General features: G+C 42.3%; 56 protein-coding genes and 1 riboswitch (1 of these 57 cut by a window edge). Of the genes, 26 read left to right on the forward strand and 30 right to left on the reverse strand.

Annotated features, from left to right (window positions below):
* Both DBR32_RS07690 and DBR32_RS07695 read left to right on the forward strand, forming a co-directional pair.
* Positions 1 to 1,511 (forward strand): gliding motility-associated C-terminal domain-containing protein (locus tag DBR32_RS07690; RefSeq protein ID WP_148089211.1); only part of this gene is annotated, 1,511 nt, incomplete at its 5' end.
* Positions 1,512 to 1,742: 231 nt separating this feature from the next.
* Entirely contained in the window at positions 1,743 to 5,219 is a 3,477-nt protein-coding gene (locus DBR32_RS07695; protein ID WP_124635736.1) for a gliding motility-associated C-terminal domain-containing protein, read from the forward strand.
* Positions 5,220 to 5,336: 117 nt separating this feature from the next.
* Here the strand turns inward: DBR32_RS07695 and DBR32_RS07700 are convergent, their stop codons facing one another.
* The 8 genes from DBR32_RS07700 to DBR32_RS07735 form a co-directional block, all read right to left on the reverse strand.
* Complete coding sequence (locus DBR32_RS07700; RefSeq protein WP_124635737.1) at positions 5,337 to 5,825, reverse strand: hypothetical protein; 489 nt, start codon at positions 5,823 to 5,825, stop codon at positions 5,337 to 5,339.
* Positions 5,826 to 5,918: 93 nt separating this feature from the next.
* Positions 5,919 to 6,542 (reverse strand): hypothetical protein, encoded by a 624-nt coding sequence (locus tag DBR32_RS07705; protein WP_124635738.1) that lies wholly within the window; start codon positions 6,540 to 6,542, stop codon positions 5,919 to 5,921.
* 13 nt (positions 6,543 to 6,555) lie between these two features.
* Positions 6,556 to 7,512, reverse strand: a complete 957-nt coding sequence (locus DBR32_RS07710) for a DUF1266 domain-containing protein (RefSeq protein WP_124635739.1) — start codon at positions 7,510 to 7,512, stop codon at positions 6,556 to 6,558.
* A gap of 232 nt (positions 7,513 to 7,744) precedes the next feature.
* Positions 7,745 to 8,776 (reverse strand): TerC family protein, encoded by a 1,032-nt coding sequence (locus DBR32_RS07715; RefSeq protein WP_124635740.1) that lies wholly within the window; start codon positions 8,774 to 8,776, stop codon positions 7,745 to 7,747.
* Positions 8,777 to 8,818: 42 nt separating this feature from the next.
* Entirely contained in the window at positions 8,819 to 10,540 is a 1,722-nt protein-coding gene (locus DBR32_RS07720) for a hypothetical protein (RefSeq protein ID WP_124635741.1), read from the reverse strand.
* 56 nt (positions 10,541 to 10,596) lie between these two features.
* Positions 10,597 to 11,841 carry a DUF445 domain-containing protein gene (locus DBR32_RS07725; RefSeq protein WP_124635742.1) on the reverse strand — a complete coding sequence of 415 codons (1,245 nt, stop codon included), beginning with the start codon at positions 11,839 to 11,841 and terminating at the stop codon, positions 10,597 to 10,599.
* A 106-nt stretch (positions 11,842 to 11,947) separates the two neighbouring features.
* A complete protein-coding gene (locus tag DBR32_RS07730; protein WP_124635743.1) occupies positions 11,948 to 12,313 on the reverse strand; it encodes a TerB family tellurite resistance protein in 366 nt (121 codons plus the stop codon).
* Positions 12,314 to 12,330: 17 nt separating this feature from the next.
* Positions 12,331 to 13,542: an alanine dehydrogenase gene (locus DBR32_RS07735; RefSeq protein ID WP_124635744.1), complete on the reverse strand. Its 1,212-nt coding sequence runs from the start codon at positions 13,540 to 13,542 to the stop codon at positions 12,331 to 12,333.
* A gap of 140 nt (positions 13,543 to 13,682) precedes the next feature.
* Here DBR32_RS07735 and rpoN point away from each other — a divergent pair, with 140 nt between their 5' ends.
* On the forward strand, positions 13,683 to 15,161 hold the full coding sequence (gene rpoN / locus DBR32_RS07740) for an RNA polymerase factor sigma-54 (RefSeq protein ID WP_124635745.1): 1,479 nt from the start codon (positions 13,683 to 13,685) through the stop codon (positions 15,159 to 15,161).
* 232 nt (positions 15,162 to 15,393) lie between these two features.
* Here rpoN and DBR32_RS07745 read toward each other — a convergent pair whose 3' ends face one another.
* The 3 genes from DBR32_RS07745 to DBR32_RS07755 all read right to left on the reverse strand — a co-directional run bounded on the left by DBR32_RS07745 (position 15,394) and on the right by DBR32_RS07755 (position 17,065).
* The gene (locus DBR32_RS07745) at positions 15,394 to 16,098 is read right to left on the reverse strand and encodes a hypothetical protein (protein ID WP_124635746.1); all 705 of its coding nucleotides are present in this window, start codon (positions 16,096 to 16,098) and stop codon (positions 15,394 to 15,396) included.
* A gap of 140 nt (positions 16,099 to 16,238) precedes the next feature.
* Entirely contained in the window at positions 16,239 to 16,808 is a 570-nt protein-coding gene (gene nadD / locus DBR32_RS07750; protein ID WP_124635747.1) for a nicotinate (nicotinamide) nucleotide adenylyltransferase, read from the reverse strand.
* Positions 16,809 to 16,831: 23 nt separating this feature from the next.
* Positions 16,832 to 17,065: a ferrous iron transport protein A gene (locus DBR32_RS07755; RefSeq protein WP_199724415.1), complete on the reverse strand. Its 234-nt coding sequence runs from the start codon at positions 17,063 to 17,065 to the stop codon at positions 16,832 to 16,834.
* Positions 17,066 to 17,187: 122 nt separating this feature from the next.
* Here DBR32_RS07755 and DBR32_RS07760 point away from each other — a divergent pair, with 122 nt between their 5' ends.
* The 4 genes from DBR32_RS07760 to DBR32_RS07775 all read left to right on the forward strand — a co-directional run bounded on the left by DBR32_RS07760 (position 17,188) and on the right by DBR32_RS07775 (position 20,378).
* The gene (locus DBR32_RS07760; protein WP_124635748.1) at positions 17,188 to 18,273 is read left to right on the forward strand and encodes a mannose-1-phosphate guanylyltransferase; all 1,086 of its coding nucleotides are present in this window, start codon (positions 17,188 to 17,190) and stop codon (positions 18,271 to 18,273) included.
* 74 nt (positions 18,274 to 18,347) lie between these two features.
* A complete protein-coding gene (gene pyrH, locus DBR32_RS07765) occupies positions 18,348 to 19,064 on the forward strand; it encodes a UMP kinase (RefSeq protein ID WP_124635749.1) in 717 nt (238 codons plus the stop codon).
* Positions 19,065 to 19,087: 23 nt separating this feature from the next.
* On the forward strand, positions 19,088 to 19,726 hold the full coding sequence (gene nth, locus DBR32_RS07770) for an endonuclease III (protein ID WP_124635750.1): 639 nt from the start codon (positions 19,088 to 19,090) through the stop codon (positions 19,724 to 19,726).
* A 31-nt stretch (positions 19,727 to 19,757) separates the two neighbouring features.
* Complete coding sequence (locus DBR32_RS07775) at positions 19,758 to 20,378, forward strand: GyrI-like domain-containing protein (protein WP_124635751.1); 621 nt, start codon at positions 19,758 to 19,760, stop codon at positions 20,376 to 20,378.
* A gap of 640 nt (positions 20,379 to 21,018) precedes the next feature.
* On the opposite strand, the gene metF is transcribed toward DBR32_RS07775, so the two are convergent.
* From metF to DBR32_RS07790, 3 genes are read right to left on the reverse strand one after another with little or no spacing between them, the layout of a single operon-like run.
* On the reverse strand, positions 21,019 to 21,975 hold the full coding sequence (metF, locus tag DBR32_RS07780) for a methylenetetrahydrofolate reductase [NAD(P)H] (protein WP_124635752.1): 957 nt from the start codon (positions 21,973 to 21,975) through the stop codon (positions 21,019 to 21,021).
* A 36-nt stretch (positions 21,976 to 22,011) separates the two neighbouring features.
* A complete protein-coding gene (metH, locus tag DBR32_RS07785) occupies positions 22,012 to 24,669 on the reverse strand; it encodes a methionine synthase (protein WP_124635753.1) in 2,658 nt (885 codons plus the stop codon).
* Between the two features lie 17 nt (positions 24,670 to 24,686).
* Positions 24,687 to 25,697, reverse strand: a complete 1,011-nt coding sequence (locus tag DBR32_RS07790; RefSeq protein WP_124635754.1) for a homocysteine S-methyltransferase family protein — start codon at positions 25,695 to 25,697, stop codon at positions 24,687 to 24,689.
* Between the two features lie 131 nt (positions 25,698 to 25,828).
* Positions 25,829 to 25,939, reverse strand: a riboswitch (SAM riboswitch).
* Between the two features lie 178 nt (positions 25,940 to 26,117).
* Between DBR32_RS07790 and DBR32_RS07795 the strand changes: the two genes are divergently transcribed.
* Positions 26,118 to 26,348, forward strand: a complete 231-nt coding sequence (locus DBR32_RS07795) for a (4Fe-4S)-binding protein (RefSeq protein ID WP_124635755.1) — start codon at positions 26,118 to 26,120, stop codon at positions 26,346 to 26,348.
* Complete coding sequence (locus tag DBR32_RS07800; protein WP_124635756.1) at positions 26,338 to 26,730, forward strand: OsmC family protein; 393 nt, start codon at positions 26,338 to 26,340, stop codon at positions 26,728 to 26,730. The genes DBR32_RS07795 and DBR32_RS07800 overlap by 11 nt, the downstream gene beginning before the upstream one ends.
* 52 nt (positions 26,731 to 26,782) lie before the next feature.
* Here DBR32_RS07800 and DBR32_RS07805 read toward each other — a convergent pair whose 3' ends face one another.
* The 4 genes from DBR32_RS07805 to rimO are packed head-to-tail and all read right to left on the reverse strand — an operon-like array spanning position 26,783 to position 31,247.
* On the reverse strand, positions 26,783 to 28,975 hold the full coding sequence (locus DBR32_RS07805) for a S9 family peptidase (protein ID WP_124635757.1): 2,193 nt from the start codon (positions 28,973 to 28,975) through the stop codon (positions 26,783 to 26,785).
* An 11-nt stretch (positions 28,976 to 28,986) separates the two neighbouring features.
* Positions 28,987 to 29,601 (reverse strand): DUF502 domain-containing protein, encoded by a 615-nt coding sequence (locus DBR32_RS07810; RefSeq protein ID WP_124635758.1) that lies wholly within the window; start codon positions 29,599 to 29,601, stop codon positions 28,987 to 28,989.
* Between the two features lie 9 nt (positions 29,602 to 29,610).
* On the reverse strand, positions 29,611 to 29,934 hold the full coding sequence (ytxJ, locus tag DBR32_RS07815; protein WP_124635759.1) for a bacillithiol system redox-active protein YtxJ: 324 nt from the start codon (positions 29,932 to 29,934) through the stop codon (positions 29,611 to 29,613).
* Between the two features lie 5 nt (positions 29,935 to 29,939).
* The gene (gene rimO / locus DBR32_RS07820; RefSeq protein ID WP_124635760.1) at positions 29,940 to 31,247 is read right to left on the reverse strand and encodes a 30S ribosomal protein S12 methylthiotransferase RimO; all 1,308 of its coding nucleotides are present in this window, start codon (positions 31,245 to 31,247) and stop codon (positions 29,940 to 29,942) included.
* A gap of 120 nt (positions 31,248 to 31,367) precedes the next feature.
* On the opposite strand from rimO, the gene ahcY reads away from it, so the two are divergent.
* The 7 genes from ahcY (at position 31,368) to DBR32_RS07855 (ending at position 36,269) form a co-directional block, all read left to right on the forward strand.
* Complete coding sequence (gene ahcY, locus DBR32_RS07825; RefSeq protein WP_124635761.1) at positions 31,368 to 32,696, forward strand: adenosylhomocysteinase; 1,329 nt, start codon at positions 31,368 to 31,370, stop codon at positions 32,694 to 32,696.
* Positions 32,697 to 32,834: 138 nt separating this feature from the next.
* Positions 32,835 to 33,353 carry a DUF4251 domain-containing protein gene (locus DBR32_RS07830; RefSeq protein ID WP_124635762.1) on the forward strand — a complete coding sequence of 173 codons (519 nt, stop codon included), beginning with the start codon at positions 32,835 to 32,837 and terminating at the stop codon, positions 33,351 to 33,353.
* A 60-nt stretch (positions 33,354 to 33,413) separates the two neighbouring features.
* A complete protein-coding gene (gene trmB, locus DBR32_RS07835) occupies positions 33,414 to 34,118 on the forward strand; it encodes a tRNA (guanosine(46)-N7)-methyltransferase TrmB (protein WP_124635763.1) in 705 nt (234 codons plus the stop codon).
* A gap of 40 nt (positions 34,119 to 34,158) precedes the next feature.
* On the forward strand, positions 34,159 to 34,344 hold the full coding sequence (locus tag DBR32_RS07840; protein ID WP_124635764.1) for a DUF5522 domain-containing protein: 186 nt from the start codon (positions 34,159 to 34,161) through the stop codon (positions 34,342 to 34,344).
* A gap of 8 nt (positions 34,345 to 34,352) precedes the next feature.
* Positions 34,353 to 34,958 (forward strand): SGNH/GDSL hydrolase family protein, encoded by a 606-nt coding sequence (locus DBR32_RS07845; protein ID WP_124635765.1) that lies wholly within the window; start codon positions 34,353 to 34,355, stop codon positions 34,956 to 34,958.
* A gap of 61 nt (positions 34,959 to 35,019) precedes the next feature.
* Entirely contained in the window at positions 35,020 to 35,721 is a 702-nt protein-coding gene (locus DBR32_RS07850; protein ID WP_124635766.1) for a hypothetical protein, read from the forward strand.
* Positions 35,697 to 36,269, forward strand: coding sequence for a T9SS type A sorting domain-containing protein (locus DBR32_RS07855; protein WP_124635767.1), 573 nt, complete (start codon positions 35,697 to 35,699; stop codon positions 36,267 to 36,269). Before DBR32_RS07850 ends, DBR32_RS07855 begins: the two co-directional genes overlap by 25 nt.
* Positions 36,270 to 36,401: 132 nt before the next feature.
* Here the strand turns inward: DBR32_RS07855 and DBR32_RS07860 are convergent, their stop codons facing one another.
* Together DBR32_RS07860 and DBR32_RS07865 are read right to left on the reverse strand one after the other, a co-directional pair.
* The gene (locus DBR32_RS07860; protein ID WP_124635768.1) at positions 36,402 to 36,722 is read right to left on the reverse strand and encodes a c-type cytochrome; all 321 of its coding nucleotides are present in this window, start codon (positions 36,720 to 36,722) and stop codon (positions 36,402 to 36,404) included.
* A gap of 249 nt (positions 36,723 to 36,971) precedes the next feature.
* The gene (locus tag DBR32_RS07865) at positions 36,972 to 37,568 is read right to left on the reverse strand and encodes a hypothetical protein (protein ID WP_124635769.1); all 597 of its coding nucleotides are present in this window, start codon (positions 37,566 to 37,568) and stop codon (positions 36,972 to 36,974) included.
* Between the two features lie 113 nt (positions 37,569 to 37,681).
* On the opposite strand from DBR32_RS07865, the gene DBR32_RS07870 reads away from it, so the two are divergent.
* Positions 37,682 to 38,893 carry an exonuclease subunit SbcD gene (locus tag DBR32_RS07870; protein ID WP_124635770.1) on the forward strand — a complete coding sequence of 404 codons (1,212 nt, stop codon included), beginning with the start codon at positions 37,682 to 37,684 and terminating at the stop codon, positions 38,891 to 38,893.
* A gap of 9 nt (positions 38,894 to 38,902) precedes the next feature.
* The gene (locus DBR32_RS07875) at positions 38,903 to 41,944 is read left to right on the forward strand and encodes an AAA family ATPase (protein ID WP_124635771.1); all 3,042 of its coding nucleotides are present in this window, start codon (positions 38,903 to 38,905) and stop codon (positions 41,942 to 41,944) included.
* Between the two features lie 765 nt (positions 41,945 to 42,709).
* On the opposite strand, the gene purE is transcribed toward DBR32_RS07875, so the two are convergent.
* The 9 genes from purE to dapF form a co-directional block, all read right to left on the reverse strand.
* Entirely contained in the window at positions 42,710 to 43,222 is a 513-nt protein-coding gene (gene purE, locus DBR32_RS07880; protein WP_124635772.1) for a 5-(carboxyamino)imidazole ribonucleotide mutase, read from the reverse strand.
* A 4-nt stretch (positions 43,223 to 43,226) separates the two neighbouring features.
* On the reverse strand, positions 43,227 to 44,366 hold the full coding sequence (locus tag DBR32_RS07885) for a 5-(carboxyamino)imidazole ribonucleotide synthase (protein ID WP_124635773.1): 1,140 nt from the start codon (positions 44,364 to 44,366) through the stop codon (positions 43,227 to 43,229).
* Positions 44,367 to 44,449: 83 nt separating this feature from the next.
* Positions 44,450 to 45,841 carry a signal recognition particle protein gene (ffh, locus tag DBR32_RS07890; RefSeq protein WP_124635774.1) on the reverse strand — a complete coding sequence of 464 codons (1,392 nt, stop codon included), beginning with the start codon at positions 45,839 to 45,841 and terminating at the stop codon, positions 44,450 to 44,452.
* Between the two features lie 158 nt (positions 45,842 to 45,999).
* A complete protein-coding gene (locus DBR32_RS07895) occupies positions 46,000 to 46,620 on the reverse strand; it encodes a DUF4377 domain-containing protein (RefSeq protein WP_124635775.1) in 621 nt (206 codons plus the stop codon).
* A 156-nt stretch (positions 46,621 to 46,776) separates the two neighbouring features.
* Complete coding sequence (locus DBR32_RS07900; protein ID WP_124635776.1) at positions 46,777 to 47,652, reverse strand: pirin family protein; 876 nt, start codon at positions 47,650 to 47,652, stop codon at positions 46,777 to 46,779.
* An 88-nt stretch (positions 47,653 to 47,740) separates the two neighbouring features.
* Positions 47,741 to 48,181, reverse strand: a complete 441-nt coding sequence (locus DBR32_RS07905) for an SRPBCC domain-containing protein (protein WP_124635777.1) — start codon at positions 48,179 to 48,181, stop codon at positions 47,741 to 47,743.
* A gap of 74 nt (positions 48,182 to 48,255) precedes the next feature.
* The gene (locus DBR32_RS07910; protein ID WP_124635778.1) at positions 48,256 to 48,828 is read right to left on the reverse strand and encodes a Crp/Fnr family transcriptional regulator; all 573 of its coding nucleotides are present in this window, start codon (positions 48,826 to 48,828) and stop codon (positions 48,256 to 48,258) included.
* Positions 48,829 to 48,842: 14 nt separating this feature from the next.
* Positions 48,843 to 49,247 carry an EVE domain-containing protein gene (locus tag DBR32_RS07915; protein ID WP_124635779.1) on the reverse strand — a complete coding sequence of 135 codons (405 nt, stop codon included), beginning with the start codon at positions 49,245 to 49,247 and terminating at the stop codon, positions 48,843 to 48,845.
* A gap of 20 nt (positions 49,248 to 49,267) precedes the next feature.
* Positions 49,268 to 50,044 carry a diaminopimelate epimerase gene (gene dapF / locus DBR32_RS07920; RefSeq protein WP_124635780.1) on the reverse strand — a complete coding sequence of 259 codons (777 nt, stop codon included), beginning with the start codon at positions 50,042 to 50,044 and terminating at the stop codon, positions 49,268 to 49,270.
* 92 nt (positions 50,045 to 50,136) lie between these two features.
* On the opposite strand from dapF, the gene DBR32_RS07925 reads away from it, so the two are divergent.
* Positions 50,137 to 51,627 carry an amino acid permease gene (locus DBR32_RS07925; protein WP_199724417.1) on the forward strand — a complete coding sequence of 497 codons (1,491 nt, stop codon included), beginning with the start codon at positions 50,137 to 50,139 and terminating at the stop codon, positions 51,625 to 51,627.
* Between the two features lie 92 nt (positions 51,628 to 51,719).
* Here DBR32_RS07925 and DBR32_RS07930 read toward each other — a convergent pair whose 3' ends face one another.
* Positions 51,720 to 52,721 (reverse strand): NAD(P)H-dependent glycerol-3-phosphate dehydrogenase, encoded by a 1,002-nt coding sequence (locus DBR32_RS07930; RefSeq protein WP_124635781.1) that lies wholly within the window; start codon positions 52,719 to 52,721, stop codon positions 51,720 to 51,722.
* A 113-nt stretch (positions 52,722 to 52,834) separates the two neighbouring features.
* On the opposite strand from DBR32_RS07930, the gene DBR32_RS07935 reads away from it, so the two are divergent.
* From DBR32_RS07935 to DBR32_RS07965, 7 genes are all read left to right on the forward strand, one after another.
* Positions 52,835 to 53,158, forward strand: coding sequence for a DUF3817 domain-containing protein (locus DBR32_RS07935; RefSeq protein ID WP_124635782.1), 324 nt, complete (start codon positions 52,835 to 52,837; stop codon positions 53,156 to 53,158).
* 3 nt (positions 53,159 to 53,161) lie between these two features.
* On the forward strand, positions 53,162 to 53,926 hold the full coding sequence (locus tag DBR32_RS07940) for a tRNA pseudouridine(38-40) synthase TruA (protein WP_124635783.1): 765 nt from the start codon (positions 53,162 to 53,164) through the stop codon (positions 53,924 to 53,926).
* 68 nt (positions 53,927 to 53,994) lie between these two features.
* Positions 53,995 to 54,594, forward strand: coding sequence for a hypothetical protein (locus DBR32_RS07945; protein WP_124635784.1), 600 nt, complete (start codon positions 53,995 to 53,997; stop codon positions 54,592 to 54,594).
* Entirely contained in the window at positions 54,594 to 55,514 is a 921-nt protein-coding gene (miaA, locus tag DBR32_RS07950; RefSeq protein ID WP_124635785.1) for a tRNA (adenosine(37)-N6)-dimethylallyltransferase MiaA, read from the forward strand. The genes DBR32_RS07945 and miaA overlap by 1 nt, the downstream gene beginning before the upstream one ends.
* 4 nt (positions 55,515 to 55,518) lie before the next feature.
* A complete protein-coding gene (locus DBR32_RS07955; protein ID WP_124635786.1) occupies positions 55,519 to 56,664 on the forward strand; it encodes a glycosyltransferase in 1,146 nt (381 codons plus the stop codon).
* Positions 56,655 to 57,281, forward strand: a complete 627-nt coding sequence (gene rsmG / locus DBR32_RS07960) for a 16S rRNA (guanine(527)-N(7))-methyltransferase RsmG (RefSeq protein ID WP_124635787.1) — start codon at positions 56,655 to 56,657, stop codon at positions 57,279 to 57,281. Before DBR32_RS07955 ends, rsmG begins: the two co-directional genes overlap by 10 nt.
* Before the next feature lie 177 nt (positions 57,282 to 57,458).
* Positions 57,459 to 57,671, forward strand: partial view of a M23 family metallopeptidase gene (locus DBR32_RS07965; RefSeq protein WP_124635788.1) — the beginning only. Its footprint extends 1,539 nt past the window's final position; only the first 213 of its 1,752 coding nucleotides appear in the window; it begins with the start codon at positions 57,459 to 57,461; the stop codon falls past the right edge of the window.

Below are 57,671 nucleotides of genomic sequence, written 5' to 3' on the forward strand. Positions count from 1 at the left end.
TTACAGGAACCTGGTCACCGGCTTTGAATAATACCGCTACGACGACCTATACCTTCACGCCAACGGTTGGACAATGCGCGAATACGGCTACCATGACGATTACGGTGAATCCCAGTATCACCCCAACGTTTACACAAGTCGCTGCAATCTGTTCCGGTGCTACTTTAGCTGCTTTACCAACGACTTCTAATAACAGTATAACGGGAACTTGGTCGCCTGCATTGAACAACACCGCAACGACTACTTATACGTTTACCCCAACAGCCGGTCAATGTGCTAATACAACAACGATGACGATTACGGTGAATCCTAGTATCACCCCGACATTTACGCAAGTTGCAGCTATTTGTCCCGGAGCTAGCTTTACTGCTTTACCCGCGACGTCTACTAATAATATTACGGGTACCTGGTCTCCTGCCTTAAATAATACAACGACGACCACGTATACCTTTACGCCAACAGCCGGTCAGTGTGCTGTAAATGCAACCATGACGCTTACCGTAAATTCTTATTTATCGGGTTTGAGAACAGTGACAATTTGTGCTGGTAGTAGTTATACGTTTAACGGGATTACCTATACAACGTCAAATAATACCGCAAAAGATACTCTGGCTAATGCGAATAGTTGTGATAGTATCCTTACCCTGAACCTTACTGTACTGCCTTTGAATGCACACACGCAAACCGTTACGGAATCGGGTTGTGGGGTAGTGGTACATAATGGAACAACCTATAATAACAGTACAGTACTGCGAGATACGCTGTATAGTCAATACGGATGTGATAGTATTTATCGTGTGACCAATATTGCTGTATATCCACAAAATGGTTTGGCAGTCTCTAAAGATACTTTTGGTTGTAACAAATTGGTTTATGGTGGCAAAACCTATCTCAGAGACACGGTATTGATAGATACACTTCGCTCCACAATCGGTTGTGACAGTATTTACAACACGGTACGCATTCATATTCAGAAGATATATCTTAACCTTAGCTTAAATCCGGAAATGCCTTATGAAGGAGAATATTTTATGATCCATACGGAAAATACGGAATCTGATCCTTATACTATTGTATCATGGAGTTCGGCCAGCCTGTTTGCTGATCAAACACTAAAAAGCCAACAGTTGGCGCTGCAACAAAATACGACAGTTTCTGTGATCGGTATAACCGCGGCCGGTTGCCGGGATACTGCAACGCTTCCTATTGTGGTCAGGCCATACCGTAAGGACGTTATGATTCCAAATGCTTTCTCGCCAAACGGAGATGGCAGGAACGATGTCTTTAAACCGGTACTGGCTATTGACAGAGCCTATAACCTAACTGATTTTAAAATCTTTAACCGATGGGGACAGGTGGTGTATACGACTTCTAATATCAATGCGGGTTGGGATGGTACTTCTTTTAATGGAAGTTTGCAGCCGCAAGATGTCTATTACTATACTTTGATGATCATATTTATGGATGGCACTAAGCAAGTATTTAAAGGGGATGTAACCCTGATTCGATAATAAGATTTCTTAATTTCTTTTAGATAAAATGCCCGTCTGGTTTATACACCGGACGGGCATTTTATTTGTCATCATTTTCTTTAAGTGGATAGGCTAATGTGGCTTGCTTTTTAGGGGATAAAAGCAATGATTACGAATGGATTTGGTATAGATTATTTTTTAATAAAAGTGGGTAAATATTCTTTCTTTTGTTTTTCAAATATTATATTTGAGTATATAAACCCTGTTGATATGATAAAATTTATACATTCCAGAAGGCTAATATTGGCTATTTGGGCCATGTTGCTTTCCCCTTATACTTTTGCTCAAAAAGAAGCTGCAGAAGGGATGCATTCTGTTGAAGGCAATTACACTTCTTTTAAGGAGCGGAAAAAAAGCGACCATATATACTGGCAACAAATGAACGATGCGCGTTATTACAATCATCCTGAATTTGGCCGTCTGCCCGAGGGAGCTCCTTGTACTGATTGTATCGAGATCTATGGTAAGCGGAACACAGATGAACGCTACTTTGTAGATATAAAGGATACGCATAAATATTACCTGCAAAAAGCTTTAGGGGAAATTAATGAGCAGATCAATGGGACCTGGAGGAGTATAGAACATGATTTGCAGCCTGCAGGTGCTGGGATATATCGCTCAAAATTCAGGTCTGAACCGGTAAGTATTAATGTACATACCAAACAAGTGACTATAGAAACGGCTTTGGGCGCCATGAACTTTAGTAACTGGAGTTTATGGCTGAAACGTAATAATCAGCTCGTACAGGTTGCTCAACCGGACTGGAGTGATGTGAGCTTAGGGGCAGACGGTATGTATATCAAAAATGTATTTGAGGGGATAGATGCTGAAGTGAAGGTATATCGCGGTGCTACTAAAACCAATTTTATTATAAAATCCAATCAGTATGGACAATATGAGCAGCTCATCTTTAGAGATGCTTTTAATGAAGCGACAAATACCAAATTGAGTTTTGAAGAGCATCCTAACGCGACGATGGGTGTGGGTAAGCTTAAAGTATGGTATCAAGGAAAAGATGCCTTAACAATCAATGAAGGTATTGCTTATGCCAAAGGTGGTGGTAAAGAACTGGTGATTAATCTGCCGTATGTTATTGCAGACAATCAAATGGATGTGCTGGTAGACGGGCAGTGGATCAGGGATCATATTGGTCAATACACTTTGGTCGTAGATCCTTTGGTGACCGGATCTGGTACTCTGGCTCAGGCGGCCATTACCGGATCGATGTATAACGGTTCCTGTAATTTTACGAATTCCTGCAATTATACCTTGAATGTTACGCAGCCGGCCAGCAGTACCATAACCAATATACAATGGACCTTTACGTATACTGCAGCCGGCTCCTGCTGGTTGTATGATGGGGCAACCCGGTTTACAGCAGGCACCTGTGTCAGTCCCGGCACCGCAGGTTACTATTGGTTCTGTAACCAGATTGGTACAGGTACTTGTACCGGAACGAACGTTCCTATATATACTGAACTGGCATCTTGCTTGCCTCCTCCTTCCTGCAATACCCAAATAATTCCTTTCGGGATGCAGTTTTTCAGGAGTTGCTGGGGGAGTACCGGCTGTAACAATACCTGTATCGGAGCAGGATCGCCATGGGTCATGACCCTTACCGGGCAGACGATAGATTTTACCAATCCGACGAATGCAATTACCCTATCCCCAACCGCTATTTGTACGGGAGAATCGGTAACGGCTACTACTGTTGCTTCGGGCGGGGTTCCGGCCTATACCTATAGCTGGAGCTTAAATGCCTCAGGTACTCCGGTAGTGGGTACCGGTGCTACGGCAACCTTCCCGATTAATACTGCAGGCACACAAACCGTTTATGCTAAAGTGACCGATCAGTGTGGCAATAATGTGCAAGCCAGCAAAAATATTGTGGTCACGCAAAGTGTTGTGCCAGCCTTTAATCAGGTACCACCTATATGTGTTGGTGCGAGTATTGCACCATTACCATCTACTTCTACAAACGGGATTAATGGTACCTGGTCGCCGACGCTGAGCAACGCTGCAACAGGAACATATACCTTTACGCCAGCCGCAGGCCAATGTGCAGCGCCTACAACCATGACCGTTGTGGTGAATCCGATACTGACCCCGACCTTTACCCAAGTGCCTCCGATTTGTATCGGCAGTAACTTAGCGGCATTGCCTACGACCTCGGGAAATGGCGTGACGGGCACCTGGTCGCCGGCGATGAATAATACGACCACCACAACCTATACGTTTACACCTGCAGTGGGTCAATGTGCAACCGGCACAAGCATGACTATTGTGGTCAATAATAATGCCCTTCCAACCTTTACACAAGTGGCCCCTATTTGTAGTGGAGCACCTTTGGCGGCCTTACCTACTAATTCCAATAACAGCATCACCGGAAGTTGGGCACCTGCTCTGAATAATACAACGACGACCACTTATACATTTACGCCTACGGCCGGTCAATGTGCCTTACCTACTACGATGACCATTGTAGTAAACCCCAACATTACACCGGTATTCAATGCCACCGCACCTATTTGTCAAGGTGATGTCCTAAACTTACCGACGACGGCTACCAACGGCATTACCGGTACCTGGTCGCCGGCAATGAATAATGCGATAACGACGACTTATACCTTTACGCCTACTGCAGGAATCTGTGCCCCTTCGGTGACTAAAACAGTTGTGGTTAAGCCCAAAACTTATGGGGTACAGCATGTAATTATCTGTAATGGCGATAGTTATACTTTTAACGGGATCGTATATACAAGCTCTAATACCACTGCTTTAGATACCTTCATCAATGCTGCGGGTTGCGATAGTATTGTTCGCTTAGATCTTGATGTGAAACCTGTAAATCCGCAAATTGTACAAGCCAATATCGGTGGTTGTGTGGAAGTGGTTTATCAGGGAACGACCTATCATACCAGTCAGATTTTGCGGGATACATTATACAGCCAATACGGTTGTGATAGTATCTATAATATTACCAATATCATCGTGCATCCTGAATACGGTAACCTGGAAAATACCTATCTTCTTGGTTGTGGTAAACTTACCTTCCAAGGATTTACTCATACAAAAGATACCCTTGTAAAAGATACCCTGCGCTCTGTTTACGGCTGTGACAGTATCTATAAGATGACATATATTACGATAGAAAATTTTGACCTGAGGGCATTAGTGAATCCGGAAGATCCCTATGAAGGAGAATATTTTCATATCAATACCTATAATGAAGAGGGGATTCCTTATGAAGCCATTTCCTGGACACCGGTCAACTTATTTACCGATCAGACGCTTGCGGCACAGCAGTTGTCTCTGAACCAACCGGCCAATGTAGTGATCACCGCGAAAAGTGCCAGGGGCTGCCTTGATACCGCGAAGGTGAATATTGTTTTGCGTTCGTATAAAAAAGATGTTTTCATGCCGAATGCATTTTCTCCGAACGGAGATGGCCGTAATGATGTGTTTTATCCGAATCTGGCCATTGACCGTGCCTATAATCTCATCGATTTCAAAATATTCAATAAGTGGGGACAGGTATTATTTGCAACCGATAATGCACAGAAAGGCTGGGATGGTACATTCAAAGGGCAAGTGCAAGGGCAGGGAGTATACTTTTATACTTTGGCCATTGTCTTTATGGATGGCAGCCGCAAAGAGTTTAAAGGAGACATTACGCTGTTAAGATAGCGCGATGGTATTTATAGGTTTTAATAAATAGTAAAAGAAGGCGCTTATGGAGATCATAAGCGCCTTTTATTTTTGTCCGTATATTTTTTAGTTGGATACCTGTGCATAAATGCCCGGTTACAGAAAGCGGATTTCATATTTGGTCTGTCCTTGTTTAGGGTCTTCTTCCCGGACTTTTTCTTTAGAGATCTGCATTTTTACTGCATTACGCGTGATTTTAATATCCTCTTCCTGCTCTTCGATGACTGTAGCACCCGTTTTGAAATAGGTTTTTATCCTGCTAAAATCGTTAGGGCTAAATACTGTAAGGTAGCCGCTCAATGTTCCGGCTGGATCGGTATCCACGTTGATATACGTGGCTTTACTATCAGGAGGTAACATCAGAACTTTTGCGATAGGTACGGGTAATTTTTCGGTGCCTGAGGTTTCCCGGTAATAATAATTCATGCCCCCTTTATCATTGGCGATGCCATCAAACTGAGTACTAGTTTCATAAAGCGTCACCACATAAATACTGATGAGGATGATGGGAATGCCTATAGCCAGGCATATCAGAAAAATTTTGATCTTGGGTTTACTACTTAGCAAGAAAAATATTGAACTCATAAATAATGTATGCTTTGTTTGCGCCTTTAAATTTGATCCTGTTTTGAAAATTGGTTTAGGTATGACTGGCTACTATATATGCTCCGTATTAGCTTAAAAACTATTGTCAAATATGATCTGTGGATTCTTTTCGTATAGTCGAAGCATAAGATTGCTGTATTCATAGTTATTACCGGTGATGACTAATGTATGATTGCTGGATAAGGTACCGATACGGATATGCTGTCCGGGGCTTCTCGAAATACTGGATATACGTTTAACGGTCTTAATGTTATGGATCGGAATAGATAATGCAGATAGCAATTTAAAAAAAGTTACGGTATCGCCATGAAAGATATAAGTAGGGAGGTATTTATTAAAAATAAAAGTCTGTTCATTCTGAATGTGTAATGCCTCCATATCAGCATCGTTCAACGTTCTGATTACGGGTATATACCGTTTGCAAAAATGCAGGAGAACTAAAGCAAAAGGTATCATGATCAGCAAACAGAGCGCAAATGTGACCGCTGCATATTGATAACTGTCCATCATTCTTTCTGCATATCGTGCCTGCCCTAACAGCGTGCGCCCGAGATTATTGGTTGCTCTTATGGTGACAACCAGCACTACCGCGGGGCCGATGAAAGCGATGAGCAATATTAATAGTAAAAACAACTTCTTTCGGAATCCGATCTGGCCTACAAATGCTTGCTTTTTTTCTTCAAGATAATCTTCCATAAGGGTATTGTGGTTATTTGATTTCCTGTAGCTTCTTTTTTAAATTTTCCATACGTTGTTCCTTAGTGTTATTTTGTTTCTGGCTCCATTTGCTATATATTTTCAGGCCCATACTCAATAAGCCGATCAATAATAAAACCCACCAATATTTTTGAAGGCCGGTTTTGCGGCTATTATCTACTACCGTCTTATCTCCGGTCTTCGCCTCAGTGGGTGGCTCCGGTATGGTGTAGTCTTTACGAATATCAAAAACAGTCCAGGGGCTTAATTCATGATGCAGCAGTACCGCCACGTTCTCCTCTATGTGTTTATTATCTTCGTTAAAAGCCGCTTCCATATCCTCATCAGCCTGTTCTTCCAGCAAGGATACCTGCCAGATCAGATTGCCCAGTTTGTAGTCGGCAACATAGGATTGCCAGCTGGCATAACGGCCAGCGATCATAGGATATATTTGATCCAGCTTTTGCGTCATCTCTTCTTCAGAAATATAACCCAGAATCAGGCTTCTTTTTAATACATTAATAAAACGGGCCATATCCCAGGCCAATATTTTGTTTTCCTCAAATGTCGTTATAGAAAATTCCGGCAAAAGCTCCGGAGATGCATCAAACAATTCCTTTGCATCTTTGCGATGGCCTTCCGTTTGTAACCATTCAAGAATTTTCAGTGCGTCCTGCCGGTTATGAATGTCATAATCCTCGCTTAGCTCCAATGCCTGCTTCGTTTCCTTACTGGCTTTTTGTGTGATTTGATAAATCCAGAAATCACCCGTAAATTCTTCCTTCTCTTTCTGTTCCTCCGCCGGATCGGGTTGGTCGCCGAATAGTTTATCAATCTTCTGAAGCCGTTTGATATGTTTTTGCCATAAAGGAACACTCATATCTAAAACAGAAGCTAGGTCATGTTTCCACATCATGATATCCAATAACAATAAGAAGCGGTATTTAGGTTGATGCAGGTTTTTAGCCATAAGTGTATTGTTTTGTGCGATAAAAATACAGGTTTATAAAGGTACTTTTTGTTTTGCTTTGTTAAATTAGCTGGGTTGTAAAACCTTGTTTATAAGCTATAATGCAAAAAATATAGTTATAAATATTTTCCTTACTTGTGAGATACCGTTTTTTGTGTCAAAAAAAAGCGCAACACATTGTTGCGCTTTTTGTCATTATGATTAAATCTTCTTTATTTGAAAATAAGATAGATTAGTCCTCGCTTTCGGGATTAAGCGTTTTCTTTTCGCCCGGAAACATTACGGAAACCAATACCGAAATAATTAAAACACCGCCTACAATAGCCAGCGAAACCGGCGAGGAAATGTGAAACCAGGGAGCTACCAGCATCTTAATCCCGATAAAGGTCAGGATAATCGATAGGCCATAAGATAGCTTACTGAACATATGGATAAAATTGGATAGTAAAAAGTATAAAGACCTTAAACCCAAAATCGCAAAAATGTTAGAGGTATACAAAATGAACGGATCTTTTGAAATCGCAAAAATCGCGGGAATAGAATCTACCGCAAACAGTACATCGGTAAACTCGATTACGGCCACCACCACCAATAAAGGCGTGGCGATTTTAATGCCATTTTGTATCGTGAAAAATTTGTCTCCGTCATATTTATCGCTAACCTTATAGAGTTTTTTAACCAGTTTTGCGCCTACAGAATCACTGAAATCCTGATCATCTTTATGATCGTTTCCGCCCCAGGATTTGATACCGGCAATAGCCAGGAAGATCCCGAATAAAGTCAGGACAATATTTATTTTTACGGCCTGCCCAAAGATTTCCATTTCAGGAAGGAACGTAAGGTTAATGATGCCGACACCGGCAAAAATGAAGATCGCTCTAAAGATAAGGGCACCAATAATACCCCAGAAGAGTACTTTATGGTGTAGGAATTTAGGCACTTTGAAATAGCCAAAGACCAGGATGAATACGAACAAGTTATCGACAGACAATGCTTTCTCTATCCAATAAGCGGCCTGAAACTCTGTAAATTTATCCAATGCCACTTTATGTCCGCCGGCATCATGGTTAAATACCCAGTAAACAACACCGGAAAAAATCATGGAGAGTGATATCCAGACAACACTCCAGATCGTGGCTTCTTTTGAAGAAACCTCATGGCTTTTTTTGTTAAAAATTCCTAAGTCCAGAAGTAGCATAATTACTACTACGATAGCGAATCCCCATACAAGTCCGGGATGTCGTGCTAAAATGTTTGTTTCCATTATATTGTGTTGTTACGAATTGATGATATCCTGTCTGTTATGCTAAAATGCCGTATAGTCTTTCCGGTTAAGGTTCAGCCGGATGCCTGAGTAGAAGTAAGTGGATTTTTGTTCGGGTAAAATATTATGCTCGAGCGCATAGGAACGGTGTGTACCACCGAGGTCAAAATTAAGATTAGGTGCAATTTCGTAACTGATGTTCAGGCTTAGGGAAAGACCAGTTGCTTTAGCACCATGAATCATTTTAACTCCGAAGATGCCCGGTATGTTCTGGCTGTATGATTTGGATAGATCGTTCCCGAAATTAAGGTTACCGGTATCGACACCTTGCTGATAATACAAGGCCTTGGCATTGATCTGTAAACGGGCCGTAGGCCGATAATTGGCTATAAATACCAGTTCCCGGAAACCGGCGCCCAGAGGATGTGCCAGGGGCAGATTGTTATTCGTAAAATTGGATGCGATATAGCCACTATTATCCTTTTCCAGGTGTTGGAAGGTATAAGGGCGTACCACATTGCCCTCAACTTGCAGGTCAAGATTGTCGACCGTAAAAGCATCATAATATTTCAGACCCAGTTGAGCACCCCATTTATTATGCATATAGCCATTGTTGGCAAAAAATTCTTTTGCTGTAAACTCATTGAGTAGAAACTGTCCATATATTCCCAGTCCTCTTACCGGTATCGCCTTGGCATTGATACCTAAGGCTACCTTATCGGGGCTGCCGAGGCTACGCTCAATGGCACGATAAAAGATCAACGGATTCATATATCCGGCTTCAAAATGATTGGTTCTGTTAAAGACGACCATTTCGTATAAACCGATATTGAGCCATCGGGTCACATTTGTACTTAAGTGATGGGCAGTTGCATATTTATAGCCGCCACTATAATTCGTCAGGTTATTGCCCGGAATATGATGATCGGCGCTGAGCCGCATATAGAGATTGTCGTATTGGAATTTCCATACTTTGGTACTCAGTTTTGCATACCATACCGGTCCGGAAAAGTCGGATAGGATCAGGCTTCTGTAGCCATCTCCGATTTTTTGATAATCGTAACCCACGCTGGCACTAATATAATTGCGCAAGACACTGGCATTTATGGCGCCTGTTGGTAAGATATAATCGTACGATCCGTTTGCCTGCTGCTTATAGTCATGCACACCAATCAGGGTATTACGGTTTTGATTGTAAGCGGCATAATAACTTACCGGCTCTTCATGCACATACCTGAAATTAAGGTCTGCACCGATAATATCTTTATATTTTACACGGATGCGTGCGCCGGCGGCATACTGATTCCGGAATACCTTTTCCTGTGGTGTCGTTTCATAAATACCCTGATAACCCAGTACAGGGTTTGCACTCAGGAAAAAATTACGACTGTTATGATATATAAAATCTGTTTTCTTTTTATAAAAAGTCCCCATGACCGGGTTTCTGGAATCCAGTGCCCCATCTCCATCTTCCGATGCCCATTCCCCGTTTTGGCTCAGGTAACGGCTCATCAAAGCATTATCCACATTACTCCATCCTCTTTTTAAATTGATGCGTTGGGCATCTTTAATATACAAGGCTACATCTTTTCTGGATAAGGCTTGTGTGCTCAGGTGCAGATAATCGGAGAAGCTGCCCGACAGTGTTTCGATACGGTTTAAAAAACCATAGGTGCCGTCGTTGATGTCCACATGGGCACTTTGCGCATACGTAGAAACGCCGCTGGCAAGGCCGAGGCAAGTCAAAAGTAAAGTGTTTCTCAATTATATCCGGTTTTGAATGATTGTCGTGGTCTGCAAATTACAAAATAAAAAGGATGCTACAGCAGAAGATGTACAATCGTATAAATCACTAAACCCACCAGGCCTCCAACAAGCGTTCCGTTTACGCGGATAAACTGCAGGTCTTTACCTACTTCCAGTTCCAGCTTCTCGCTCAGGTCTCTTCCCTGCCAGGTACCTACTGTATTGCTAATCAGTTCTCCCGCTTTAGATTTGTTTTTAAGAATAGCTTTATAGGCATTATACCGTATCCATTTATTCGTATTGCTGCTAAAGGTTTCGTCCGTACTAAATGTTTCGGAAAGATCCTGTATGGCTTTGGCGATGTATTGCTTCAATCCCGATTGCTCCGCATTTAAGCCTTCGAGCAGACTCGATTTTATATTGCTCCAGATATCTTTGGCCATATCATCTGTTTTCTCCGAAGCCAAAAGATCCTGTTTCAGCGCGTTCAAATCCTGCTCCCAATTCGGTTTTACCTTTATATCATTAGCCAGTTGCAAGAGCTGGTTTATAATGTCCTGCCTTACCTTATGCTGTTTATTTAGCTCGATCTCTTCAAAATAGCGCGACAGGCCATTAGTGATCTTCTTCGCAATCAGATTGTCTACAAATCCCGGAATCAAGGCAGAACTTTCTTGTTTTACCCTTTCCCGTACCATAGGTTCGTTTTCGGTGATATATACTTTTAGCTTTTCTGCAATAAAGCTGATGATTTTTTCCTGCGCACCTTTGTCGATCAAATACACAATACCATTAGCGAGGAGTGTATTTACATTGATTGTATTCAGGAATTCCTTTCCTTTTTTGGCGATCATCTCCGAAATAAACCGGTCATCCAGCTGACTAACGATTTTATGTAAAAAACCGGAAGATTCCTTTAGCAGCAAGGTTTTGTTTTGTTCCTTTTGCAACCATTCTGCGATATACCTGGCGATATCCAGCTTTAGGATATAGGGCTTAATGTTTTCCGGGGTCAGGAAGTTGTCTACGACAAAACTGCCCAGATTATCCCCGATCCTTTGCTTACTGTTTTCGATTAAGTTAGTATGCGGGATGCGCAATCCCATAGGGTAGTGGAACAGCGCCGTCACGGCAAACCAATCAGCCAGTGCACCCACCATAGCGGCTTCTGCAAACGCTTTTACATAACCCATCCATTCCTGCGCATATTGTTTTTGCAAGACCGTCATCCCGATGAAGATCACCATCATCAGCAGGAAGAGGCCGGTAGCGAAAAATTTATATTTCCGGAGTTGAACTTTTTTTGCAGCATTCGTCATAAAACGGTGGTGTTGTATATTGGTAAAAATAGCGTAATTCTTTTTGATTCCGGACTTAGTATAAATGTAAAAACCAAAAGATATACGTCTTTTGGTTTGAAATGTTCTAATATTCTTTGCTTTCGATATTCCAGTGATCAAACAGCAAATTGAGGTAATAATTTTCTTTTTTTGTGATGATCTTGTCTGCTTTGATCAGTTTGATGGCAAATTCAATGAAATCCAGGCGTTCTTTTTCTGTAGCATCGTCATAGAAGTCATCCATGTATCTTAAAAAGTGTGCTTCCCAGTCTTCGGGTTCCAGAGAACTGATTTTTTCCATCTCTTTATCCAGGCTGATGTGGAAAGGAAACTCCTGTACAAGGTATTCCCTAATAATAAGGTCTCCGTCAGGATTGAACTTAAAATCAATGGCAGAGAGGATCATGAGTAGGTGGTACCCCGCAATAGTTTTATTCGTTCGTCGGTGCATATATGTGTGGTGTTATTTTAAATAAAATTATTCATAATGAGGTTGAGGTCGGTATATTTCAGGTCAAATCTTTTCGCAATATGAGGATTAGTCACCATTCCTTTATACAGATATACGCCATTGCGGATACCGGATTTGGTTTTGAGTAGATAGTCTACGCCACCTTTCCCGGCAATGTCCAGAACAATGGGCATCAATACATTACTGATGGCCTTTGAAGCAGTACGGGCTACTCCCGAAGCAATGTTGGGTACACAATAATGAATCACATCATATTTGGTAAAGACCGGATTGTCATGTGAAGTAGGCCGGGAAGTCTCTACACAGCCTCCACGATCAATACTTACATCGATGATCACAGAACCGGGCTTCATAGAGGCCACCATTTCTTCTGTAATCACCAGAGGCGTTACCCCGTTTACCGGTTTTAAGGCGCCGATCACCACATCGGCTTTGATCAATACCTTTTTTAATTCGTTGGGATCAATTACAGAAGTATACAGCCTTTGGCCTACATTATTTTGCAGCCGCATCAACCGGTAGATAGAATTGTCGAAGACCATTACGGAAGCACCCATGCCCAAAGCAGTACGCGCAGCCGATTCCCCTACAATCCCTGCACCGATAATCACCACCTGAGCAGGAGGGACGCCCGAAATGCCGCCTAATAAGACCCCGACACCATTGTGTGGGTTACTTAAATATTTGGCCGCCTGGATGATGGCAGAGCTTCCCGCGATTTCGCTCATAGAGCGCACAATAGGGTAGGTGCCGCTATCATCTTTGATAGAGTCAAAGGCAATAGCGATTATTTTCTTATTCACCAGTTGTTGCATCATACTGGCTTTCAGGAACGGAAGATGAATAGGAGAGATAACCACCTTACCCGCTTGCAGCAGGCAGATTTCTTCCTGCGAGATCGGCGCTGATTTAATCACGATGTCCGACTGGAAAACCTCGGCCTTATCATAAGTGATCTTGGCCCCGGCTTCGCTAAAGTCCTTATCGGAATAATAAGCGTGCTCTCCCGCATTATGCTCTACAATTACTTCATGTCCGTTCTGGATCAAAACAGAAACCGCATCTGGTGTAAGGGCGATTCGGTTTTCTGAAAAAGTATCTTCTTTCGGTATCCCAATAAACAACTGTTTTTTTCTTGGAATAATCTCTATCGTCTCTTCCAAAGGGATGTACGAAAAGGAAGAAGAAATTTTTACCCTGGTCGACATAATGTTGTAAGTATATTAGGGATTAAAAGTAATGTTCTCCCTGAAATATAGCAAATATTTTATGGAATTTTAAAATAATTGCAACATTTTGTTTCTCATTAAAATAATACCTTCGCAGGGTACAAAAATGACCTATTCCTTTGCTTAAATTAACCCAAAGTCAAAAACTACTCCAGAAGCTATCGCCGCAACAAATACAATTCATTAAATTGTTGCAGGTACCTACGGCCAATTTAGACGAAAAGATAAAAGAAGAACTGGAAGCAAACCCTGCACTTGATGTAGGTGCAGAGCCCCAGGAAGAAGATCCTTATCATTTATCGGATAACTACGATAGTGAAGGAGCGCCTGTAGTGAAAGAGGAATCAGATACAGATCATAATACAGAAGATATCTCTGATTATTTAATGGATGAGTCGGATAACCTGTCGGATTATCATGTCCGGGAGCATAATGATGATGAGGAAGATAGCCGCGAAGCGCCGATCCGCGAAGAGTCTACTTTTCACGAATACCTGCTGAGCCAGGTTGGCTTACTAGACCTGGAGCTTCAGGATACCCAGATTGCAGAACAGATTATTGGCAGCATTGATGATGATGGTTATTTGCGCAGAGATGTGATGAGTATTGTAGATGACCTGGCCTTTAACCGGAATATCTATGTGTCAGAGGCTGATGTATATCGTATATTGAAGTTGATCCGTGAATTTGATCCTGCCGGTGTGGCCGCTTCTGATTTGCAGGAATGTTTACTCTTACAGCTGGACAAAATTGTTTTGTCTAATCCGGCGGCCAAACATGCCAAGGCGATCCTTACCGATTATTTCGACGAATTTACCCGTAAACATTATGATAAAATAAGACAACAATTGTCTTTAAGTGCCGAGGCATTTAAGGAAGCGATTGGTGTAATTTTGAAACTGACACCCCGCCCGGGTATTGCCTTTTCAAACGGGGCAAAGGAAAATGGATATATCATTCCGGATTTCTTTATCCATAATAATAACGGCGTATTGGAACTAACCCTGAATGCCCGCAATGCACCTGAATTAAGGGTTTCGGAAGAGTATAAAGATATGCTTAAGATCTATGATGCCGGTACGGCAAAGGATCGTAAACAGAAAGATGCGGTAGTGTTTATCAAACAGAAAATTGATGCGGCTAAGTGGTTTATCGATGCCATCCGTCAGCGCCAGCATACGCTCTTATATACCATGAAAGCCATTATGGAGTATCAGTCGGCTTATTTTCTCTCGGGTAATGAATCTTCTTTGCGCCCGATGATATTGAAGGATATTGCCGATAAGATCGCTATGGATATCTCCACCGTAAGCCGTGTGGCCAATAGCAAGTATGTGCAGACCGAATACGGGACCTTCCTGTTGAAATATTTTTTCTCAGAGGCCATTACAACTGATTCGGGAGAAGAGGTTTCGACTTATGAAGTGAAGAACCTGATCCAGGATTTTGTGAGCCAGGAAGATAAGCATGCACCGCTTTCGGATGAGAAACTCATGGAAATGCTTTCTGAGAAAGGATTTCAGGTGGCCCGCAGAACGGTGGCCAAATACCGGGAACAATTGCATATCCCTGTGGCACGCTTACGGAAGCTGGCGTAACAAAGTGGTTAAAGTGTATCGTTTTTTAAGCAATAAAGGATTCTTTCTTCGACCGGGAGACAATCTGAGCTAAGCTAAAATATATCCTTTCATTTTGAATAGAGTACAAACACAGGAGCAATCTGAAAATAATAATATATCAATAAAGAGGCAAAAATGGGTATTCTGTTTTTGCCTCTTTATTTGATGGTCACAATCATCAAACATTAATCTTAGCTTATTTTGATCCGGGCTATTCCCTGACCCATTGCTGAAGCCTTGCTGTATTTGCCGTAAGGCTACCGATCATAAAAGATTTATTGTCGCGTAAGGCCTTTGCATCTTCAATACGCTCTTTTACTACGCCTACCCTGCCAATGTAATTGGCATGCATAAAATAACTGCCCGATGCATCTTTCAGGATATACCCGGTGTGGAAGTCCAGCCCGATGATATAAACAGAATTGTCCGGCTGCTGTGCCAAATAAGTCCTGAGTTGATCAAATTGCGCAAACCTCCTGATCCCGACACAAAGTGTTTTGATCATTTCTGAAGACACCACCTGGGCTAGTTTGATACGTTGTATGTTAAACCCCAAATCGCTTAGGGTATTGGTTACGAAATAACCGCAGGCAATAGTACCCACTCCCGGTTGCCGGCTGGTGCCGTTAAAATCCCAGGGTGTTCCTTTCCAGTACGCATAAATATCTTTATTTAACCTTGTGTACAGATAGTTGGAAATACTATCCGGGGTATTTTCTTTCAGCTTGTTTTTGTCAGCCTGGACGGCCTGCTTAAACGTGGTGTAAGTTGTATAACTGGTATCGTCAGGTAGTGGAAGGCCCTCTTTTGAGGAAGCGGGGAGTGCTGCCGAAGCTCCCTTTTGACGGGTTGCGTGGCCTTCTTTGTGATTACAGGCAATCAAAAGAAATAGGAAATAAAGAAAGACATTTTTCATCGGTACCTTTTTTTGCGTAAAAATGACCTTAAGGTAGGCTATATCGGGGACAAAACCGACCACGTTATTGTTTTCAGCCATGCTTAAACTCACTTGGGCTTATCACTATATGCGGTTCCTCTTCCAATACTATTCCTCTTTTACAGATAATACCGACTATCTTTTATATAGGCGATTACCTCATCTTTCACCAGGTATTTAATGCTTTTATTTTCCTTGATCTGCTGGCGGATGAAGGTCGAAGAGATATCCAGCATAGGTGCTTGCAGCACGACTGTCTGTTCCGATAGTTTGTTGCTGACCGGATATTGCGGCCGTTCGTAGACCAAAATGCGGTATTGTTTCAGCAATTGTTCATAATTCTTCCAGCGGGGCAGGTTTTGATAACTATCGCTACCCATAATTACCGAAAATTTCTCTAAAGGAAATTTTTCCTGCAGATAAGTAAGCGTATCTATCGTATAAGAGGGCTTTGGTAGGTTAAACTCAATATTGCTGGCACGGAACTTAGGATTGTCCTGTATGGCCAATTCCACCAAATGTAAGCGGTTATATTCATTCAACAAGGAACTTGCCGGTTTCAGGGGATTATGCGGCGACACCACAAACCAGATCTTGTCCAGGTCGCTGTGTTCTATAATATGGTTTGCAATAATTAAATGCCCTACATGTATGGGGTTGAAACTTCCGAAGTAAAGACCGATATTCACTGGATCCGATATTGTTTTTAAGGTTATTGTGAAGAGACTTCTACCCAGATGGTCGCAGCATCTGCTTTTCTGATACTCAGGACATAGCCCGATACATTGATCGCCATCGGGTCGCCCATTGGAGCAATATGATCCACGATAACCGAGTGGCCTTCTAAAAATCCCATTTCCATCAATTGTACCAGTGTATCGCTGGCTTCTATCTTCTTAATGGTCGCAACCTGACCTTTCTGAACCTGGGAAAGTAGTATCATCATACCGCACAAATTATTTTCGCGAAATTAAGGCTATTTGGTCTGACCGCCAATCTTAAATTTTAAATAATGTTCGTAAAAATGGTTACTTTCGCAGCTGATAACACACACTAACGTTTACCTTAATGAGTATTCATAATAATTATGTAGCCATAATGGCGGGCGGCATCGGAAGCCGTTTCTGGCCGGAGAGCAGGCAGCATTTGCCGAAGCAGTTTTTGGATATTTTAGGTACCGGACGCACATTTATTCAGGATACATACCAGCGCTTTAAAGACATTTGTCCCAAAGAGAATATTTATATTGTTACCCATCATTCTTACGAAGACCTGGTTAAGGAACAAATTCCTGAAATAGACCCGGCCAATATTATTAAAGAACCTTATCGTAAGAATACCGCACCTGCAGCGGCTTATGTAAGTTATAAATTACAGGCACTTAATCCTAAAGCTAATATTATATTAGCGCCTGCCGATCACCTGATCCTGGATCAGAGGACTTTTGAAAGGACTGCTTTTCAAGGTTTGGATTTTGCCTCAAAAAACGATGCCATTCTTACTTTTGGCATTCAACCCACCAGAGCCGATACGGGTTATGGGTATATTCAATATCAAAAAGACGATTTACAAGACGGTGTGAGTAAGGTAAAAGTATTTACAGAAAAGCCCGATATAGAACTGGCAAGGGTATTCCTGAAGTCCGGCGATTTTGTATGGAATTCCGGTATTTTTGTATGGAATGTAAAAACCTTTACCGATGCCTTTAAAATACATCAGCCCGAAATGGCCGAAGTATTCGAGCAGGCAGCCTCTTCGTATAATGTACCTAAGGAATATGCAGTGATGGAGCGTTTGTATACACAATGTACCAATCTGTCGATCGATTATGGTTTGATGGAGAAGGCTTCCAATGTATATGTTATTCCTTCTAATTTTGGTTGGAGCGACTTAGGCACTTGGGAATCCGCTTATGAGCATTCGGATAAAGATTATTTGGGCAATGCAGCCGGTAGCGGCAACATTATGGTCGTGGATGCGGCAGAATGTATGATAAAATCTGATAAAGATAAATTGGTCGTGGTGCAGGGATTGCAAAATTTTATCGTTATCGATACGAAAGATGTCTTATTGATTTGTGAGCGTTCTAAGGAACAGCAGATCAAAGATTATGTAGCAGAAGTAAAACGTAACCTCGGAGAAAAATATCTTTAAGTAGTGCAGGGTACATTATCCTGACCATAAGATATCAAAACCATTAAAAAAGAAAAAAATAAACAACATATACAATGCTTCCTAAATTCAAAAGAGTTCTTGTAAAACTTTCCGGAGAATCGCTGATGGGCGATAAAAACTATGGATTAGATTCCACCATGCTGAGCAATTACGCACAGGATATTAAAGAAGTGGTAGAATTGGGCGTAGAGGTAGCAATCGTTATTGGTGGTGGTAATATCTATCGTGGAATGAACGAGAAGGAAACCGGAATCGAGCGGGCACATGGCGACTACATGGGTATGCTGGCTACGGTGATCAATGGCATGGCTTTGCAGGCCTCTTTAGAAAAAATCGGTGTGAAAACCCGCTTACAATCTGCTCTGGTTATGGATCAGGTAGCTGAACCCTATATTAGACGCAAGGCCATCAGACACCTGGAAAAAGGGCGTGTGGTTATTTTTGGTGCCGGTACCGGTAATCCATATTTTACAACAGACACTGCAGGTTCTTTAAGAGCTATTGAGATCAATGCAGATGTGATCTTAAAGGGAACAAGGGTAGATGGTATTTATACCGAAGATCCGGAGAAAAATCCTGATGCCGTACGGTACGAAAGAATCTCTTTTGATGATGTGATTGCCAAAAACCTGGCGGTAATGGATTTAACAGCCTTTACTTTATGTAAAGAAAATAACCTGCCGATCATTGTATTTGATATGAATAAAAGAGGTAATTTGTCTGAGGTAGTATCCGGTAAAAACGTGGGTACGATCGTTAATAAAGGCTAATTTATTTTTAGGATATTTATAATATGACTAAGAAAGACCGCTACCAATTTGTAATTGATTATTTTTCAGTACACGCGCCCACTGCGGAGACGGAACTGATCTATGATAATCCATATCAATTATTGGTAGCGGTTATTTTATCGGCACAGTGTACCGATAAGCGGGTCAATCTGACCACACCGGCGATATTCCAGCAATATCCGGGCCCTGAAGACTTGTCTAAGACCACTGTTGAAGAATTGTTTCCCCTCATCAGGAGTATCAGTTACCCCAACAATAAGACCAAACACCTGATCGGTATGGCACAAATGCTGATGCAGGATTTTGGTGGTGAAGTACCAATGACAGTAAATGAACTGATCAGGCTGCCCGGGGTAGGGCGTAAGACAGCCAATGTAATCACTTCGGTGATCGACAACCAACCCAATATGGCAGTCGATACCCATGTGTTCCGGGTTTCGGCGCGTATCGGACTCACGACCAATGCAAAGACACCACTACAGACGGAACTGCAATTGATCAAATATCTTCCCAAAGAGCTGATTCATATAGCCCATCACTGGCTGATTCTGCATGGCCGGTATATCTGCCTGGCACGTACCCCAAAATGTGCTGAATGCGGACTGACATCTGTCTGTAAATATTATCAGAAATCAGCTTAAATTTGTGGTCCGATAACCTAATCGTCCCGATATGGAAAAACTAGACCTGAGCAAAGAATACAAACCCTATTATACTGCCAAAACCCAACCGGAGATCAAAACTTTTGAAAAGGTATTTTACCTTTCAATACCGGGTCAGGGCGATCCTTCCAGTGCCGCATTTGCAGCAGATATACAAGCATTGTATACGACTGCTTATGCCCTTAAATTTAAATACAAAGCAGAGGGTAGGGATTATGTAGTGGCGAAGTTGGAGGGTTTATGGTGGTATGATGAAGAGCAATATCCCAACCTGTCCATAAAAGATACAGCAATTGTCCCCCGTTCGGAGTGGCGTTATCGCTTGCTCCTTCGCCTGCCCGATTATGTGGACGGAGCGTTTGTGGAGCAAATGAAACATGGACTGGCAGCGGAAAAAGCAAATCCACGGATCATAGATGTCGCGTATTTTACCCTTACCGAAGGTAAATGTGTACAAATGATGCACATCGGTCCTTTTGATAAAGAGCCCGAAATATTAGCAATAATGAAAGGCTTTATGGATGCGGAAAACCTGGGCCGTAATGGATTACACCATGAGATCTACCTTTCCGATTTCCGGAAAACAGCTCCCGAAAAGCTAAAAACAATTTTGCGGGAGCCTGTTCGTTAATATGCCGATTTATTTACGAAAGATAAGCATTTCGAAATAAATTTATTTCAGATGATTGTTCATTTTGTAAACCATTTTCTTAATAGCTTCTGTCCTTTTGTTCTCACAAAAAGATGAACAAAAGGGTTGCCGATATGCGGATCGTCATATTATTTTAATTGAGTATCCTCTATTTGGAAATAAAGAGCTAATTATTCTTTTGGTTTCTATTTATCGCTATGCTACCTTTTGCCTTGATGCAAAAGGTACCGCCAAAAAATCAAGGCTGTATAAATCCATGGCTAAAAATCAATGTGTCGGTCGGTCGTAAACCAAACTCGCTGCGCTCAAACAGTGGTTTACGCCTTTATCGACCGAGCCAATGATTTTCTTAACGCCGGATTTATAAGGCCAGTCCTAAACGATCTTTACAGAACGGATCGCTTATTGTTTTCATCACAGCGATAGCAATTTTGTAAGTGTCGTTGCGATTTTTGAGTAATGGATACTCCCTCTAATACTCAAAAATCAATGCACGGAACGCAACAAAATTGTGGTGCGGAGCAATCGCCTTGATGAAAACAGGCATTTTTGGTCCTTTTGTTGCCACAAAAGGACGAACAAAAGGGCTTGTCTACTGCAGATAACCACATTGCTTTATTTAAAATACCGCTTGGGCAATCGTTTTAATATTGTCACTTTTTCCCATAGAATAGAAGTGCAAAGCCGGTACCCCTTGTGCTTTCAGGCTTTTGCATTGCTCAATACACCATTCTACACCCACCTGCTTTACTGCGGCGTTATCTTTACATTTAATAATATCAACCACAAGATCATCAGGCAGGTCTACCTTAAACCGGTGCGGGATCATGCTCAACTGGCTCTTGGTGGCAATCGGTTTCAAACCGGGAATGATCGGTACATTGATCCCGGCAGTACGACATTTGTCCACAAACTGGAAATACTTATCATTATCGAAAAACATCTGTGTGACGATATAGTCCGCACCCGCATCCACCTTTTGTTTCAGGTATAAAATATCCTGCTGTAAACTGGCGGCTTCCATATGCTTTTCCGGGTAGGCGGCAACACCAATATCAAAATTGGTCGGATTGTTCGTTTCCATATACTCGTCAATATAAGTGCCTGCATTCATGGCCTCAATTTGTGCGACCAAATCATGTGCATAGTGGTGCCCGTTTCGCTCAGGTTTAAAATAGATCTCGCTTTTGATCGCATCACCTCTTAAAGCCAGTACATTGCTGATGCCCAGAAAATCCAGATCAATCAGGAAATTTTCTGTATCCTCCTTGTCAAATCCCCCGCAAAGGATATGGGGAATAGCATCTACTTTATACTTACTCTGGATGGCCGCACAGATACCCACTGTTCCGGGTCGCTTACGCACCACCTTTTTTTCCAGCAGACCGTTTTCTTTTTCCAGATACACATATTCTTCCCGATGATACGTTACATCTATAAAAGCAGGATTAAACTCAATCAGGTTATCAATCGTATTATAGATACATTGTACATTTTCGCCCTTTAAAGGGGGCAATATTTCAAAGGAAAACAGGGTATTGCCCTGTGCTTTTTGTATATGTTCGGTTACTTTCATCTTGTTGTTTTAAAAAGAGTCCATAAGGGTAAATTGTTACGCAAGGTTAGGCGCCAACCACTTTTCAGCCAGGGCATAGTCCATATTTTTTCGTTCCGCATAGTCTTTCAGCTGGTCAGTTTTGATCCTGCCCAATCCAAAATATTTGCTGTCTTCATGGGCAAAATAATACCCGCTTACACTGGAGGCCGGCCACATAGCCAGGCTTTCGGTAAGGGTAACCCCAATGTTTTGTTCCACATTCAAGAGGGCCCAGATGGTTTCTTTCTCCAAATGGTCTGGGCAGGCCGGATAGCCCGGTGCAGGGCGCACGCCTTTATACTTTTCTTTAATCAGTTCTTCATTCGACAATACTTCATTGGCGGCATAGGCCCAATATTTTTTACGTACTTCCGTATGTAAATGCTCTGCAAAAGCCTCCGCCAAACGATCAGCCAATGCTTTTACCATAATGGAATTATAGTCATCATGATTTTTTTCATAAGATTCTGCAAGCGCTTCGGTACCAAAACCGGCCGTCACACAAAAACAACCCACATAATCCTGTATACCCGCATCCTTCGGTGCAATAAAATCGGACAAAGCAATATTGGGAATCTTAGCGGCTTTTTTACTTTGCTGCCGTAGCGTATAAAATTTGGCCAAAGGCTCATATTCAGGGCTCAACACTTCAATATCGTCTACTATCGAATTAGCAGGGAAAATACCGAATACTGCTTTTGCTTTTAAGAGTTTCTTGTCGACAATGTCTTTGAGCATGGCCTTCGCATCTATAAATAAATCAGTGGCCTGTTTGCCCACGACCTCGTCTGTAAGGATGTCCGGAAACTTACCATACAGATCCCAGCTTCTGAAGAAAGGAGACCAGTCAATAGTAGCGACCAGGGCATCTAAAGGCTGATTTTCGATCACCTTAATACCTAGAAACTGCGGTTTGATAATCGTTTCTTCATTAAAATTCAGTTGAAGTTTATTGGCCCTTGCCGCCTCAATACCCAAATACTCTTTTTGTGTATTATGGTTCAGGTAGGTATGGCGTATGCGTTCATTTTCGGCTTTGGTTTCTTTAAAATAATTGTCCTGTTGGCTCTCGCTTAAAATGCTGCTTACCACATTCACAGCTCGGGAGGCATCATTTACATGCACCACAATATTATTATATTTCGCATCGATCTTTACCGCTGTATGCACTTTAGAGGTAGTGGCACCACCAATCATCAGCGGAAAGTGTAAGCCTTGTCTTTCCAACTCAGAAGCCACATGTACCATTTCATCCAGGCTGGGGGTGATCAGGCCGCTGAGGCCGATAATATCTGCATTTACCTCTTTGGCCATTTCAATAATCCGTTCGGCCGGCACCATAATGCCCAGGTCTACAATCTCATAATTATTACAGGCCAGAACCACACTCACGATGTTTTTACCGATATCATGTACATCTCCCTTTACCGTGGCCATCAATACTTTGCCGGCACTCGGGCGGGAACGGTCTTTTTCTTTTTCGATAAAAGGCTGCAGATAGGCGACGGCTTTTTTCATCACCCGCGCCGATTTTACAACCTGGGGTAAAAACATCTTACCACTTCCGAACAAATCTCCGACAACATTCATCCCCGTCATGAGGTAGATTTCAATCACTTCCAAAGGCCTTGCGCTTTGTAAACGGGCTTCTTCCGCATCTTCCTCCACAAATTTATCAATACCATTTACCAAAGAGTGGGTAATGCGTTCTTGTAGTGGTAGGTGACGCCAGGCAATATCTTCAATTTTATCTTTTTTGACGGCCTTGTTATGCTCGGCATATTCGATGAGTTTTTCGGTTGCATCTTCATCGCGGTCCAGCATCACATCTTCAATGAGAGCTAAGAGGTCTTTCGGTATTTTATCATATACGACCAGTAAGCTGGGGTTCACGATCCCCATGTTCATTCCTGCCTGAATGGCATGGTAGAGGAACACCGAATGCATCGCTTCCCTCACGGTATCATTACCGCGAAACGAAAAGGATACGTTACTGACCCCGCCACTGACCCCCACACTGGGATAATGTGCTTTGACCCATTTGGTGGCTTCAAAGAAATCGATGGCATTGCGACGATGTTCTTCCAAACCCGTGGCTACGGGGAAGATATTGAGGTCAAAAATAATATCAGTCTCTTTGAACTTGACTACCTGCGTCAGGATATCGTAAGAACGTTTTACAATTTCCAGTCTTCTTTCATAATTATCGGCCTGTCCCTTCTCATCGAAGGCCATCACGATAACCGCCGCGCCATAGCGCTTGACCAGTTTGGCCTGACGGATAAAGGTGGCTTCTCCTTCTTTAAGGCTAATTGAATTGACGATTGGTTTGCCTTGTAGAACCTGAAGACCCGCTTCGAGTATTTCCCATTTAGAGCTGTCGATCATGACCGGAATCCGGGCAATATCCGGTTCGGCTGCAATCAGGTTCAGAAAGTTGACCATGGCGGTTTTGCCATCAAGCAAACCGTCATCCATATTCACGTCTAAGACCTGTGCTCCGCCTTCTACCTGGTCTCTGGCGATTTCCAGTGCTTCATTATAATGGCCGTCCTTGATCAGCCGCAGGAATTTTTTGGAGCCGGCTACATTCGTCCGTTCTCCTATATTGATAAAATTACTTTCCGGTGTAATGACTAAGGCTTCAAGCCCACTTAATTTCAGATGCTTCATTTTTTGTGTTGATGTGTTTAAAGACCTACCGCGATTTTGCGGGGTGCATACTGCCGGGCCAAAGCCGCAATAGCACTGATATGGTCTGGTGTGGTACCGCAGCAACCACCGATAATATTAATCATGCCCTTGTCTAAATATTCTTTTACCTGTGCTGCCATCAGTTCTGCCGTTTCATCGTATTGGCCAAAGGCATTAGGCAAACCTGCATTGGGATAAGCCGAAATGGCGATATCAGTATTGTTGGATAAAATTTCTAAATAGGGAGCCAGTTGTTTCGCGCCCAATGCACAGTTGAAGCCGATGCTTAATAAAGGAAAATGTTCGATCGATACCAAAAAGGCTTCCGGGGTTTGTCCCGAAAGGGTTCTGCCCGAAGCATCGGTAATCGTACCGCTCACCATAATAGGGATCTCAATGCCTCTTTTTTCTTTGACTTCCTCTATGGCGAATAAAGCAGCTTTGGCATTTAGTGTATCGAATACGGTTTCGACCAAAAGCAAGTCGGCACCGCCATCGATTAATCCTTCTACCTGTTCGGTATAGGCTTCTTTGAGCTCATTAAAGGTAATGGCACGGAAGGCTGGGTTATTGATGTCGGGAGACATGCTGGTGGTTTTATTGGTCGGGCCTATGGCACCGGCTACAAATTTTGGTTCGCCCGGATGCGCCTGCATATAAGTCTCGCAGGCCGATTTAGCCAATTTGGCACCTGCTACATTTAATTCATAGGCCAGCGATTGCATGTTATAATCGGCCATCGCTACGGTCGTAGAAGAGAAGGTGTTGGTTTCTATAATATCGGCTCCCGCTGCTAAATATTTCAGGTGGATGGTTTCGATTGCTTCGGGTTGGGTAAGGGACAACAGATCGTTATTGCCTTTCAGTGGGCTGGGCCAGTCTTTGAAGCGTTCGCCCCGAAAAGCGGCTTCGTCAAATTCATATTGTTGTAACATGGTGCCCATGGCCCCGTCCAGAATAAGAATGCGCTCCTGTAATAAGGACTGTATGCTTTTATGATGATTCATTTTTAAAAATGGTTTTGTCCTGATCAGGATATAAAAAAAGCCCATGCATACGCATCCGGCAGCTTTACAGCCTGAAAAAGAATTTATACTATCGTTGAAAATGAAAAGAAATCGGGAGGGAAATGAATACTGTATTATCTATCCGTATACGGTAGAATGTAGCACCTTCTTTATTTTCGATCGAAAATAAAGGGTTGCTAAGGCTTCAGCGGGTCTAATCCCTCTGCCTTTCTTGATAACACTTTCAAACAAAGAACTGCTGCAAATATATCATATAGTTTTAGAACCGCAAATATTATTTAATATCAGGTGCTTTTATAAAATTCTTTTATAGCATAATTGTAAAACAATTTTTGAAGATTTAAGGATTAATGATACATTGTATTAAGTTTTTATCTGCAATTTTATAAAACGATTATTATGGAAACAAAAGAATACAGTAATGGAGAAATTACGGTGCTTTGGCAGGCGGAGAAATGTATCCACTCCGGTATTTGTGTCAAGACCTTACCCAAGGTATACACACCCAAAGAGAAGCCCTGGGTGCATCCTCACGAAGCGGATGCCGCAGCTTTAAAGGATCAGATTGAACATTGCCCTTCGGGTGCCCTGACCTATAGAATGGATAAACCCGCAGACAATGAGCATTAAGGTTGCTGCAGTTATTGGTACGGACTTGTACCTGACTGAAATTAGTTCTGGCGAAAAAAGGATTATAGGAGATGAACCTGTAGATCAGGGTGGCCAGGATAAAGGTTTTAATCCTTATGAATTGTTGGCGGCCAGCCTGGCTTCCTGTACTTGTGCTACGCTCAGGATGTACGTGAACCGAAAGCAATGGGCGGTGTCACAAATAGCAACGGAGGTGACGCTGGAGCGGGATCCCGATACCCAAAGTACACACTTTGAACGGATTATTAGCTTTGAAGGGGCGCTGAGCGAAGAACAGCTACAGCGCTTACTAACGATTGCCAATGCTTGCCCTATTCATAAAATACTGAGTGGAACGATTGAGATTAAGACAAGGTTATAATAAATGAAGCCGCGCCTGAAAGGCGCGGCTTCATTTATTATTTTGTGTTTATTTATAAATTTTTCAACAAATAGGCTGTCATCTTTTTGTACAGATTATAACGTGTATAACCGCCATAAATACCATGATTCTTATTGGTATAATAAAACGCCTCGAAATCTTTATTGGCATTCACCAGGGCATTGGACATTTCCGTAGCATTTTGAAGATGTACATTGTCATCGGCCGTACCGTGAATTAAAAGGTAGTTTCCTTTCAGGTTTTTCGCCATACTCAAAGGGGCATTGTCGTCGTAGCCTTTTTCATTTTCTTTCGGGGTGCGCATATAGCGTTCGGTATAGATATTGTCATAATAACGCCAATTCGTAACCGGTGCTACTGCAATCGCCATCTTAAATACTTCCGGTGCTTTTAACAGGCAGGTCGTGCTCATAAAACCACCATAACTCCAACCCCAAATACCGATACGTGCTGCATCTACATAGGATTGTTGCGCCAGGTATTTTGCGACTGCGATCTGGTCTTCACTTTCATATTTTCCTAATTGCAGGTAGGTCTTCTTTTTGAAGGCTTCTCCTCTGCCACCCGTACCCGTACCATCTGCCACTACAACGATATAGCCTTTCTGAGCCAATAACTGATGCCACCAGAAATTGTCCATAGGGAAGTGGTTGATTACTTGCTGTGAACCGGGACCGGAATACTGGTACATCAACACCGGGTATTTTTTTGAGGCATCAAAATTTGCCGGCTTGATCATATAAGCATTTAAACTTATGCCTTCTGCATTAGGTATGGTCATAAAATCCACTTTGCCCAGTTGATACTCCGCTAGTGTTTTTTGCAGTTTGTTATTGTCTTCCAATACGCGTACCGTTTTTCCTTTATGATTAATCAAGGTGAAAATCGGTACCTGATTTGCTGTATGGTATTTGTCTACGAAATACTTAAATCCATTACATACCGTTACATCATGCGAACCTGTATAAAGTGATAATACTTTACCATTTTTACCATTAAGGTCTACCACATTAAAAGTATTATTGATGGTTTGATCCGTAGCGGTATAATAAATTTTATTGCCCGACAGGTCTACGCCCAATAGCTCTTTTACTTCATTAGTTCCGGTGGTGATTGGTATCAGTTGTTTGGTATGCCAGTTCCATTTATAGAGTTGGTTATACCCGCTCTTTTCAGAATTAAATATAAAAGACTGGTTGTCGTTCAGGAAAGTCAGGTTATCGTTAATCTCTAAATAATATTGGTTTGATTCATTGTATATAACACTGCTCTGTCCTGTTTGGGCATTGGTCAACAAGAGGTCCAGTTGGTTTTGCAAACGGTTTAGCCGGTAGATACACAATTCATCATCCTTATTGCTCCATTTGATGCGGGGAATATATTGATCACTTTCCGTACCCAGGTCTGCGGCAACGGTGTTCCTGCTTTGCAGTGCATAGGTATGAATACTTACCAGGGAATTTGCTTCACCGGCTTTTGGGTATTTATAGGTATAGTTTCTGGGATAATCCTTTCCTTCATAATAAGGAATTGTGTATTCTTTTACCCGGCTTTCGTCGAAGGTATAATAAGCTATGTAATTGCCTTTTGGCGACCATTGGTAGGCCTGTGTAAATTCAAATTCCTCTTCATATACCCAATCACAATTTCCGTTGATGATTTTGTTTTGAGCACCGGAAGTCGTTACCGTCACGAGTTGTCCGGTAGCAAGGTCTTTATAGAAAATATTATTATTTTTCACAAAAGCTACTTTAGTGCCGTCCGGTGAGAAGGAAGCGTGCAGTACCTTTTCGGCATCTAATTGCTGCAGGCTTTTTGTCGCGATATCAAAGATATACACCTTGTATAATACAGAACGTCTGTAGATATTTTCGGCGTCGGTTCGTAACAATAATTTTTTTTCATCTGCACTAAAGGAAAAATCAGCGGCCTCAATAGCAGTGCCTTCAAAGGTGTTGTTCTTCTTGTCAAAGATGATGCGCAATGGCTTATTGCTTTTCAGGTCATACACGGCGATGTCGCCATTCGTTTCCTGTTTTACATAACTGCTGCCATTATTCAGCACATTGAATCCCGGAACCGAAGCGGCACGGAACGTACCTTTCAGCGAGATATCTTCCAGGGTAATCTCTTTTTGCGCAGAAGCGGTACTGTTGAGTGATAAGGTACAAACGAAAAAGCAAATCATTGCTTTGCAAAAATGTGCGATACTTCTTTGGGTCATAAAAAATAGGATTATATCGTTTCTTCTTTTGATTTAGGTTCGCTAAGCCCGCCGGTCACGCCTCCGCTTACGGCAAACTTCATGGCCTCTGCGGCATTCATGCCTTGTACGGTTTTTATATTGCCGGCATCGGTAATGATGACCCAGCCTGAAATAGCGTAAGAGTGGGGGAGGTATACCGATACCTTATCCTCCAGTGCTACAAAATTCATATCGGGTTGTGTCAGGAAGCCAATACGCCAGATCTCGGGATCGGATTGTGTTTTGACCCAAACAGGATTGTTGAATTTCTTTTTATCCCCTACAAAGGATACCATTACCTCCTTGATAGCGGTATAAATAAATTTAATCCCGGGCGTGTTTTCCATGATATGGCTGAACAGGTCGACTAAAAAACGACCCACAAAAAACCGGGTGCCTAAAATGCCGATCAGGATGGTCACCACGATGATCAGTACAAATACCAGACCAGGCATCTCCTGCGATAAACTCGGGATCAGATTGTCAATACTCGTAAATACATACCAAATGACCGCTACCGTAACACTAATAGGCCCTAAGATGACCAAGCCTTGTAAAAAGGCTTTTAATAAGTATTTGCCGATATTTTTATTAGGTTCCGACATAGGTGTTTTTTAACCGTTTTGTAATTGCTCCAGTACCTTCGGTGTTTTAATACGCCAATGTGATTCATGATATACACATGCTCCATTGGCAATGATCAAAACCTGTGGCGATTGATGGGTTACACCATAACGACGTGCAATTTCATCAGAAATATTCCGGTGGGCCAAGAGGTCCAGATAATAGGCATCCACAGAACCCTTGTTGAGTTCTTCCTCTGCATCCGCACTGATATTACACTGTGTGCTGTGCTTAAAGATCAGCTGTGGCTGCGTTTTTGATTGTTCCTCTATCAGATCCAGTTCCTGAATATTCGTCAGCGGTTTCCAGTTCATAAAACTTAAATTAATTCAGCTTCTAAATCGTAATCGTAGGCTTTGGTAATGCGTACTTTTACAAAATCTCCAATAGGCAAGTCTTCGTCTGTATTAATGATTACTTCATTGTCTACCTCTACACTGTCAAATTCGGTACGGGCAATATAACGGCCTGCTTCTATTTTATCGATCAGCACATTCAGTTCTTTGCCGATAAAGTCCTGGTTTTTGGTATAAGAGATTTCCTGCTGCACTTCCATGATCTCCTGTGCGCGGCGTTCTTTTTCTTCGCTGCTTAAGGTATCTTCGAGTTCGTATGCCGTTGTATTTTCTTCATGTGAATAAGTGAAAATGCCGACACGCTCAAATTGCATTTCTTCTAAAAATGCCTTCATTTCTTCCACATCTTCTAAAGTCTCGCCCGGAAATCCGGTGATCATCGTAGTACGAATCGCGATGCCTGGTACCGCTTCACGGATATTATGAATCAGCTCTACCATTTCTTTTTTAGTGATCTGGCGTTTCATCGCTTTCAGCATCTTATCGCTGCAATGTTGTAACGGAATATCTAAATAATTACAAATGTTGTCATACTTTTTCACTACCTCCAGTATTTCCAATGGAAATTTAGTGGGATAGGCATAGTGCAAGCGAATCCACTTCAGGCCTTCGACCTGTGCTAATTGCTCCAGCAACTCGGATAAGGCACGCTTTTTGTACAGGTCAAGACCATAATAAGTCAATTCCTGTGCAATCAGCATCACTTCCTTCACCCCGTTTTTAACCAGGTGTTTCGCCTCCGTAATAATCTCTTCGATTGGTTTGGAAATATGCGTTCCCCTCATCAGCGGGATGGCACAAAACGAACAGGTTCTGTTACAACCTTCGGAGATCTTTAGATAAGCATAGTGCTTTGGCGTGCTGAGCAAACGCTCGCCCAGTAGCTCTTTCTTAAAATCAGCTTCCAGTTCTTTTAAAATGAAGGGAAGTTCCAGCGTACCGAACCAGGCATCTACCTCGGGTATTTCTTTAGCCAGGTCCTGGCGGTACCGTTCGCTAAGGCAGCCGGTCACCAGTACTTTATCCAGTTTTCCTTCTTCTTTTAAAGCGACCTGTTCCAAAATGGTATTGACAGACTCTTCTTTAGCTTTGTCAATAAAGCCACAGGTGTTTACCACTACGATATTATGATCCATCTTTTCATTTTCATGAATCACATTAATGTCATTGGCCTTGAGCTGGCCACTCAATACTTCACTGTCTACCAGGTTCTTCGAACAACCCAGGGTAATGATGTTTACTTTATTCTGTTTAAGCGTTTTGCTTTTCATTTGTACTATTGTTCAGCCTGCAAAGGTACAATATTATCCTTAACACTATTTATAGTGAAAATATGAGTATAATGCTTATTTTTGCCAAAATTTTAAAACAAATAAATACAATATATCATTATGAGTGTTGCATCTAAAACGCATATAGATTTTACATTGCCTTACAAAGTAGCCGATATCTCTTTGGCAGAATGGGGTAGAAAAGAAATTAAACTGGCCGAAGCAGAAATGCCCGGTTTGATGAGCCTTAGAGTGGAATATGGCGCCAGCCAGCCTTTAAAAGGTGCGCGTATTGCCGGTTGTCTGCACATGACCATCCAAACAGCTGTGTTAATCGAAACCCTGACTGCTTTAGGAGCTGAAGTACGTTGGAGTTCTTGTAACATTTTCTCTACACAAGACCACGCTGCTGCTGCAATCGCCGCTACAGGTGTTCCGGTATTTGCCTGGAAAGGAGAAACATTGGAAGAAGCAGACTGGTGTATTGAACAAACATTATTTTTCGGTAGCGAAGACCGTCCTTTGAATATGATCCTGGATGATGGTGGTGATTTAACCAATATCGTGCTGGATAAATATCCGGAACTGGTTGCCGCTATTAAAGGTTTATCTGAAGAGACCACAACAGGTGTACACCGTTTATATGAAAGAATGGCTAATGGTACCTTACCAATGCCGGCAATCAATGTAAATGACTCCGTAACCAAATCCAAATTTGATAACAAATACGGTTGTAAAGAATCTTTGGTAGATGCTATTCGTCGTGCTACAGATATCATGATGGCAGGTAAAGTAGCTGTAGTAGCCGGTTATGGCGATGTGGGTAAAGGTTCTGCAGAATCCTTAAGAGGTGCAGGCGCCCGCGTTATTGTTACTGAGATTGATCCAATCTGTGCCCTACAAGCGGCAATGGATGGTTTTGAAGTTGCCAGAATGGAGAAAGCAGTTAAAGAAGCTGATATCCTGGTGACCACTACCGGTTGTCGCGACATTATTACGGAAAAAGAATTCCGTGCGATGAAAGATAAAGCAATCGTTTGTAATATCGGCCACTTCGATATCGAAATCGATATGGAATGGTTAAACAACACATACGGACAAACAAAAGATACCATCAAACCTCAGGTAGATATGTATACTATCGACGGTAAAGATGTAATCGTACTGGCAGAAGGTCGTTTGGTAAACTTAGGTTGTGCTACAGGTCACCCATCATTTGTAATGAGTAACTCTTTCACTAACCAAACATTAGCTCAGTTGGAGTTGTGGACGAATACCGCCGCATACGAAAACAAAGTATATGTATTGCCTAAACAACTGGATGAGAAAGTAGCCCGTTTGCACCTGTCTAAAATTGGTGTGGAACTGGATATCCTTAGCGATGCACAGGCTAGCTATTTAGGTCTTCCAAAAGAAGGTCCATACAAGCCGGAACACTACAGATATTAAATTTTTATATTGCTCCGCTTTGGAGTGCTGATATTATACCATCTTTCTTGTTGGCAGCAGCGGAGGGGTGGTGTAATATTGTTTTTTTTACCATGATTTATTATTTATATTTGTATATACACAATAAATCCTGATATTATGAAGTACTTAATAACCCTAATGATCGTTTGCGGCGTATTGACCGCCCAGGCGCGGGAACCTAGAAGTGTAATATCCAAAGGTTCTCAGAGTTTAGTTGTTCATGCGGTAAATAATCATCTGTTTACTTTCAAGGCGCTTGTAGTGCAACCGTCTGAGGATGTTAATAGTTTATTGCGTGGAATGTACCCGAATGTTGAAAATATAGTACAGCTTACCGGTAACCAGTATGCGATAAAGATAGCGCCCGGAAAACTGGAGGTTTACCTTCCCTATTTTGGAAGTGCATACAGCCCTGTTTCAGGAACTAACGATGCCGGATTCAAGTTTACGTCTACTCAATATGAGTATAGTACGAATATGAAGAATGCCAGGAATGGATATGATATCCAGATCAAGCCTTTGGATCATAAAGACATTAACCGTATCAATATTACCGTTTTTGAAAATGGCCGTGCAACAGTACGTATTTCCAGCAATAATCGTAGTGCAATTAGCTATCAGGGGGTGTTAAGATAAATACACACTTACGAAAACCGGTTTCATATATTCCGGTATCTATAGCAGATAACAACTATAATGGGACAAAAGAAATTAATAAGATTTAATGAAATAAAGACATTCGATAATGTATTGGAATTTCCTCAAGACGTGCAGGGGAAATGGCATACGTTTTTTAAGAATGATCATCCAATTACCTTAGAATTGGCCTGTGGGAAAGGAGAATATGCGGTGGGTCTGGGTAAACTATACCCTGAAAGAAATTTTATCGGTATCGATATTAAGGGAAACCGCATCTGGCGTGGTGCCAAGACCGCCCTGGAAAACGGAATGGAAAATGTAGGCTTTATCAGATCCCATATTGATAAAATAACCGATTACTTCGCAGCAGAAGAGATCAGCGAGATTTGGATCACCTTTCCCGATCCGCAACTCAAAGGGGCAAGAATGAAAAAACGCCTTACCTATCCTCGTTTCTTAAAATTGTACCAACAGATTGTTACACCCGGTGCAACCATCAATCTGAAAACAGATAGCCCCGACTTATACCAGTTTACCAAAGCCGTTATCGAGCTGTATGAGCTGGAAGTATTGGTCGATGATGATGATATTTATACCAAAGGAGCAGTATCTCCGGAATTGAGCATTAAGACCCATTATGAAGGGCTTGATATTGCGGGAAGTAACCGAATCCACTACCTGAAATTTAAGATTAATAAAGATTTACCGGTAGAAAAAGAGGCGATTTTAAAACAAATGTTTGTGCATCAGGAAGAAGCCTGATCCTATTGGTTTTAATCTTTAAATTGGCTATTGTATTATCATGTTGCAGGAAGGAGTCGATTTCTATTTTAATGAACAGGGTTTAATGGTATTGACCGCAGCGTATCATCTCAAAAGAGGGAAATGTTGCGGAAATGGCTGTTTGCATTGTCCTTATGATTACGAGCGGGTACAAGAACCCAGAAGGACAGAACTGCTTCAATTACGGGCACAAAAAAAATCTTAATATTCTTTATGCAGACTTATTTAGCCTTAGGCGATTCTTATACAATTGGAGAAGGTGTGGAAACTGCCGGCAATTTCCCTAATCAATTAGTTCAAATACTGAAAGAGCAATACCAGCTGGCTTTTGCGGCACCGGAAATCATTGCGGTTACCGGATGGACGACCGATGAGTTACTGGACGGTATTGCCGCGCGTAACCTGGAGCAAACCTTTGATCTGGTCACCTTATTAATCGGTGTGAATAACCAATACCGCGGTAGGGATCTCGATAATTATACACTAGAGTTTACCCGTCTTTTAGAACAAGCTATTGCTTTTGCCAAGGGGGATAAACAAAAAGTTTGTGTGGTTTCTATTCCAGATTGGGGACATACCCCTTTTGCAGTGGAGAAAGGTGTTGATACCCCAAAAGTAACTCGCGAAATCGCGGCGTTCAATGCTTGCCAAAAAGCAATTGCGCTGCAATACGGCGTCACTTTTGTAGACATTACGGGTTTGACCGACCAGTATAAAGATGAAGGAGCTTACCTCGTTGAGGATCAGTTACATTACAGTAGTAACATGTATGCGCTCTGGGCAGCTAAGATTGCTGCAGAGATGCACCATAATCTGTAACCTACCTTAGGCGAATAGATCATCTATCAGGCCATTTTATCATAATGAAAATCTTGTAAGAATGATGCTTAATTATGCTTCCTTATATCGGGGATTCTTTCTCCTGTTAGGTAGTATAACGGTATTAACGGGTAATCAAAAAACGATCGCTCAGATACCACTGGTCCTACAGGATACTACCCTGCAGCAAGGGGCTTCCTTTAATTACTGTATGGATGCCGGATGGCAGCACATGGATAGTGCTTTAATATTGGATGATTTTTTCTCAGATACCGTCGATATTGGATTTGCCTTTTCGTTTTTTGGAAATTCCTACACGCAATGCGCCCTCTCGGGTAATGTATTTTTAAGTTTTAACCTGAGCAACACGGATAATGTAAGCCCTTTTGCCTGGAGCAATACGAACACTATATTTCATAATGCTATATTTCCCGCTTTTCTGGATGCAAATATGAATACTTCCGGCAGTGTGAAATACCAGACACAAGGTGCATCCGGCTCCCGTATATTCATTGCCGAATGGTGCGGTGTGCCTAAGTATGGCATTCCATGTGCCGGTGAAAAAGTGACCACCCAGATCGTTTTACATGAAGGAACGAATAGAATTGAACTCAATACCTTGTCTTTTCCCGGTTCGGTAACGTGCCCAACCACCAATGCCAATGGTAAAGGAATACAGGGATTGATCAATAGTAACAATACCGCATCCGTTTTACACCAGGGCGTGGTATTGCCGATATGTGGGGTAATACCGGGGCGGTAAATGACGCGGTTTTATATATTCCCTCGGGCAGCTCCTATGTCGTTGATCAGACCAGGCCTTTTCAGTACAAATACATCTTTACCCCGCAGGAGCTGAATGCCATCAAATGGTATAAATCTGGCAATAATGCCGTATATGCCACCGGGCCTTGCCTTAATATTCCGTATGATACAGCAGTTGATTATTATGTAGCACGCTACGATAACTATGTAAACTGTGCTGCCACCTCACTGAACTTTTCAGATACCCTCTTTGTGACCTCCGAACGGGGTACGGTCGTGGGTTTGCCTTATTTACAAGAAGGACGGGGTATAAATGTAAAAGCATATCCAAACCCGGCACAGAATAAGGTACAGCTTGAAGCAAAAGAAACCGCTATCCGGTCTTTAATAATGGTGGACCGTTTAGGAAGAACAATATTAAGCCGGCGGCAAGAGGGCAATAGCAGCGCTCTTACTATAGATATTAAGGGTATCCAAAGTGGCTTATATATCTTAATTATAGAGACGGATAAAGGAAGGGTGCTCAGAAGGATTGTAAAATCCTAGGTGTAGTATAAGCATCCGGCATGGTGAACAGCCTTTTAAATGATAGCTACCATAAAAGAATCCGCCACTTCAATAAATGAAGTGGCGGATTCTTTATATAATAAAGTAGCGCGAATATTCTTAAAACTAGAACTACTTAGCATTCGCAATCAAATATGCTCTGACCAATTTTCCTTGCTCATCGCTCAATTTGGCTCTTGGAATCATTCTTTTTACGGTTTTGTTCCATTGCTCCGGTGTTTTCGATTCCGGATCTTTCAGCTTATGACATTTAGCACAGTTGCTGATAAACAGTTGCTGGCCCTGTGCCAGCTGCCCTTGGTCATACTGCGCTTTTATCTGCGCTTTGCTTTCTACAGGTAAAGAGCGAATCACCTGGCTTGCTTTGGGATAACAGCTGGCCATAAACGTAGCCATCACCACACCGAGTATTATCAGATATTTTGTTTTCATAATTACAAGATTTTACGACTTAAATATACACTTTGTCACAGAATTGTCAAAATGTATTATCGAAACTTAACAAATATTTGATACGTAATGATGAAAAAGACCAATCGCTCAATGCGACTAATATATTCGAATGCTCCGGGAATGATGGGGCTAAATGCGCTGACTGAGTAGAATCTTGCTATTTGTTTGTCGGGTATAACCAGGCTTTTTGCAAAACCCCTAATCTTTACCTTTCTCCTTTCGTTTTTATTACAACTTCACCACAATCTTTTGGTCAAAATGTATCGGTATCGTCTTCTTGTTATAATTTAAAGTATTCAGCAAGTCTAATAGCTTTTCTTCCCATTCCACCTGTTTTGGCCTGATCAGGGAATGATTTGTTTCCGCATCGTAAGTGGCACTTAACTGTGCGGCACGGGCCTCCACACCTTTGCAGACTTCCCGTATTTCGACTTTGAAACGACCGGTAAAATGCGCACTGAGTAGCGCTTCCTGAAGCCATAAATTTTTAATCAGTGCGATGATATAATGCCCCTGTTCATGACGCAGCAATTTGTCCTTCTGTTCTGTATCGGCCGTCTTCATAAAGGTAGCCAATACGAAATTTTTAGACCTATCTGAGGTTACGGATGAAGTAAAATTAATAGTAGCGATACCATTTTGTGTACTGCTTTCCCACTGGTATGCTGTATTCACATTAATTGCGGCCGTTCCGTTTTCACGGGTTAGTACCTTTTGCGTAGGGCTAAAATCTTTCCAGCTAATGGGAATGTCCTGAAACCTTAATTGCGCCGAAGCCATTTTTGTCATCAGGAATAGCACAATCGTTATTACATAAAATTTCATTGTAAATTGCATGGAGAAAGGGGAATGTATTTCCTATAAAATTAGGCAAAGTATCGTTAAGCATTTGTTTAAGTATCCGGTACCCTAAGAGGCTTTAATTAGATAAAATTACTATGCGCATATTACATACGGCAGATTGGCATCTGGGAAAAAAGCTAGGCACTTTTAGCAGGATAGAAGAGCAGGTTAAGGTAATGGAAGAGATCATTAATATTGCCGAGGATAATGCCGTTGATGCCATTCTCATTGCCGGAGATGTATTTGATGCGGCAAACCCGCCCACAGAGGCTTTAGAATTATTTTACAGTACCGTGAAGCGATTGTCTAAAGAGGGTAGTAGGCTTGTTGTGGTCATTGCCGGCAATCATGATAGCCCGGATAAAATAGATGCACCCGATCCGCTGGCCAGAGCCAGTGGGATTATATTTGTCGGTTATCCCAATGCCTTGGTAAAGCCTATGCAATTGCCCTCAGGAATGGCCATTACCATTGCCGATAAAGGATTTATAGAGGCCCGTTTGCCCGGAGTAGACTATCCTTTACGCCTGCTTTTAACCCCTTATGCCAATGAGCAACGCTTAAAGCAATTCTTAGGTATAGAAGATAAGGAAGCCCTGCTGAATGAAACATTGCAACAACAATGGCAATCGATCGCTGATCAGTATATGGATACAAAAGGAGTGAATGTCCTTATGGCACATTTGTTCGTGATGCAGCGGGGAGGGACCATTCCTGAAGAACCCGATGGTGAAAAACCGATCAAAATCGGTAATGCCGATCTGGTATACACGGATATTATTCCCGCACAGATACAATATACAGCCCTGGGTCATTTACATCGTCATCATCAGGTGGCAGGCCATCAGCAGCCCGTAGCCTATTCCAGTAGTCCGCTGGCTTATAGTTTTAGTGAGGCCGGACAAAGTAAATATGTATGTCTTGTTACCTTGGAACCGGGGCAGGATGCACATGTCGAAAAGATTGCCTTACAAAGCGGCAGAAGCCTCTACCGGAAAACATTTGACGATATCGATATTGCGGTAGACTGGTTGGCCGCGCATCCGTACAGTTTGGTAGAGCTGACCATAAAAAGTGATACCTATTTACAGTCCGAAGATTTGCGGCGCTTGCAGCAGGCACACGATGGTATTATCCAGATTATCCCTCAGGTGCGCCTCCATAAGCTGCAGGACAAAACGATAAAACATATAGATATAGAACAGGATATCAGCAGCTTGTTTGCAGACTATTTCAGATCGAAACATAAACAAGAACCCAATAAAGCCCTGATGGCTTTATTTCAGGAAATACTACAGGAAAAATAAGCGGAAGCCATGTTGCCATTACGATTGAGTATAGAAGGATTTTACTCCTACCAGGAAAAACAGACTATAGATTTTGAAGCCCTTACCGAAGCCGGTTTATTTGGGATTTTCGGTGCCGTCGGTTCCGGAAAATCCAGTATTCTGGAAGCCATCAGTTTTGTATTGTATGGTGCTACAGAACGCCTGGATTCGGGCGATAGGAGGGCCTATAATATGCTCAACCTGAAATCGGATAAGGCGCTGATCGATTTTGAATTCAAGATTACCGCCAAAGATCTTTATCGGTTTACGGCTACCTGGAAACGCCGTAAAAAGGATTATGCCGCGACGTCTACCATAGAACGCACGGCCTACAAATGGGAAGAAGGTACCTGGGTACCCTTGCCCACTGCCAATGCGGAACCGATTTTGGGTTTGAAATACGATAATTTTAAACGTACCATCATCATTCCCCAAGGTAAGTTTAAAGAGTTTTTGGAATTGACCAAAACACCGAGAATGGAGATGCTAAAAGAGATCTTCAATCTGTATCAATACGATTTTGCGCTACCCGTTAAACAGTTAAGCAACCGGAATAATGAGGCAATGCAAAGAAATGAAGGGATATTGAGTCAGTATACGAGTTATACCCGGGAGGTGCTGGAGACTAAAGAAATCGCTTTAGCATCCTTATCGGTTTTAGTTCGCGAAAGCACCGCAAGGGCCACCGAAGCGCAAAAAACATTTGATCAGCTCCACGCTTTAAAGTCGCTGCAGGAGCAGCTGGAACAGGCAAGACAAGATGTTGATTCCTTAGCCATGAAGCAAGCTTCTTTTGCCCAACGGAATCATTTTTTGAATCAGTATCATACCGCATTAATACAATTCAAAGGTTTATTGAATCAAAATACCCACTACCAGACGCAACTTGCACAACTGGAGCAGCAATTACAGCAATATACCCGGGAGCGGCAGCAAGCCACACTTGCCTTAACGCAACAAGAGGCACAGCTGGCCGATATTACAAAGGAATATCATAAAATAGAAACCTCAAGAGTACAACTGCAGCTATTGAAAAATCTGATGGCTTTAGCATTGTATGAGCAGGAATATGCTGCCGTGCAGCAAAGAGTTGCCAATGGCCAGCAGTTTGTTGATAAAGAACAAACTTTATACGCACAGCTGAGCCAGGACATACTCCAAACGGAGCAACAAGTAGCACAGTTAAAGTCGGCAAAACCCGATACGGAAATACTCTTAGCAGCCACGGAATGGTATCGCAGGCAAGAGCAACTCGAAACAGAATATAAAAATACCCTTTCTTTACTGGCGCAAAACCGTATCGCACAAAAAAATATAGAAGCTCATTTATCGGAAAGTGGTATTCCGCTGAAAGGATGGGAAGACTTTTTTGAAGCAGGCGTACAACCCTTAAAACAGGCGATTGCAGCAGATACAAAACGGGTTACAGCCCTGCAACTGCAGGTAGAATTGTCAAAATACAGACAGGAAATCGTGGATGGAAAACCGTGTCCGCTTTGCGGATCGGAGGTACATCACGAATTGGCACATGCAGTAGAGGTGCAGCCGTCTTTAGAGGAAGCCCAATCGGCATTGTCTCAATCGGAACAAGCCTTGGCGGACTGGAATGCCCGGCAATTCGAGGTTGCACATATACAGGGGCAGCGCACACAATATGCGGCAGAAGAAATGAATTATGCCCAATTGCAGACGACTCAGGAAGCGCAATTAGCAGAACAAGATCGTTTGTTTATCTGGCCGCATTTATTTGATAAAACGGATACCCGAAAACTGGAACAATATAAATTAAATATTCTTCAGACAGAGACGGATATGGAGCAGGCAGCGTCTGTATTGCAGGAGCAGAGAGCGCAGCAGCAGCTTTGCCTGGAAAAAATTAATACCTTCCGGCAAAAGGTTCTGGATCTGTCCGGAACCGCACAACAGAAAAAAGGCGCTATCGATATACTGCTTAAACAAATGGAAGGTATGGATTCCTCGGCCTGGAAAGGGCAAAGTCAATCCCAGCTGGAGGAGTTGTCTGTAGGCATTGTAAGCCATATTGCAGCTACAGAAAAGCAGTATGAGCAAATCAATCATGCCGTTCAGGAGCAGAAAGAACGTTTGGCCCGGTTGGACACTGCAAGCACCTTACAACAGCAGCAGGTTGCGAAAGTAAAGGAACAATTGGGCTTAATAGAAAAGGAGCTCAAAGAAAAACTGGATCATTCCGCTTTTGAGACATTGGAAGAAATACAGCAATTGTTGCAGGCCGACATAAACCCGGAGCAAGAAAAAGCAGCCATTGATACTTTCTATAAAAACCTGCATTCGGCAGAATTGACTTTACAAAACTTAAAGACGGCCATTGGAGCCGCTGTTTTTGATGCAGCTGCCTATCAGCAGGCCGTAGAAGTCCTTAAGTCTGCCGTAGAAACAATACAGCAACAATCAAATGAGCACTTACTCTTAACAAACGAAATATCGGAATTAAAGAACAAAATAAATGAAAAAGAAACATACGAAAAGACCCGGGAAGCCTTACTGTTAAGGGCTGCAGATCTAAAAGTCATGACCAATATGTTTCAGGCCAATGGTTTTGTTGAATATATATCTGAGGTGTATTTGCAAAATTTATGCAGTGTTGCTAATGAACGTTTTCACCGGCTGACCGGCAACCAGTTGAGCCTGATCTATGAAGCGGAAAAAGGTTTTGAGATTATGGATTACCTGAATGGAGGCAAAGCCAGAAGCGTTAAGACCTTGTCCGGAGGACAATCTTTCCAGGCTTCTCTTTGTCTTGCCCTTGCCTTGGCAGAAAGCATTCATAGCCTCAATCGATTTGAGAAGAATTTTTTCTTTATCGATGAGGGCTTTGGTACCTTGGATAAAGAAGCTATTGAAACCGTTTTTCAAACCCTGGAGCAGTTATACAAAGAACACCGTGTAGTAGGCATCATCTCACATGTGGAAGAATTGCAGGAACGTATTCCACGCTATTTAAAAGTGATTAAAGATCCGGAGCGGGGTAGTTTGGTTACTTTGGATTGAAGTACGGCAATAGTATAATGCTTTGGGTAGATTTTACTTAATCTTAAAGCCCGGGAACAAAGGTAGCGACCTTTGTTCATCAAGGCGATTGCTCTGCATCGCAACGCCAATACAAAATTGCTATTGCTGTGATTAAAACAATAAGCGATCTGTACCGAACAGATCCTTAGGACCGGCCTTATAAATCCGGCATTAAGAAAAATCACTGGCTCGGTCGATAAAGGCGCAAACAATTGTCTGAGCGCAGCGAGTTTGGTTTGCGACCGACCGACACATTGATTTTTAGCCAGGGATTTATAAAGCCTTGATTTTTTGGCGGTACCTTTTGCATCAAGGCAAAAGGTAGCAATAGCTATAAGTGACAATCGCTAAAAATAGAAACCAAAAGAATAAGGTAAGCCCTGTTTCCTAAAAGCGGATACGCAATAAATATTATTTCACAAAAATGAAAATTAACATTAATTAACCTTGCCGATGTTTAAATATGCCATTTATTTGTTTCTTGTAAATGTATTGTATTTTTTCATAGGCAATAGTATGACTATAGCGAGAGGGCTCTTTTTTAAGAGCTCTTTATTTTATACAAACTTCTATAAATACAAATGACCACCAGTATGGTGGTCATTTGTATTTATAGTTTAGCCTAATACTAAGCTTTATATTCAAATGTATCTATTCTGGTTTATCCCCTAACATTTAGAAGCCATGTACTGCTATGCCTTTAAGGTTAAAATGTGTGCAGATAAATGACGGATGTAAAGGGTTTTATTTTACCTGAAAAGTAAAGGGTAGTGCGTCAAAGTCCTTAAGCGTATCCATTACCTTTTCCGTCAATCCATTCTGGAAAACCTGTAATTTATCGGCGATGCCCTTATCTGCAGCACCTAAAATTTTTGCGGCTAAGATACCGGCGTTCTTGGCACCATTTAAAGCTACGGTAGCAACCGGAATACCACTCGGCATTTGCAGGATAGACAGAATAGAATCCCATCCATCTATAGAATTACTCGACTTTACCGGTACGCCGATAACGGGTAGGGTAGTCATGGAAGCCACCATTCCGGGTAAGTGTGCGGCACCACCGGCACCGGCAATAATCGTTTGTATCCCACGGCCGGCTGCATTTTTTGCATAGTCGAACATGCGCTCAGGGGTACGGTGTGCTGAAACAACGGTGATCTCAAAAGGGATTTCCATTTCTTCTAAGAAGGCTGCCGCTTCCTGCATTACCGGCAAATCGCTTTTACTGCCCATGATGATGCCTACTCTTGGTGTCATATATTTATGCTTTTACTTTTATGGTTGCTAATATTTTATTTGCTTTGTCTTTTACCGCTTGTGCCTCTGAGCCTACAACCGTAATATGTCCCATTTTACGGAACGATTTGGTTTTGGCTTTTCCATACAGATGTACAAAAGCACCGGTGGTAGATAGAACCTCCTCTATGCCTTCATAGACCGGTGTGCCCTCATAGCCCTTCTCTCCTAGCAGATTTACCATGGCCCCATAATGCAGGGCATCGGTATTGCCGGGTGTCAGGTTTAAGATGGCGCGTAAGTGTTGTTCATACTGGGAGCAAAGATTCGCTTCTATGGTATGATGGCCGCTATTGTGCGGACGAGGCGCAACCTCATTTACCCAAATGCTGCCATCTTTGTTGTAGAACATTTCTACGGCAAGGATACCCACCATATTTAACTTTGTAATCACGGTGAGCGCCAGTTCGGTCGCTTGTGTAGCAATATTTTCGTCGATTTGTGCCGGTGCAAACAGGTATTGCACCATATTGCTTTCCGGGTTGAATTCCATCTCTACTACCGGAAAAGCCGCTGTTTCGCCTTTGCTGTTGCGGGATACAATCACAGACAGCTCTTTTTCCATATCGGCCATCGCTTCAATAACAGCGGGCTGATCAAAGCTAGTGGCTAAATCGGCCTCTGTAGCTATTTTCTTTACCCCATAGCCATCATAGCCCGAGGTTCTGAGTTTCTGGAAAAAAGGCAGGGCAATACCACAGCCGGCAATCTCGCTTTTTTGAGCGACTAAGGCAAATGGTGCAGTAGGGATATTATGGTCTTGATAGAATTGTTTTTGTAGCCCCTTGTCTTGTATGATTTTTAATACAGAAGGTTGTGGAAAGACCTGTACCCCTTCTTTTTCCAATTGTGCCAGGGCATCGCTATTCACATCTTCAAACTCTATGGTGATGATGTCTTTGTCCTTGCCAAACTGGTATACAGTATCATAATCTTTGAAATCGCCCGTTGTGAAATCGGGTACTAAATGAGCGCAGGGTGCATCTTTTGAAGGTTCCAGAATTGCAATATTCAGGTTCCAGTTCAGCGCTTCCTGGAGCAGCATTCTGCCGAGCTGTCCGCCGCCCAATAGGCCAATGCTTACATCGGTAATTTGTTTTGACATAAATAGATTGTTCAATGAAAAAACAAAAGCCAAAATTTAACCTGCGTTTCTATTTTGACTTTTGATAATATATTGGGATGATTTTATTTCTTTCCAAAAAGATTATTTGGCATGCCACCCGGAGGCATACCCATTCCGGCTCCGCCACCGCCCAGGGGATTCATACCACCCATACCCGGCATTCCTTTAAATTTATTCATTTGCTTCATCATCTGACGCATCTGATCAAATTGTTTCATAAAAGCATTCATCTCGGCTACATCTTTTCCGGCACCTTTTGCAATACGGTTTCTTCTGGAAGGATTGATGAGATCCGGATTCGCTCTTTCAGCAGCCGTCATAGAATCGATCATTGCTTCAATACCTTTAAAAGCATCGTCACTGATGTCGATATCTTTAATCGCTTTACCTACACCCGGAATCATGGCCAGCAGATCTTTGATGCTACCCATTTTCTTGATTTGCATCAGCTGGGTTTTAAAATCGTCAAAGTCAAATTTATTGGCCCTGATTTTTTTCTCTATTTTCTTTGCTTGTTCTTCGTCAAACTGATCTTGTGCACGCTCTACGAGGGAGATGATATCACCCATGCCCAAAATACGCTGTGCCATACGCTCAGGGTAGAAGACATCAAGGGTATCGAGTTTCTCACCCATGCTCACAAACTTGATAGGCTTCTCTACCGTATACTTGATCGATAAAGCAGCACCACCGCGGGTGTCCCCATCCAATTTGGTCAGCACCACACCGGTAAAGTCCAGGCGCTCATTAAAGGCTTTTGCCGTATTCACGGCATCCTGTCCCGTCATAGAATCCACTACGAATAAAATCTCTTGTGGATTTACTGCCTTTTTAATATTGGCCACTTCGGTCATCATGACTTCATCAACCGCTAAACGGCCTGCAGTATCGATAATGACTACCTGGTTGCCATCTTGTTTTGCTTTGGCAATAGCAGCCAGGGCAATGCTTACCGCATCTTTGTTTTCCGGATCGCTGTACACCGGTACTTTGATCTGCTCTCCTAAGATCTGTAATTGATTGATTGCCGCAGGACGATAAATATCGGCCGCTACTAACAAAGGTTTTTTGTGTTTTTTGCTATTCAGGTAGTTCGCCAGTTTTCCGGAGAAGGTGGTTTTACCCGAACCTTGCAAACCAGCGATCAGAATAACTGTTGGCTTACCCGACAGATCCAGTTCTACTGCATCGCCGCCCATAAGGTCGGCTAATTCGTCTTTTACGATCTTTACCATCAGCTGACCAGGAGATACGGCTGTCAGTACTTTATCGCCTAAGGCTTTATCCTTTACCCTGTCGGTAAATTCTTTCGCAATTTTATAGTTCACATCGGCATCTACAAGTGCGCGACGTATTTCTTTAATCGTTGTGGCGACGTTAATTTCGGTAATTCTACCTTCCCCTTTAAGTTGCTTAAAGGCAGAGTCTAACCTTTCACTGAGATTATCAAACATTTTTGTACAAAAATTAAGACTGCAAAGTTAATTTTTTTAATTTAATTCCCGAAATGCTATTGTAGATTTTAAGAATGGGGCGTCTGATCAAAAAATAGCCCGTTTGCTGTACAACAGAAAACGGGCTGTGACATAATATTCCGGATTTCCGGCAATATTTATTTTGTCGCTTTTGTTTTAGAAACCTCTTTGATCAGGCGGTATTTTATGCTCGACCCATCTGCAGGAGGATTGTCTACACGCTCATCCAATACAATTAGCTCATAATTATATCCTTTTTCATATTGGAAGCCCTCGATGGTATCGTAAAAAAGTTCCCAGTTTTTTTGATCTTTATCATATTTGACTTGCAAACAATCTTTTTTCATCACCCCGGCACTGCAGTTTTGGGTTTCTGCAGCGACAAACAGGTGCTTTTCTCCATATATAATACTGGATACCGATTCAAAAATGACCTTTCCGTCTTTTTTGAGCGCAACCTGTGCTCCTTTTCCGCTCAGTTCGTAATTGTTATTTTTATATAGAATGCCCGATGCAGGCTTTTGTCCTGACAACTCAATTTTTTCGCCGTTTAAGGCCACTAAAGCAATGTCTTTTGTATTGTTAAAAGTCATTTCCAGACGCTTGCCATTTTTGTCGATTGCGGTACTGGTTACGATTTGGTCTGCGGCTACTGCTTCCGGTTTGCTGATGACTTCCGCTTTTTTATCCTCGCTTGTGCCGCAAGAAAAAAGTCCCAGGCTTGCTACTGCAAATAGTGTAATGATATTTTTTGTCATGTTTGTCGATTTATTGGTTATATATAAAGATATGATAAATAATATAAAACATCACTTTTGTACTTACTTAGCTTCTTTCTGATCATTCAATATATCTATCTCATTCCATGCAAAAGCCCCGTCATGACGGGGCTTTTGTGGTTTTTTTATCTATTCTTATACCACCATCGGGACTTCCATGAGCAGGATTTCTGCATCGGAAGATTGCGCGGTAATACTCAACTGGTCGGTGTCCCAAATGCCCATACCATCTCTCGTGTCTAAGGCTTGTCCGTTAAGGGTAAAAGCACCCTTCAAGATAAAGGCATAGATACCATTACCTTTTTTCCGGAGCGTGTAGTCCGCTGTTTTGCCTTGTTCAAAAGTGCCCATATGAAACCAGGCATCCTGGTGTGCCCATACGCCCTCATCATCGGCATTTGGAGACAATACCTGCTGTAGTTTATTATGCCGGTCTTGCGGATTCAGGCTCAGTTGATCATATCGTGGTGTTACGTTCTCTTTGTTCGGGAATAGCCATATCTGTAGAAACTTGGTTTCCTGGTCTTTATTCTTATTATATTCACTATGCTGAATGCCGGTACCGGCACTCATAACCTGTATATCTCCTTTGCGGATAACGGATACATTGCCCATACTGTCTTTATGTTCCAAATCGCCCTCAAGCGGTATTGAAATGATTTCCATATTATCATGCGGGTGGGTGCCGAAACCATTTCCTGCGGCTACGGTGTCATCATTTAACACGCGCAGGGCACCGAAATGCATGCGTTCGGGATTATAATAGCCTGCAAAACTAAAACTGTGGAATGAATTAAGCCAACCGTGATTGGCATGTCCCCGGGTACTTGCTTTATGTATGATCATATGATTTGTTTTTATGGTTTCTGGATAGGGCAGATGGTTAAAACCCATAGGTTCTAATTCCTTTAATTCATCAATGTCGTTTTTGATGATATTTGCGAAACTTCCGGTAGCCATAAAGATACCCGTTCCGAATAAACCCTTTCTGATGAAATCTTTCCTATCCATTAATTTGCGTTTGATTATTTTGATAACACAAAAGTACAATCTCGGGGCAGGCAGAACCATTGATCTATGATAAGAAGTATAGGAGGGCTTATGTTTCCGAAGATTCTGCTCTTTCTTTTAGTGCCTGGTTCATCAGCTCAAATCCTTTTTCTGTTTGTTTTAATTGCCCTTTTAGGAAAGGGACCAGTATGCCTTTGAAGGTTTCACTGTGTACAAAGGTGGTACTGCCGTCGCGGTTGTCGGTCAGCTCAAAACGATGCGCGCCGTCGAAAAGGCCACCCAACCATAAAGTGCCCAGCCAGGACAATAATTGATTGGGCACTACAGCCGTTATTTTTGGGCGGAAATGCATGCCTTTACTGTCGGGCGGAAGGATGTGTACCTTGATGTGTTGTCCCGGATTTAAGATGCCTTGTATAGACCGGATAAAGGGATTCCATTTAGAATAGCGGTCAAGATCGGTGAGTATCTCCCATATGCGTTCCGGACGGGTCTTGATTGTGATCTTTGTGCTGATTGTTGTGGCCATAAAGGATGTGTTTATAATTATAGCACAAAGTTCAGGGATACAAAGAAGAGGTTGCTTGACAAAAATCAAGAAATTTAAAGCATTTGTTTTTTCCGGATGCGGCTAAATGTTTCCGGGGTCATACCCAGCATGGAAGCAATATACTGGAGCGGTACCTGGTGAAATAAGGCTTTATGTTGTTCAAAAAAGCTGATATACCGTTCTTCTGCACTCATAGACAGGTGCTGGAACATCCGGTTTTCCAACATCGTGAAACATTTGGCAATAAACTGTTTCTCCAATGTATGCCACTTTTCGACCAGTGTGCCCAGCTTTTGATAATCGGTCTGGCTAATGGTATATAAGCTTACCTCAGTTAGTGCCTGTATGTTCCATCGGGAGGGGGTCTGAAACAGGAAACCTGATAAGTCGGTGAGGAAGCTTCCTTCTGCGGAAATCCATTGTGTGACTTCTTTATCCTCCACGCTGCGGTAGATCCTTAATAAACCCGATTTTACAAAGCTCAACTGGCGGCAATATTGGTCCGTCTTGAGCCAATAGTCGCCTTTCTTCAAAGTCACGGTTTTAAAAAGCCCGCTGATCTGTTGCAAATCATCGGGCGCAGTAATGTCAAAATGAGATTCCAAGTATTGTACTAAAGGTGTCATGAAATTTGGGATATTTATTTTCCTAGATTCACGATGAGCTCATACTCTTCCTTTTTTAAGTCACATACGGAGAGACGCCCCTGGCGAATCAGCGACAGCTCCTGCAGACCGGGCTGTTCCTTCATTTCCTTTAAGGTGACCGCTGTTTTAAAAGGCTTGCCGGCTTTTAGGTTTACCACAACCCAACGTTCATCTTCTGTTGTGGGGTCCTGGTATGCTTCCTTTGCCACAGTGGCATTGCCTACAACAGCCATGCCTTCATTGCTATGGTAAAACAAGACCTTATCCCCTTTTTTCATGGTTTTAAGGTTATTGCGAGCCTGGTAGTTACGCACACCATCCCAAAATGTTTCCCCGTCCTGTACAAATTGCGCCCAGCTATATTTAAAGGGTTCCGATTTTACGAGCCAATAATTCATGATATCTCTTTTTGCTTTCTTTATATAGTAATGTTTCCTTCAAATACCATCTTTGCTGGCCCCGTAAGCCATACATTGCGCACGGTGGTTTTATCTGTTTTGTCGAAGCTGACTTGCAGCTTTCCTCCTTTGGCGGCAACAGCCACCTCAAAATGGCCGGTTTGGCCACATACAGAGGCAATGGCAGCGGCCGTAACGCCTGTGCCACAGGCAAGGGTTTCGTCTTCTACACCACGCTCGTACGTTCGGATTGTCAACCCTTCAGGAACAACGGCTACAAAATTCACATTAATCCCTTTTGGCTGGAAGCGTTCCTGATTACGGATGCGCTTTCCTTCTGCATATACATTTATTTGGTCAATGTCTTGTTGAAAAGAGACATAATGCGGAGAGCCGGTGTTCAGGATCGTTTCTGCGGCACCAAATTCAATATGGTCAATATCCTGCATTTGCAAGGATACCTGTCCGTCTGCTTTGATAAATGCTTTATGTGCCCCGTCTACCGCGATAAAAAAGTGTTCTGTCTCGCCAATGCCGATTTGTCGCGCAAAAGCAGTAATACACCTGCCACCATTGCCACACATGCTACTCTCATTGCCATCGGCATTATAATAGACCATTTTGAAATCATAGCCATCTGCTTGTTCCAGAAGCATCAGGCCATCGGCACCAATGCCAAATCGCCGGTCACATAGAAAATTGATCTGTGCCCTTGTTAAGGCATAAGTTTGGTTCCGGTTGTCCAGGATCACAAAATCGTTTCCGGCACCTTGGTATTTATAAAAATGGAGGGTCATTGCTGCAAATTTAGGGGATTTAAACACGGGAAATGTTGTCTTTTTGAAAAAAAACATATAGGTTTGGGGGTTAAATTGTAAACGAAACACATATGGGTATTTTTATTAAGAAACAATTAAGCCAATTGGTTGCGGAGGCCAATGAGTCGGAAAAGGGGTTGAAAAAAACCTTAGGTTCCGGTGCTTTGGTTGCTTTAGGAATTGGCGCGATTATCGGAGCAGGATTGTTTTCTTTAACCGGTATTGCTTCTGCCGATAATGCAGGTCCTGCGGTAGTATATTCCTTTATTGCAGCAGCCATCGGTTGTGGTTTTGCCGGCTTATGTTATGCAGAATTTGCCTCCATGATTCCGGTAGCGGGTAGCGCCTATACTTATTCTTACGCAACAATGGGTGAGCTTGTCGCCTGGATAATCGGTTGGGATTTAGTACTCGAATATGCGCTGGGCGCCGCCACGGTCGCCGTCAGCTGGTCGCAATACGTCAATAAGTTTCTCCATTCTGTGGGGATCGATCTGCCCAATTATCTCCTGCATGGCCCCTGGGATGAACTCAATGGCGTAAATATGGGGGGCATGATCAATCTTCCGGCAATAGTTATTGTATGCTTATTGTCCCTGCTTTTGATTCGGGGCACCAAAGAATCGGCTTCGCTGAACAATATATTGGTTATTCTGAAAGTAACGGTTGTAATCATCTTTATTGCCTTAGGCTGGGGCTTTATCAATAGCGCTAACCATACGCCTTTCGTACCTGCTAATGTTGGGGAAGAAATGGTGAAATCGGGAGAAATGAGCTTTTTTAACTTCTTCTCCAGCGACTATTTCGGCCATTACGGGATCAGTGGTATTTTGCGTGGTGCCGGTGTGGTATTCTTTGCCTTTATTGGTTTTGATGCCGTGAGTACGGCCGCACAGGAAGCGAAAAACCCGCAAAAAGGAATGCCGATTGGGATTATTGGATCGCTTGTTGTTTGTACCATTTTGTATGTGTTGTTCTCTTATGTCCTGACCGGATTGGAAAATTATATGAATTTTAAAGGAGATGCAAGCCCGGTAACAACGGCCTTTGCACATACAGGTTATACCTTCCTTAATTCCTTCCTGACTATGGCTATTATTGCCGGTTATACCTCTGTAATGTTGGTAATGCTGATGGGGCAAAGCCGTGTGTTTTATAGCATGAGTGTCGATGGTTTATTACCCAAAATGTTTAGTGATCTGCATGCTAAAAACAGAACACCCTGGAAAACAAATATCGTATTCATGATCTTCGTAAGCATCTTTGCCGGTTTTATTCCGGTATCTGATCTGGGACATATGGTGAGTATCGGTACTTTGTTTGCCTTTGTATTGGTGTGTATCGGCGTGATCGTGATGCGTAAAACAAACCCGGATGCGCCAAGAGGATTTAAAACACCATTTGTACCTGTATTGCCTATTTTAGGCGTAATTGTTTGTTTGGTATTGATGGCCGGTTTGCCGGTAGAAAGCTGGGAGCGTTTGGCCATTTGGTTGGCGCTGGGCCTGGTGATTTACTTTACTTATGGTTTGAAAAATAGTAAGTTGAACAAGAAAAAATAATATTCATTTCTCTTATTTAACTGATATAACATAACAAAGCCTGCGCATATGCGCAGGCTTTGTCATGTTATATCAGTTTGTTTTTGTCCGGATCAGCACAATAAATGCTCTATCTGCTTAAAGGTAGTATTACAAGATTTTTGTTCCCAAAGCATGCCGTAGATGTGTTTCATTATAGGCATGTCGATTCCGATGGCGTCAATCACCGTCTTCATACCGACAGAAGCATAATACCCCTCTGCAACCATATTCATTTCGGCCTTTGCGGCGCTCACCGAATACCCTTTGCCTAATAAAGCGCCAAAAGTACGGTTGCGGCTGTGTGGAGAATAACAAGTAACCAAAAGGTCGCCCAAATAGGCACTGGTATGAAAATCGGGTGTGGGTTCCTCCAGGCTTTTTTGTTGGAAATGCAGGGAGAGGAACCGGTACATTTCGCGGTAACAGTTCGTAATATAAACACTCAGGAAATTATCACCATAGCCTAAACCATGCGCAATACCTGAGCCGACCGCATAGATATTTTTCAAAACAGCTGCATATTGACTGCCCCAAAGATCATTATTGGTCGTGGTGCGCAAATAAGGGGTTTCGAATAAAGAGGCGATCTGCAGGCTTTCGGCAGCAATCGTTCCTGAAAAAGTGAGGTAGGAAAGTCTTTCCTGCGCTACCTCTTCCGCGTGACAAGGGCCTGTGATGGCAAAATACTGATTGATGTCCATATCGAAATGATCAATCAGGTATTCCTGCAACAATTGGTGTTGCTCTGGTAAAACGCCTTTAATGGCAGAGATGATTTTTTTGTTTTTGAATCCGTCTTTGGGTATCTGTTGTAAGATATCCAGCATATAGGCCGATGGAATACACATCACCAGAATATCACATTCCTGGATCATGAAATCAAGGTCTGTAGTAGGGTGGATAAGGCTTCGGTCAAAAACGACAGAAGAGAGGTATTGCTCATTATGTCCCTTTTCGATCAGGTGTTGTACCGCTGCTTCACTGCGCATCCACCAGGAGATTGTGTGTTGATTTTCCGTTAATAATTTTGCTAAAGCCGTAGCCCAGCTCCCATTGCCGATTACCCCTATCATGTACCCTGTATTGTTGTTGTCGGGACAAAGATAAAAGTTTTCCCCTTGCTTTGCAATTCTCAGAGCCGAATACCAAAATTGAGCCTTATCTTTGCGGATCAAAAAAATATAACATGAAAGACAAAAAAGCATTAGTGCGTTTTGGCTGGGTAGCCATTCTGGAAGGGATTTCTTTTATCTTATTATTACTGGCTATGCTCATGAAATATGACATCATCGGAGATGTCGAAATGGGCAAAGCATTAGTGAAAAATATTGGTATGGCACATGGGGTCTTATTTGTACTCTATACTTTATTGTTGATTCAATGTTGGACACAATACTCCTGGAAAATTGGTAAATCTGCTTTATATTTCATTTTATCTTTCCTGCCATTGGGCACTTTCTGGGTAGATAAACAAGTGAAAAAAGAGATCAATCGTTTGGCGGTAAACTAAACTATGCGTTATTTTTTAGAAGTCAGTTATGACGGATTGTCTTTTCACGGCTCCCAATTACAGGGCGACCTGCCTACAGTGCAATATGCAGTAAATAAAGCCTTAAGTACCTTATTAAGGGTGCCGATAGAGAGTTTCGGTGCAAGCCGTACCGATGAAGGGGTACATGCTTTGGGCAATTTTTACCATTTTGATTACGAGGGGGAATTACATCCGCATACGGTGTACAAACTAAATGCTTTACTGCCGCTGAAAATAGCGGTGGTGAATCTGTATGAAGCGAAAAATCCGGAAATGAATGCGCGTTTTGATGCCCTCAGCCGGAGATACCGCTACAAAATATACAAAGCAAAAAATCCGTTTAAGCAGGGTAGGGCGCTGTTTCATCCTTATCCCCTGGATGTGGCGACACTCAACGAAACGGCTGCCGTTTTGAAAGAATACCTCGATTTTGAAACTTTTTCAAAACGCAACACGCAGACCTTTACGTTTAAGTGTACTATTTTTCAATCTTATTGGGAAGAGAACGACGATGAACTACATTATGTTGTAGAAGCCAATCGCTTTTTAAGAGGAATGGTACGTGCTTTGGTGGGTACGCAGATCAAAGTGAATAAACAGCCGGGATCGGTAGCATTATTCAAATCCATTATTGAATCGAAAGACTGTTGCCGTGCTGATTTCAGTGTGACGGGCAACGGTTTATACCTTGAAGCCGTTAACTTTCCGGAAGATACCCTGATCAATATCAGCAACCACCGCATATAAGACCTGAAACCACGAATTTTAGTATCTTTGTCGCTTTATCAATAAATAATTCTCAGAAATATTGCTTTATGCCTGTTTTTAAATTTAAAGTTTCCTGGATTGATGATGACAACATTAATCGTAGTATTGCATTGACCAATGGACAATCTTTTTTGCAATTTCATGAAGCGATATTAACTGCATTTGAATTTGAAAAAAAGACTGCCAGTGCCGTGTTTTATGAAAGTAATGAAAAGCATATAAAAGGCAGGGCTATCTCCTCCGAGGTATTGGTCAACAAAAAAGATGCTCCGGCTTTATCGATGCTGAAAACACCTGTTTCTGCCCTGATTGACAATCCGGATAAGAAATTTATTTACGAATTTGATCCTGTAAAAAACTGGTCTTTCTTTGTGGAACTGATCGGCATTGACAAAGAAGAGAATGCCAAAACGAACTACCCGCATTGTTTCTATAAAGAAGGCATTGCCCCGGCATTGACGGGTGCGAAGTCTTTGGCAGAAAATCGTATGGTAGAGATGGAAGAGAAGTATGACCTGGGTAAAGAAGAAATGGACGAAGGTTACGGAAGCGAAGGAGAGGAAGATGGCAATGATGATTCGGACGACAGCAGTTCAGATGAAGAAAGCTTCGGATCAGAATATAATGAGGAAGGAGAACAGTTTTAATGAAGGCTGCAAAAACACTTATCGTTATTGCAGGACCTACTGCTGTGGGTAAAACAGCCTTAAGTATTGCGGTCGCACAACATTTTAAGACCGCGATTATTTCGGCCGACTCCCGGCAATGTTACCAAGAAATGACTATAGGCACCGCTAAACCAAGCCCGGAAGAGCTTTTAGCGGTGCCACATTATTTTATCAATAGCCATTCTATTGAGGAGGCGCTCAATGCAGGTACTTATGAGCGTGAAGCTTTAGCGTATTGCGAGGCGATATTTTCCCTTCAGGATGTTGCGGTGCTCTGTGGTGGCACGGGTTTATATATAAAAGCCCTGTGTGAAGGAATCGATGAGATGCCTGCAGTAGATAAAGCCATCGAACAACAGATACAAAAATCATATGAAGAGCAAGGCTTGGCCTGGCTTCAGGAAGCGATAGCCGCAAAAGACCCGGCTTTTTTTGCACAGGCAGAGCAGCAAAACCATAGCAGGCTCATACGGGCTTTAGCGTTTATGGAAACCAACGGCGTATCCATCATGAACTATCGGAGCGGCGTAGTGAAAAAACGGCCTTTTAAAATCATTAAAATTGCATTGGATCTGCCTCGCGAAACGCTGTATGAACGTATAGATCGCCGGGTAGATATCATGATGGAGCAAGGGCTGATGGCAGAAATAACTGCCTTATACCCTTACCGGGAACTAAAGAACCTGCAAACGGTAGGTTACAAAGAGTTTTACGAAATGGGAGAATGGCCCCTGTCGGAGGCGCGTATTGCTGATGCATTAGTTAAAGTAAAACAGCATTCCCGCAACTATGCGAAACGGCAACTGACCTGGTTTCGAAAAGATCCGGAATTCAAATGGTTTAGGCCAGACGATTTAATTGCTATCCTGGACTATATCCAACAAGAACAACAACAATAAGCCGATGTTTTACGCTTTTCTATGTGTCGTCTTATTACAATATTTATTCGGGTTTATCTATCAGTATAAACCCGAAAAGCCATTGATATGCCCGGAAGATGCAGATTTGCCAAAGGTAAGCGTACTCATCTGCGGTAAGAATGAAGCCGCTAATTTCAAAAAACATTTACCCAAAATACTCGGTCAGCATTATCCCGCAACTGCTTTTGAAGTACTGGTAGTGGATGATGGTTCTACTGATGCCACGCAACAAGTGCTTCAGGAGTTACAGCAGCAGTATCCGCAGCTACGCATCCACAGCCTGAAGGAAGCAGAAGAGAAAAAATTTCCGGGTAAAAAGAATGCCCTTTACAAGGGGCTGCAGCATTGTACTTATCCTATTGTATTGCTGACCGATGCCGATTGTGTCCCTGCCAGCTCCGATTGGATACGCATCATGGCCGGCCACTACCAGCAGGCTAAAAATAAAAATCCCGAACAAGCATATTTTGTCCTGGCTTATGGTGCTTATCAGCAAGTCCCCGGTTTATTAAACAAATTTATCCGTTGGGAGACCGTCCATACCTTTCAGCAATACAGTTCCTGGGCCAAACTGGGTTTACCCTATATGGGCGTAGGCCGTAACCTGCTGTATGAGCGGGAAGCCGTACTCCGGACCCTGGACAATGATGAGGATTTTGCTCAAAAGTTTAAACAAACCCCATCCGGAGACGATGATCTGATTGTTGCCTATCTTGCCCATAAAGAGAATACCCTGGTTGTATCACAACCGGAAGCAAAAACGGTTTCGGAAGTCCATACTTCCTGGGCCGCATGGTGGAAACAAAAGACCCGTCACGTCTCTTCGGGAAAATATTATCCGGAAAAAATAAAAACGGCGCTTGGCTTATATGCCTTGTCTGCTTTTTTATACTGGATTACGGGACTATACTTATTGATCGCAGCCTTTACGCTGCAAATTAAAATCATTGTTTTACTTTTGATGCTGGGCAGGATACTGTTGTATGGCTATAATGCCCGTAAATGGTATCGCGCTTTGGATGAAAAAAACATAATATCATTTTATCTTACCGGTGACATCCTCTGGATGATATACAACATGGTGTTGTCGCCGTTTATTTTTTGGAAAAACAAACAACAATGGAAGTAGTTTTAAAATATTTTGACGATTTTTCGGAAACACAGTTAGGCCAATTTGCCGCCTTAGGGGATTTATATAAAGAATGGAACGAAAAGATAAATGTCATCTCCAGAAAGGATATTGACCAGTTATATACCAAACATGTCTTACACTCTTTGGCCATAACCACGATTTGTCCTTTTAATCCGGGGATGCGTGTGGTCGATATCGGTACCGGTGGTGGTTTTCCCGGCATTCCCTTGGCTATTTTTTATCCCGAAGTGGAATTTTTGCTGGTCGATTCTATCGGAAAAAAAATTAAAGTAGTACAGGAAGTGGCCGCGGCCATAGGCTTGAAAAATGTAACAGCAGTACATTCCCGTATCGAAAATATTCCCGAGAAGGATTTTGATTTTGTAGTGTCCCGTGCAGTGGCTCCCCTTAAAACACTTTGGGAATGGGCAAAGCCGATCATCAAGAAAGATAAGTCTACAGAACTCGCTAACGGACTGATTTGTTTAAAAGGCGGAGACCTGAACCAGGAAATTGTAGACAGTGATGTGCGTCCCTCTCTTTGGGAGATGGAAAATATATTTCCTAATGAAGGCTTTGAGGAAAAATTTGTCGTTTGGGTAGGTAAGAAATAAACTTGCTTTGGTATGTATATACCGATTGTAGCCGCAGACAACATAAGGAAATATCCTGTTTTTTGTTTTCGGATATCTTAACGGTTTTCGTTTCAATTTTCGGCCGTATCATTAGCATTAATCGGTTGAAAAACCTATTTTTGCCACTTACATACAAAAATAAACCCAGCTTTTTTGATGCTCAATAAGATAGTAGGAACCCTTTTACTCGTTACATTATTTGCTGCTCCGGTGTGGGCACAGAAAAATGTAACCAGGACCGATCTGCAGTCAAAAAGAGAAGCGATACTTCAGGAAATAAAAGATGCTCAGGCACTCCTGAACGAAGCGAAGGCAAGTCAGAATGTAACCCTTACCGAGTTAAAAGCGTTAAATCATAAATTAGAACTG

Origin of the sequence: Taibaiella sp. KBW10, from assembly GCF_003852495.1 — a bacterium.
In the GTDB taxonomy this organism is placed as follows: Bacteria; Bacteroidota; Bacteroidia; order Chitinophagales; family Chitinophagaceae; genus Edaphocola.

Bases quoted from the DNA above. Each gene is read 5' to 3' on its own strand.
- DBR32_RS07695 (WP_124635736.1), top strand. From the start codon at position 1,743: ATGATAAAATTTATACATTCCAGAAGGCTAATATTGGCTATTTGGGCC.
- DBR32_RS07700 (WP_124635737.1), bottom strand. From the start codon at position 5,825: ATGAGTTCAATATTTTTCTTGCTAAGTAGTAAACCCAAGATCAAAATT.
- DBR32_RS07705 (WP_124635738.1), bottom strand. From the start codon at position 6,542: ATGGAAGATTATCTTGAAGAAAAAAAGCAAGCATTTGTAGGCCAGATC.
- DBR32_RS07710 (WP_124635739.1), bottom strand. From the start codon at position 7,512: ATGGCTAAAAACCTGCATCAACCTAAATACCGCTTCTTATTGTTATTG.
- DBR32_RS07715 (WP_124635740.1), bottom strand. From the start codon at position 8,776: ATGGAAACAAACATTTTAGCACGACATCCCGGACTTGTATGGGGATTC.
- DBR32_RS07725 (WP_124635742.1), bottom strand. From the start codon at position 11,841: ATGACGAATGCTGCAAAAAAAGTTCAACTCCGGAAATATAAATTTTTC.
- DBR32_RS07730 (WP_124635743.1), bottom strand. From the start codon at position 12,313: ATGCACCGACGAACGAATAAAACTATTGCGGGGTACCACCTACTCATG.
- DBR32_RS07735 (WP_124635744.1), bottom strand. From the start codon at position 13,542: ATGTCGACCAGGGTAAAAATTTCTTCTTCCTTTTCGTACATCCCTTTG.
- DBR32_RS07745 (WP_124635746.1), bottom strand. From the start codon at position 16,098: ATGAAAAATGTCTTTCTTTATTTCCTATTTCTTTTGATTGCCTGTAAT.
- DBR32_RS07755 (WP_199724415.1), bottom strand. From the start codon at position 17,065: ATGATGATACTACTTTCCCAGGTTCAGAAAGGTCAGGTTGCGACCATT.
- DBR32_RS07760 (WP_124635748.1), top strand. From the start codon at position 17,188: ATGAGTATTCATAATAATTATGTAGCCATAATGGCGGGCGGCATCGGA.
- pyrH (WP_124635749.1), top strand. From the start codon at position 18,348: ATGCTTCCTAAATTCAAAAGAGTTCTTGTAAAACTTTCCGGAGAATCG.
- nth (WP_124635750.1), top strand. From the start codon at position 19,088: ATGACTAAGAAAGACCGCTACCAATTTGTAATTGATTATTTTTCAGTA.
- DBR32_RS07775 (WP_124635751.1), top strand. From the start codon at position 19,758: ATGGAAAAACTAGACCTGAGCAAAGAATACAAACCCTATTATACTGCC.
- metF (WP_124635752.1), bottom strand. From the start codon at position 21,975: ATGAAAGTAACCGAACATATACAAAAAGCACAGGGCAATACCCTGTTT.
- metH (WP_124635753.1), bottom strand. From the start codon at position 24,669: ATGAAGCATCTGAAATTAAGTGGGCTTGAAGCCTTAGTCATTACACCG.
- DBR32_RS07790 (WP_124635754.1), bottom strand. From the start codon at position 25,697: ATGAATCATCATAAAAGCATACAGTCCTTATTACAGGAGCGCATTCTT.
- DBR32_RS07795 (WP_124635755.1), top strand. From the start codon at position 26,118: ATGGAAACAAAAGAATACAGTAATGGAGAAATTACGGTGCTTTGGCAG.
- DBR32_RS07800 (WP_124635756.1), top strand. From the start codon at position 26,338: ATGAGCATTAAGGTTGCTGCAGTTATTGGTACGGACTTGTACCTGACT.
- DBR32_RS07805 (WP_124635757.1), bottom strand. From the start codon at position 28,975: ATGACCCAAAGAAGTATCGCACATTTTTGCAAAGCAATGATTTGCTTT.
- DBR32_RS07810 (WP_124635758.1), bottom strand. From the start codon at position 29,601: ATGTCGGAACCTAATAAAAATATCGGCAAATACTTATTAAAAGCCTTT.
- ytxJ (WP_124635759.1), bottom strand. From the start codon at position 29,934: ATGAACTGGAAACCGCTGACGAATATTCAGGAACTGGATCTGATAGAG.
- rimO (WP_124635760.1), bottom strand. From the start codon at position 31,247: ATGAAAAGCAAAACGCTTAAACAGAATAAAGTAAACATCATTACCCTG.
- ahcY (WP_124635761.1), top strand. From the start codon at position 31,368: ATGAGTGTTGCATCTAAAACGCATATAGATTTTACATTGCCTTACAAA.
- DBR32_RS07830 (WP_124635762.1), top strand. From the start codon at position 32,835: ATGAAGTACTTAATAACCCTAATGATCGTTTGCGGCGTATTGACCGCC.
- trmB (WP_124635763.1), top strand. From the start codon at position 33,414: ATGGGACAAAAGAAATTAATAAGATTTAATGAAATAAAGACATTCGAT.
- DBR32_RS07840 (WP_124635764.1), top strand. From the start codon at position 34,159: ATGTTGCAGGAAGGAGTCGATTTCTATTTTAATGAACAGGGTTTAATG.
- DBR32_RS07845 (WP_124635765.1), top strand. From the start codon at position 34,353: ATGCAGACTTATTTAGCCTTAGGCGATTCTTATACAATTGGAGAAGGT.
- DBR32_RS07850 (WP_124635766.1), top strand. From the start codon at position 35,020: ATGATGCTTAATTATGCTTCCTTATATCGGGGATTCTTTCTCCTGTTA.
- DBR32_RS07855 (WP_124635767.1), top strand. From the start codon at position 35,697: ATGTGGGGTAATACCGGGGCGGTAAATGACGCGGTTTTATATATTCCC.
- DBR32_RS07860 (WP_124635768.1), bottom strand. From the start codon at position 36,722: ATGAAAACAAAATATCTGATAATACTCGGTGTGGTGATGGCTACGTTT.
- DBR32_RS07865 (WP_124635769.1), bottom strand. From the start codon at position 37,568: ATGAAATTTTATGTAATAACGATTGTGCTATTCCTGATGACAAAAATG.
- DBR32_RS07870 (WP_124635770.1), top strand. From the start codon at position 37,682: ATGCGCATATTACATACGGCAGATTGGCATCTGGGAAAAAAGCTAGGC.
- DBR32_RS07875 (WP_124635771.1), top strand. From the start codon at position 38,903: ATGTTGCCATTACGATTGAGTATAGAAGGATTTTACTCCTACCAGGAA.
- purE (WP_124635772.1), bottom strand. From the start codon at position 43,222: ATGACACCAAGAGTAGGCATCATCATGGGCAGTAAAAGCGATTTGCCG.
- DBR32_RS07885 (WP_124635773.1), bottom strand. From the start codon at position 44,366: ATGTCAAAACAAATTACCGATGTAAGCATTGGCCTATTGGGCGGCGGA.
- ffh (WP_124635774.1), bottom strand. From the start codon at position 45,841: ATGTTTGATAATCTCAGTGAAAGGTTAGACTCTGCCTTTAAGCAACTT.
- DBR32_RS07895 (WP_124635775.1), bottom strand. From the start codon at position 46,620: ATGACAAAAAATATCATTACACTATTTGCAGTAGCAAGCCTGGGACTT.
- DBR32_RS07900 (WP_124635776.1), bottom strand. From the start codon at position 47,652: ATGGATAGGAAAGATTTCATCAGAAAGGGTTTATTCGGAACGGGTATC.
- DBR32_RS07905 (WP_124635777.1), bottom strand. From the start codon at position 48,181: ATGGCCACAACAATCAGCACAAAGATCACAATCAAGACCCGTCCGGAA.
- DBR32_RS07910 (WP_124635778.1), bottom strand. From the start codon at position 48,828: ATGACACCTTTAGTACAATACTTGGAATCTCATTTTGACATTACTGCG.
- DBR32_RS07915 (WP_124635779.1), bottom strand. From the start codon at position 49,247: ATGAATTATTGGCTCGTAAAATCGGAACCCTTTAAATATAGCTGGGCG.
- dapF (WP_124635780.1), bottom strand. From the start codon at position 50,044: ATGACCCTCCATTTTTATAAATACCAAGGTGCCGGAAACGATTTTGTG.
- DBR32_RS07925 (WP_199724417.1), top strand. From the start codon at position 50,137: ATGGGTATTTTTATTAAGAAACAATTAAGCCAATTGGTTGCGGAGGCC.
- DBR32_RS07930 (WP_124635781.1), bottom strand. From the start codon at position 52,721: ATGATAGGGGTAATCGGCAATGGGAGCTGGGCTACGGCTTTAGCAAAA.
- DBR32_RS07935 (WP_124635782.1), top strand. From the start codon at position 52,835: ATGAAAGACAAAAAAGCATTAGTGCGTTTTGGCTGGGTAGCCATTCTG.
- DBR32_RS07940 (WP_124635783.1), top strand. From the start codon at position 53,162: ATGCGTTATTTTTTAGAAGTCAGTTATGACGGATTGTCTTTTCACGGC.
- DBR32_RS07945 (WP_124635784.1), top strand. From the start codon at position 53,995: ATGCCTGTTTTTAAATTTAAAGTTTCCTGGATTGATGATGACAACATT.
- miaA (WP_124635785.1), top strand. From the start codon at position 54,594: ATGAAGGCTGCAAAAACACTTATCGTTATTGCAGGACCTACTGCTGTG.
- DBR32_RS07955 (WP_124635786.1), top strand. From the start codon at position 55,519: ATGTTTTACGCTTTTCTATGTGTCGTCTTATTACAATATTTATTCGGG.
- rsmG (WP_124635787.1), top strand. From the start codon at position 56,655: ATGGAAGTAGTTTTAAAATATTTTGACGATTTTTCGGAAACACAGTTA.